A 52,246-nucleotide genomic window follows, 5' to 3' on the forward strand; every position below is an offset into this window, starting at 1 on the left:
CTTCTCCATTTAGATATGCCTGAACTACTTTTTTCTTAAATTCAAAACTATATTTTGCCATAAAAAGACTGACCCCCATAAGTTAGATTTTTTAGGTCTAACTTATGGGGGTCAGTTCATATGCTCTAGCTGTTTTTTATATAACTTTCTATTTCTTCTAATGTTGCATAAGAACCAATAGCTCCTTTACCTTGCGTACTATAGGCTGCATAAGCATTAGCAAAGTTTAGATACTCTTTAAGTATTTCCCCAGATAAGCTAGATAATGCCTCTGCTCTTATATCTGCTGCTAAGAGTTTATAAAGGAATGCCCCAATAAAGGAATCCCCAGCCCCTGTCGTATCAATTACTTCTACTTTTCTTCCCTCTACACTTACCATGCTTTCTTTAGTGTAAACTTCAGCACCATCCCCACCTTTTGTATAGATAACAAGTTGGGCATTACCTCTAAATAAAAGTGCCTTAGCTTCTTCTATTGTTTGATATCCTGTAATAAATTCTAATTCTTCATCAGAAATTTTAATCACATGAGCATAAGGAAGAAACTCTAAAATAGCATCTCTACAAGCATCTGCTGTTGGCCATAAAGGTAAGCGTACATTTGGGTCAAAACTTACCACCCCACCACTTTTTATCATGTATTCAATAGCCTTTTTATGTGCTTTTTTCATAGGAAAATCTACTAAGTCTACTGAACAAAAATGTAAACCATAGCAATCTTTGAACCAATCTTCTTCCACTTGTTCAGGCTGCATCAGTAAGTCTGCACTTGGATTTCTGTAAAAAGAGAAGTCTCTATTACCATCTGATTTTAAAGATACAAAGGCAAGCCCTGTACCTGCTTTGGTTGTACGAAGGATATACTGTGTATCTACACCAGCTTGTTGAAGCACTTCAATGATATAATCACCAAAAGCATCTTGCCCCAGCTGTGAAATAAAACCTGCCTTACCCCCTAATTTAGCAATAGCTGCTCCTACGTTTGCAGGTGCCCCCCCTGCTACACGTTCAAAACTTACTACGTCTTTAAGTGAACATCCTTTTTCACTTGGTATAAAATCAATTAACGCCTCTCCAATTGCTAATATCTTTTTCATCTTCTTACTCCTTCTTAAATACGAATCACTCTAGTCCCTGCAATTAAATCATGTAAGGTCTTTCCATCTTCTCTTCTAGTCATTAAAAACTGTGAAATTAAAATCAAGATAATCCCTATAATAGGCAACGTATACATGATTTTACTTAATTCCCTCACTATAAAACGCCATACACTTGGCTGATCATAAGTATCTGTTACAATTTTCATGCCTAAAAGGTATTTCCCTAGTTGGTATCCCTTACAAAAGGTTGGGGTTAAAACACTATATAAGACAAAACCTATACTCGCTAAGATCAGTGCTCTTTCAGCTGGGTAGCCTAACTGAATAAGCGCACCTAGCCCTAATGCATATAGGGCTATATTATCAAAAAGTACTGCTCCTATCCTACTTATCACCTTTGTTTTCAATAGTCATCGCCTTCATTTCCCATAGAGTTAACTTACCTTCTAACGAATGTCCTCTTAATTCAATGCTTCTTTCATCTGCCTCAGGATAGAATCGGCTTGAGAATACTTCTTCTCCATCATTAAGAAAAACTTCTACTGAAGAAGTATCTACAAATAGACGTAGATTTCTTAATACATCTATTTTAACACTTCTCTTATCTCTTCCATAGCCACACCCATCAAATGCTAAAGTGAATAATCCCTCTGCTTTTTTATAAGTTAAGTACATACCTTTTTTAATGATAAGTTCAAAATCATCCTTTAAGAGATCTACTTTTAAATCAATTTCAAAAGTTTTTGGCGCTTCTACTTTTAATGTATCTTTTACAGCCCACTCCTGCTCATTTTGACGAAGTGCTTCGATTTCAATTACCGGCTTTTGAATAAGTTTCCCATCCTTAATCTGTAACTCCCTTGGGAGTGTTAAAGCATGCTGCCAGCCGTATGCTACTGTTGGATTGCTGTAAAGGTCATCAATATCCGGAAGTCCCATCCATCCAATTAAAATCCTTCTGCCTTTTTCATCTATAAAAGTCTGTGGTGCATAGAAGTCAAAACCTCTATCTAACTCTTCAAATTGTCCTAGTGTATAATTTGAAGTTTTAAAATCACCTTTTAAGAAGTAATAGCCACTTTGATAGATGTTTTGATATTTAATCCCCTCTGCCTCTATGCCTTGCGGTGAAAGCATAAGAACTGTATCTCCATCTAATTCAAATAAATCTGGGCATTCCCACATATAACCGAACTTTTCACTAGATCTTAAAGTATTAATCACTTTCCAGTTCACTTTATCAGAAGAAGCAAAAACTAAAATTTGTCCTACGTCTTCTTTATCTCTGGCACCTTGTACCATATAATAAGTATCATTTTCCTTCCATACTTTAGGGTCACGGATATGTGCTGTCATATTTTCTGGATAATCTGCATTAGTCATAAGAAGCTGTTTATGTTTAAATGTTCTACCGTCTTCACTTACAGCTAAAACAGTATTATGTTGTCTTCCTTTAATGATATAGTCATAGTCACCCATTTCCTTTACATTACCTGTGTAGTAAAGATACATTTTGCCATCTTCAATGAGTGCTGAGCCGGAATAAACACCATGACAGTCAAAAGGTTGATCTGCATAAAGTGCTGTTCCCTCATCTTGCCAATTAATCATATCTATACTTGTATAATGTCCCCAGAATTTAGCCCCTCCCTTTGCATCAAATGGTGCGTACTGGAAGAATACATGATACTCTCCATTATAATGACAAAGTCCATTAGGATCATTAAGCCAGCCTACTTTAGGCATAAGATGAAAAGTCAAACAGTAAGGGTCTTCTTTCACGCATTGCCCTTTTAATTCTTCTAACCATGTCGTTAGTTTTTTTAAATCTCTATTTAAAGCATTCATATTTTTTCTCCACTTCTATACCAAAAGGGACTGATAAGCAGTCCCTTATTTATTAGTTATTCTCTTCTTTCCAGCCAAGTACTAAAGTCATTACAAATGCTACACCTAATGAGATAGCAAATAAAATAATATATTGAAGCGGTGCATGTAAGTGTAATAAGATACCAAAAACACCTGTTACGCCTGTACCTGTTGCCCCTAGACCTACTACAGAAGCATAGAGTGCTCCACATGCAGCCCCTATAGATGCTGCAATAAATGGTCTAAAGTATCTTAAGTTAACCCCAAAGATGGCTGGTTCTGTAATCCCAAGCATTGAACTAACTGCTGCTGGGAAAGCAAGTGATTTAAGTTTTTTGTTTTTAGTTTTAACTGCTACAGCAAGTGCCGCGCCGCCTTGTGCTACGTTTGCTGCTGAGGCAATTGGAAGCCAATAGGTGTAGCCATACTGTGAAATTTGACCAATATCAATGATAGAGTACATATGGTGTACGCCCGTTACTACTGTAGACGCATAAATACCACCCATTAAGAAACCACCGATACCAAATGGAAGCTGAATAAGTTGTTGTACACCTGTTAATACAGCATTCTCAATAAATACGAATACTGGTCCTACTAATGTTAAAGTTAAATAACCTGTTACAAAGATTGTTACAAGTGGTGTTACAAATAAGTCAAACATTTCTGGTACAATTTTATGAAGTTTAATTTCAAGCTTACTCATAATCCAAACAGAAATAACAATAGGGATAACATGACCTTGATAGCCTATTAATGGGATTTCGTATAAGCCTCCCCATACACTCTGCATAGCGTGGTAGCCTTCTGCTGATACAGTCCAAGCATTTTGAAGGTCTGGATGAATCATAATCATAGCCATAACCGCACCAAGATAGCGGTTTCCACCAAATACTTTAGCTGCACTAAAACCAATAAGGATTGGTAAAAATACATAAGCTGCATTACTAAATAGTTTTAAGAACACAAAAATTGAACCTTGTGTGTTAATATCTATAAAACCATTGTTAACACAGAAAGTAATAGCTTCTGTAAGTCCCATCATAAGCCCCCCTGCTACAATAGCAGGAATAATTGGTACAAAAATATCACCTAATGTTTTAATAAGCTTTTTAAATTTGTTTGTGTTAGCATCTGCTACTTTTTTAAGTTCATCCTTAGAAACCTCTTCGCCACCTGTTAAAGCTAATAACTCAGAATATACTTTATTCACTGTGCCTGTTCCAATAATAAGTTGAAGTTGTCCTGATGCAAAGAATACTCCTTTTACACCCTCAATATTTTCAAGTGCAGTTTTATTGACTTTTTCATTAGATGCAATAACAAGTCTCAGTCTTGTTGCACAGTGCGCTGCTGATACAAGATTTTCTTGCCCACCTAGTTCTTGTAAAATAAGCTGAGCTACTTTTTTATGATCCATAATACCCTCCCTTTTTATGTTATCGATTTCACCTTTATCAAAAATTAAAATTATCTACTTTTGTTTATTACTGATTTTATCTTAAAGATGTATATGTAATCGTTTTCATACCGTATCCATATTATAGAGGGATTCACCTTCCTTTGTAAATATTTATTTTTGCTTAAATTACTTTTTATTTATTGTGCATTTATTACAGTTTTACACATTCATTTTCATTTTAAGCATAAAAAAGGCAGTTACCCTGACACATTAGTTTTTTAATGCTTAATGTGGAGCAACTACCCGCATTTTATACTTTTTATTAGTTTAAACTTTTTATTAGTTTAAAGTTTCTCTTTGCTGAAGCTCAAATCCTAACTTCACTTTTCTTATAATAGGTTTTTCTTCCTGAAGATTTTCAAGAAGCATACGCCCCGCTGTAACACCACTTGTCTTGTAGTAATAATGCATAGAAGTAAGCTGCGGTGTGATTACCTTAGAAACTTTAGAATCTCCTATTCCTGCTATTGCAATCCCATGTAAATCCTTATATTTTTCTTTGATGGCTGTAATAGCCCCTACTGCAATATTATCTGTAGCACAAAATACACCATCTACATCAGGATGTGCATTGACTAACTCACTCATCGACTCATAACCTGATTCACTGGAGAATTCCCCTTCTCTTATAAGGCTCTCATCTATGCTCCTACCAGCTTCTTTAAGTGCATCCTCATACCCCTTTTTACGTTTAGCCCCAGCTGCTTCATCTTGTGTGGTGACACCTATGAAAGCAATTTTACAGCAACCTTTTTCAATAAATAACTTTGTCAAACTCTTTGCTGCACCATAATCATCATGGTAAACACTAGAATAATTCTCTGACTCCTGTCCTAATAAAATAATGGGTACTTTAATCCGTCCCATTACTTCTAAGTGTTTAGGCGTTAAAATAGTAGCAATAAAAATAATACCATCTACTTGATTATTTTTAAAAATATTAAGATACTCTATTTCTTTTTCTATATTTAAGTTTGTATTTCCTAATAAAATATTATAGCCTTCTTTACTTAGTGTAGTGCTGATACCTTCTACCATACGACTTACTGCTTCTGAGCTAATTTTAGGTACAATAATACCTATTAAATTGGTTTTCTTAGTGCGTAGTGTCTTGGCGTGTGCAGACGGAATATACCCGGTTTCATCTATAATCTTTTGGATTTTGTCTCTATTATCTTGACTTACATAGCCATTATTTAAAAACCTTGAAACAGTTGCATTAGATACGCCTGCCAGTTTTGCAATTTTACTGATATTCATACGTTCACCTTGCTTTACTTTTGCTTTTCCTTTAGCCTATCATAAGGTTTAGGTATTGACAAGTTGAAGTACCTACTCCATATTCTCAATTAAATCCCCTACCTTTTCCAATCCTACCGAAAACCTTACCCTTTAAATATAAAACATTATAGGTTCACATACTTCTTCCTGCTGCGTTTGCACCGCAAGTTCTTCAAGTGTAATTTGACTTAAAAAATCATATAGTCGCTCATCAATCGTCTGCCATACAAGTTCTTGTACACATTCTGCGATAAACGTACTTTCTTTACCTTGTTCCACAATGGATATTGGTCCTTCCAAAACTTCTAAAACCTCGAGTACCGTTGTTTTTTCTGCTGGTTTAGTAAGTTTATAGCCTCCCTTTGGTCCCTTAATACTTTCCACAAGCTTTGCTTTTTTTAGAAGTGCAAAAGCCTGCTCTAAATAATTTACCGATACACCTTGCCTCTTTGAAATACTACTTAAAGCCGTAGATGCTTCATGCTCATGCAGGACTAAATCTACCATGGCCCTAAGACCATATCTCCCCTTTGTTGTCATTTTATAAATAATAATCAACCTCCCCATAGTGCTTTATAAGTTTTAACCTATACTCTTGTATTAAATCTTCTAAATTCATGTTATCCACAGTGTTATCGAGTACCTTGCCTAATCTTTCCCATAACTTTCTCGTACTACAGCTCTCCCTAATCCCATAAGTACATGCTTTTTCCCCATTAATACATGGCACGGGAATAAAATCCTTCTCTACACTCCTTATAATGTCCCCTATAGAAATATCTCTAGAAGACTTAGCAATTAAGTAGCCTCCCTTAGCTCCTCTTACTGTCTCTACTAGCTGTTTTTTCCTAAGCAAGAACAAAATTTGTTCTAAATACTTTTCACTTACTTTAAGCGCCTGAGCCACTACTTTTACACGTAGCGGTCCTTGCCCTGAAAAATAGGCGATATATAACATGGCTTCTACTGCATACTTACCCTTTGTAGAAATATTCATTTTCTACCCCCTAGCTTTTTAGTAATATTTCCATAAACCCTCTTACTTTTCCTATGTAATTAAAGATTATTATTTTTTTATTTCCTACTTTTATAGTAAAGATTATATTTTTCGTTTTTCAAATTGTCAATAAATATCTTTATTGTTCAGAATTTCACTTTAAACAATAAAAATACCGTATCTCCTTATAGATATTCCGGAAATACGGCATAGCTTATTATTCACGTGTAAAAATAAAATGGTTTTGGGTAGATAAAATCTCATTAAACCTATACCCGTCTTCATCAAATGCTTTAAGTTTATCTATCTGATCAATTTGCTTAGTTGTTATATAACGAATCATCTGTCCCCTAGCTTTTTTCGCATACATACCTACGACTTTGTACTGTCCATTTTTATAATCTTTAAAGCTTATCTCAATAACAGGATAATGTTTTTGAATAACTTTTAAGTCAAGTACTTTACTATACTCTTCAGAAGCAAGTTGAATAAGTGCTTTATCTCCACTGGTTTCTGAAAGTAATTGTAAAAAATACTTTGTTAGATGCTCTTTCCAGTACTTATAAAGATCTTTTCCCTTTGGATTGGATAGTTTAGTCCCCATCTCTAAGCGGTAAGGCTTAATACACTCTAAAGGCCTAATCACCCCGTAAAGCCCTGATAAAATACGTACATGATCATTCAAATATAAAAGCTCCTCTTGTTCTAGGCTCTGTGCATCTAATCCCTTATAAGCCTCTCCATAAAAATATAATATAGCTTCATAGGCCTGCATTACACTTGTATCTTCAAATGTATGATTTCTCTGTTCATTTACTTTAGCCAAATCGAGTGACATTTTCATAAGCTTAGCAAGCTCTTCCTGTGAATAACTTTGAAGAATCCTCATAAGTTCTAACGTTTGCTCATGAAATTGTAGTGGCTTATAGCTCTTAAGCCTACCTTCTTCTACCATACTAAAAGTTTTGGCTGGAGATAAAATAGCTAACATAGTAACACCCTCCTTTTTTTCTATTATACAAAATAAACTTACCACTTTACAAACATTAAATTCTATATGATAATAATTATTAGATATACTTCAGATAAAACCAAGGAGGCTTGTAAGATGGAAAATGTAATTTTAGAAGTTGGTATGAAAGCTCCTGACTTTGTTCTTATGGGGTCAGATAATAAAGAACACCGTTTAAGTGACTACTTAGGTAAAAAAGTTATTTTATACTTCTACCCTAAAGATAATACACCAGGCTGTTCTAAAGAGGCTGAAGCTTTTAGAGATAACTTTGAGCACTTCTCAAAGGAAAATGCTGTTATTTTAGGTGTAAGTCGCGATACATTAACTGCACATGCTAAATTTATTGCCAAATATGACTTACCTTTCGTACTTCTTTCAGATAAAGAAGAGGTAGTATGTAAACTTTATGATGTGTTAAAGGAAAAAACTATGTGTGGACGTACAGGTATTGGTATTGAAAGAAGTACTTTTGTTATTGATGAACAAGGTATGCTTACAAAAATCTACCGCAAAGTTAAAGTTGCAGGTCATGTTGACACTGTAAAATGCGAACTAGCCTAGTCCATAAAACCGATTTATAAAAACATGCAAACACCTACCTTATAAATGCCAAAAAGAGTCTATTCTCATCATTTGAGAGTAGACTCTTTTTGTATGTCCTCTATAATTCTACTTACCTTCTAGTAAACGACTTGCCATACATGCCGCTTCTTGCCAGGTTAATTTATCATTAGGTCTATAGATGGTATTAGGCGCTCCTAATATACCTCTTCTTACTGTAAACTTAATATTTTCTTGATCTTTAGCTGACAAACTTTCTATATCTGGAATAAATGGCATCCCCTCCTTAATTTCGAAGAAGCATGCATACTTATCTGTTAAATAGGGCATAAGTCTGGCTATCTGTAATCGAGTTAAAGTCTCCTCTTTTTTTAATGATTCCCCTAGTACACCCCCTATTTCCTCTAAGGTAATACGTTCTTTCCCCCCTATGGCTACATTAAGCATATAAATAAGATGCTGTACTGGTATAGCCTCCTTATAATTTGCTCCTTTTTCAGTAATCCATTTATTCTTAAGAGCACTATCTATATAACTTTGTGCCCAAGGAGATGCTGTCTGATTGATAAGTTCATATCCCCTTTCTCCGTCTTGGCTCACCTTGAAGTATTCCTGTCCATACTCAAATAACTTATTAATATCTTCATACTGACCAGGACTTTTAACTTTCATCACAACTGCTATGAGTTCCATATCTCCATAGATAGCTTTAGCAACAAGTGTCTGCTGTGCATCATCATGAAAGCCTGTTTTAGCCGCAACCACATGCTCATTGTAATAAGGTGTATTGCTATCAAGTAATCGATTCTTATTAGTTACTGTAATAGTTCTATTAGTATTTAGTACTTTTACAGTATATTTTGTAGTAGCTGCCATCTTAATAAGCTCTGGAACACTAAAGGTTTCTCTTGCAATCTGCGCTAAGTCATAAGCCGTTGTATAATGATTTGGATCGTGATAACCATGAGGATTAGTAAAATGGGTATTTAAGGCTCCATAGTGTTTAGCCTTTTCATTCATTCTGGATGCAAAATTGTCTATACTCCCTTTAGAAGCAATGGCTAAATCATGTGCAATAAAATTATCTGAGCCTACTAAGAGTCCATAGAGAGCGTCTTTCACACTAATGCTGTCCCCTACTGCAAGGCCAATATGACTACTGTCTGCCGGCACTGTGTTAACACTTCCCTGTGACTTCGTTAAAGTACTGTTTTGATTCAGTTCCTCCAGTACAATCATAGCTGTTAAAATTTTTGTTGTACTGGCTGGATATAATTTTTTATGCTCATTCTTTCCATAAAGCACAGTATTTGTTTTAGGTTCAATTAAAATAGCCCCTTCAGATTGAATCTGGGGCATAGCTGTATTTGCAAAGACAGAAATACAAATTGAAAAATAGCAAATGATAAACCAGACTACCTTTTTATACATTTTCTCTCCTCCCGTAAAAATTCCTTAACTTTATTATAGGACATTATGGAAATTATTGTAAATAGTTCAGTTTTATTTTTACAGTTTTTCAATAAAAAAGCTATTACAAAACACTTCCTCACTCTATTAAAGTTTAGGAGTGTTTTGCAATAGCTTTCTCTTTACTTATTCATATAGTTGCCAATATTAGCCTCTTCGTCAATAATGCCTTCAATCATAGGGGTTTTACTTACCATAATCGTTGTAATACCAGGTCCATGCCCTGCCTTTATACAATCACTATGTACAACAACCCCAATGCTTACTGCACCTTTAAGGTAACCACGTCCATAGCTGTTGTCACAGTCTTGAAGAAGTACTAGGTCACCAAATTTTAACCTATCAAGACCTAATCTCTTAATTTCTTCTGTATCCGCTGTCATAATGTCATAGTCTCCACTATAACCATTACCTGATCCAATTCCTGAGCCCATAAGGTATGGTGGTACCTTTGCTACAACTGGCACTTGCAATTTACCATCTACTTCTGTAACACCTAATTTTTCAAATAAATCAGGGTCAATACTCATCATATGTACATCTGGATAATCTGTTAGCTGAAGTCCTTGCCCATAAGCCTTAATTTGAATTTTATCATCAATAGAAAGATTTTCTAAAGTCTCCTCATCAAAGTACACAAGTACATGGTCAATACCACCATGCATACCTGTTACATAACCCTTAGCACCTTTTGCATCCCCTGAAATAATTTTTGCTTCATTCCCAATGCATGCAAAAGTCATAAGTGCTGCATTTTCATTAGTATTTTCATTACGCATAGATACACCTGGCTCTACATGGTCGCCAGCCCAGCCAAAGGCACTATCTCCAATTTTAACATTATAAGATATACCACCTGTAGCTGGTAAAATCATAGGCTTGCCTTCGTGTGTAATACGGTATGTCCCACCGGTAGGATGATGTACTTTCCCTTGAACAGACCATTTTACAACTTTGTCTTTATTTGTTTTTAACATTTCTGGTCACTCCTTTAATCGTTCAATCTACTTATTCATTATAAGAGTTCTTTTCTTCTTATTCAAATAAGATTTTTCTTTTTTGTAGAAAAATCCAAAATAAATAATAGTTATAATGAGAAGCAGTGTGCAAATAAGTCCACCTTCTATTCCAAAAGCACCACCATTTAATAAATTATCTTCTACTCGAATACTTTTTATTAATCCTCTTCCATAAGCTGAGCCACTTACTTCAATATTAAAGATATTCCCTTGGAAATAATTCCAAGTAATATGATAACCTATAGCCATCCAGAGATTACCACTCTTATAGGTCATAATACCAAATACAATACCTACTAACGCTATATTCAGTGCAGCTATATAGGATATATTAGGGTTTAAAAAATGCATAACAGAAAAAATAAGCGCAGGTATTATAATAGCCCATGCAATACCATGTCTGTAGTAAATAATATGCTGGAAGCATCCTCTTACTAAAATTTCTTCTACAAATCCTACACTAATAAAAAGAATAAGACCTAATAGTAAATCCCAAGTTATATGTACCTCATTAAAGCGTGTATCTCCCATTATATAATTAATACCTATAATAAGGGTGATAGATGCTGCCCCTAATAATAAGCCTATTAGAAGGTCTTTATAATCTCTTTTAACAGGCGTAAGCCCCATATCTTCTGTCGTTTTCCTATTCATCACTTTAAATAAAATAATGATTGCTACAATACTGATTAGATTACAAAGAGCAATAGTTATAGACTGATAGGCATAACTTGTCAAAAATGCCTCTATACCTGATACATCTCCTCTAGTAGATTGTATGCCTATGATAATACCTAAAATTATATTAATAGGCATTATTAAGGCTAGTTGTGCAATATTCATTCCCAAATACAGTAAAACCATCTGCCATCCTGACCTAATACATCCATCATGTCCTATAAATAGTTTTTTCATTTCTCCATCCTCCCTTTTTCATTTAGTCTTATCATAACATAATTCTGTTTAAATTTTTAAAACATTTTATCTTATATTCTTATACTTTTTTTATGTTAGGATATTAAGTATACATAATTTCACTGGAGGTTAACTATGTCTATCAAAAAACATACTACATTCTTAAAGCTTATAAGCATAGGCTTACTTACCTTATTAGTCGGCTGTACTAAAGTAGAAAGCTTGCCTAAAGTAGAATCATCAAATGAGACTCAAAGCAATTTAGCCGAAATACATTTTATTGATACAGGTAATAGCGATAGTATTCTTATTAAAGAAGGTCAAAAGGCTATGCTGATTGATGGTGCTGATAATGATGATGAAAAGAGCCTTGTTGAGTATATTAAGGCTCAAGATGTAACTGAATTAGAATATGTCATTGCAACACATCCACATGCAGACCATATTGGCGCTTTAGATTCTGTTATCCGAAGTTTTCCTATTCAGCATCTCTTTGTCGCTAATGGCGATGCTGATACAAAAACCTATAGAGATTTTATTCAGGCTGCTATGGATAAAAACCTTACACCAAGTGTACCTTTAGAAGATAAAAAGTTTATGCTAGAGGAAAGCTACTTTGAAGTATTCAATACGAACGGTGGAGAAGATACAAATGAACAGTCTCTTGTAATCCTGTATACAAATGGTGAAGATAAAGTTCTTCTAACTGGAGATGCTGAAAAAGGAACAGAAGCTGAAATCCTTCCAAAAATGCCTAAAGTAGATATTCTTAAAGTCGGTCATCATGGTTCTCATAGCAGTACAACAGATGCCTTTCTTGAACGTGTAGACCCTGAGTACGCTATTATTACAGTGGGTACTGATAATAAATATGGCCACCCTCATATAGAAACTGTAGATAAACTCAAAAAAGCTGATATTGAAGTACATAGAACAGATGAATGTGGGGATATTATCTTCCAATCAACAGGTAACGGACTTACTACAACTTGCGCTCCTGGTAGTTATAATCGAGGAAATCAAAGTAACAGTAGTACTACTTCTGCATCTACGCCACAAGCTGATTCAAGGCCTGTATCTTCTTCTCAAGTAAGTAATAATACCGTTTCTCAAGCAGCACCTACTCAGTCTAGTAATGTTAAAACAGTCTACTGGACACCAAACGGCAAAAGCTATCATACGACAGATAGCTGCTCTGCCCTTGCAAAAAGTAAAACGATTTTAAGCGGCACTATTGCCGAAAGCGGTAAAAACGATCCATGTGATCGTTGTCACTAATAAAAAATTAAAGGACTGTTATATACGCTATAACAGTCCTTTTACTTTTAAATTTTATCTATATAACTTCCATAACCTTCCTCTTCCATTCTATCTTTAGGGATAAAACGAAGTGCCGCTGAGTTAATGCAATATCTAAGCCCTCCAAGCTCCCTTGGTCCATCTTCAAAGACATGGCCTAAATGAGAATCTGCATGACTACTTCTTACTTCTATTCTATGCATACCATGACTTGTATCTTCTTTATCATAAACGGCGTTCTGTATAATAGGTTTACTAAAAGCTGGCCAGCCACATCCTGAGTTAAATTTATCTTTAGAAGAAAATAGAGGCTTACCACTTACCATATCTACATAGATGCCTTCTTCAAAATGCCCATCATATTCATTAATAAAAGGAGCTTCTGTAGCATTTTCCTGCGTCACTCTATATTGCAAGTCATTTAATCTTTTCTTTAATTCCTCTTTATCATAAGGATTTCTATACCATTTATCCTTAATGAACTTTTCTCTTCCTGAGCCTTTGTAATAAAGTCTATAGCGCAGCGGATTTTTCTTATAATAATCTTGATGATACTCTTCTGCCTCATAAAAAGGCATAGCTGGCTTAATAGGCACTACAATAGGCTTGTCAAAATAACCTGTCTTCTCTAATTCTTTTTTATATTTCTCGGCAACTTCTTTCTGCACCTCATCTTGATAGAAAATAGCTGTATGATAAGTTTCTCCTCTATCATGAAATTGTCCCTCTGGGTCAGTAGGGTCTATACTTCTAAAGAAAATTTCTACTAACTCTCTATATGGCATTTTATCTTCATCATATGTGATTTCTACAGCTTCAACATGGCCTGTACTATGTGCACATACTTCTTCATAAGTAGGATTTTCTATATGTCCGCCCGTATAACCTGCTACAATACTTATAATGCCTGGTAATTCATCAAAAGGTTTCACCATGCACCAGAAACATCCTCCTGCAAAAATGGCTTTTTTAATAGCACTCATCTTATAACCTCCTTTTTAGCTAGTTTAACTTATTTCATGTTTAGTATACTACACAAAAAAGTTAGAGGGATATTCTGCCTTGAAAGAATATCCCTCTAACGCTTTCATTGCTTCATTATGGCTGATCTGGCCAAAATAAAGTCGCTTTTACCATTTCTTCTGATTCACCAATAAGTCGAGCAATCTGCTCTACTGTTAAACCCATTTTGTGTAAGTAAAAGATGTTCTCTTCACTGTTCATACTGCACCTCCTACATCTATCTCCTACTCCTATTATATTGCCATAAGCTTATTACTTCTTATTATTTTTGAATTCTTTCCAATCTCCATGCGGAATATACTTTCCTGCTTTTTTAGCTACCTTTTCATCTACATAAATATAAACCCAGCACATCTGCTGGCTACCATCTTCTAGATGCACCTTCTGCTTAACACGGACATAAAGATTCTCTTCTCCTTCTCCCATATAGCCTTCTAATAGATCAAGACTTTTTAGGATTTTATCCTGACTTAACGTTATCACTTCACCATACACAGTCCCTTCCCCGAGGATAACTGCTGGATAGCCTGCTGGCAAATGATATAAATCCCCTTTAATCTGCCCTTTTTCAACTTGTCTTACTCTATTTTTAAGTACCTTATCATAATTCCAAAAATCAGTCCTTAGCGAGCCATATACAAACACTTTTTCCATGTTGTCACTTCCTTAGCTGTCATCATTTTTGAATATAAAAAGAGGTTATTGCCTACTGCAATGACCTCTTTTCTTTAGTAAAAACAATTAACAGATTGTACCTGCTGCTACTTTAATATCATCCTTAGTTTCGCTGATTACCTTAATACAGATTTCTAAGCCTCTTGTAATATCTTCGATTGACATAGAAGGTGTATTAGCTTTAGTCGCTACTTGCTGTGTAATATATGGGACATGAATAAATCCACCACGCATATGAGGATATTTCTTATTAATCATATAGAGTACACCATACATAACATGGTTACATACAAAGGTTCCTGCTGTATTAGAAAGAGATGCTGGAAGACCTGCCTTCACCATTTCAGCGACCATTGCTTTCACGGGTAAGTTAGTAAAGTAAGCATTTTCTCCATCTGCAAACACACTTGTATCTACAGGCTGATTGCCTTCATTATCCTGAATACGTGCATCATCAATATTAATCGCTACACGTTCAGGTGTAATGCCAAATCTTCCTCCTGCTTGTCCAATAGATACCACTACATCTGGATTATGCTCTTTAATAGCTTCTTCTATCTTTTCTAAACTTTTATTAAATACAGTTGGAATTTCTAAAGTAATAACTTCAGCATTTCCAATCTTTTTATTTAACTTTTTAACTGCTTCTAATGCTGGATTAATTGACTCTCCGCCAAATGGATCAAATCCTGTAACAAGTATTTTCATGTCGTTCCTCCTTATATTATAAATTTAAAAGGCCCAGAAATACATCAGTAATATATGGATGATGAGTAAAGGAATAGCAACAAATGCTTGATGCTTAATCACTGCATTCTTATCCTTTGTCTGTAAGAGTACAACTGGAAGTACGTTAAAGTTAGCTGCCATTGGTGTAAGGAGCGTACCACAGTAACCCGCTGTTAAAGCAAGCGTAGATGCAATAAGCACATTCCCACCTTGCGCAAATACAAACGGTACACCAATTCCTACTGTAATAACAGAGAAAGCTGCAAAAGCATTTCCCATAATCATAGTAAACGCCGCCATACCTACGCAGTATGCTACAACACCAAGGAAAATGTTCCCTTCTGGAATAACAACTGCAATACCTTTGGAAATGACATCACCTACACCAGCTGCTGTAAAGAGGGTACCTAACGAAGCGAGAAGCTGTGGTAATATACTCATAGCCCCAATAGCTTGAAGCATACGGTTACCATCTTTAGCTACCATACTTATAGGTGCTTTTGTCAGCATAAGTGTAAAGACTAAAGTAACACAAGCTGCAATACCAATTGCTACTACACCGCTAAAGCTTGTAAACTTAGCTACACATACAACAATAAGTGCAATAGCTAAAGATGGTAGGAAAATTTTATTCCCTAGTTTCTTAGCCTGCTCTACTGTAAAATTATGCTCTGGCATATCTACTTTACCTGTATTCACTTGTTTCGTTGCCGTGAGTACACCAATTACGAGCAACATAACCCCAACAACAGTTCCTGGAAGGTAGCTTCCGAATACAAATATGCTCCCTAGAATAACCCAAAATGCTGTTGTACCAAAGCGTGTTTTATGCGTAGTATCTCTAAATACAAAGAAACCTACCATATACATTAAAAGTCCTACTAATATATAAAAAAGTTCTAATAAGAAGTCACCCATTATTTGTCACCTCTCTTTTTTGCCATTGTTTTTCTAATCGTTCTGTCTAAATGTAGATTTTGGATTACACCAAGTACAAGTGCAATAATCGCTACTGGAATGGCAATCTGTACAATTTGAAGTGTATCTACTTGATATCCTAACTCTTCAAGTGTACCTGCTATAAGGAGTACCCCAGAGTTAGCCATGAAAATATTCTGCGCAAAGAAATTCCCATAGTTATCAGCCGCTGCTGAAGCTGCTTTAATTTTCTCTTCTACCTTTTCGTCTAATTCACCATATTCACTTACAGCTGCCCCATTAGCCATAGGCTCAATAAGTGGTCTAACAAACTCTGTTTGTCCACCTAATCTTAAGCCCAAAGCAATCGCAACTTCACGAATAAGTAAGTATAAAGATAACACTTTTCCTGTAGAAAGGTTTTTTATATTTTTAATCAGTTCAATAGCACGTTGTTTAAGCCCATATCTTTCTGATAGCCCAATAATTGGCAAGATCAATAAGAATAATGCCATATGTCTTTGTTTAATGAACGTATCGCCTATTGTGCCTAATATCTCCGCTATACCCATGCCTGCTGCAAGCCCTGTAGCAAGCCCTGCTGTTAGTACAACTGCAATAGTATCAAACTTTAATATAAAGCCAACAATAACAATCACTATACCTATAAGTTGCATGATGTCCCTCCTTGTAAGTTAACTTATTTTATTATACACATTTTATAATCCAGTAACTACCTTTTTTTACAATTTGTTTTAATTTTCCTCCATTATAGAAGTTTGTAATACGTACAAGCCAAGACGGATATGATTAATTAGGGGGAGGTGTTTGTATGAGTCTTATTATTGCATTAAGTTCTACTTTTATCATAACTTGTCTACTTTTTACGAATAAAAAATATAAGATTTCCTTTAACAAAATTGCCGTAGGTATTATTATATTGGAGCTTTTTGCAACAGTAGGTGCTGCTTTTATAAGCCTCTTCTTAGAAAGCCCTTTAAACTTTTTCTTTACACCTGGTACCCACCTTTATGTCCTAGTAGAAAATATCTTCACAGTAGGTCTTATTGAAGAACTTGCTAAATTTATTGTTATTTATATCTGTACATATAAACTTACCAAATTAAAACGCGTTGAAGACTTAATGTTTTACTTTATCCTATCTGCCTGCACCTTTGCAGCACTTGAAAATAGTCTCTATATGCTTGTCTATGATATGGATCTTCAACTTGCCTTTATGCGCAGTTTTATCTCTGCCCCATGTCATATTTTTTACTCTATTATTTTTGCTTTTTTTTATATGTGTTATCTAGAAGAGGTATCAAAAAAGAAATTTACCTTTTTACAAGGTGTATTTTTTTCTTCTCTTTTTCATGGTTTTATGAATTTTTGTTTAGGTTATTCTAATCCTAGGTTCTATATACTTGGCATCTTAGTTTCTTTCTTTATGCTCTCTGCCTATATGATTATAGGCTTAGTTTTTATTAAAAATCATTTTTCCAGACTTCATTGTAGCTACTGTGAAAATTCCATTATTCCTGAAGCACACTTTTGTATTTATTGTGGTACTCCCCTTATTTATCCTTCATACTTAAAAGATGAAAAACGTGTTATTTATACGCTCGCTACCTTTATAGGTATCCTAATGTATATACTTTCTATTTTTTAGCAAAAAATAAAGGTGATGCTTAAGATTCCACGCGTGGCCTCTTTGTCATCACCCCTTCTCTCTTCTTTTAATTAAAAGAACGCTTCTTGAAGTTGTCTTTCAACACTTTCTTCATCTTTATTATCAATTACAACAACATCTTTGTTTGTTGGTTTGCTATTATCTTTTGTTTTTACATATTCATCCCAGTTTTCAAGTTTCCAAGTATCTCTATCAGATGCTCTTTCAATCATACGTGCATGAATTGTTTCAAGATCACAGTATACCCAAACCATAACAAGCTCTGTATCCATATCAGCAAGTTTTGCTCTAAGTCCTGCAATATATTCTTGGTTGTTGAATTCTTTTGTAAATGGTGCATTAACAATAACATTATCGTTGAATTCTAATGCTTCGAAAGCTACGTCAAGAATAGCAATGTACTCTGGATCTCTTAAATATGTATTAAAGAATTCTGAATCCCTATTGTATGGCTCGTTTGCTGCTAAATAAGCTGCTTTAGAGAGTGGGATAATTGTATCTTTATCAAGATACACTGGATTATTTAATTTTGATGCTAATTTTTTTGATACATAAGTTTTGCCACTTGCAGGTGGAGAACCTACTAGAAATAATCTTTTTTTCATTCTAATTCTCACTTTCTTATTTAAACTTGTGTCAAATTCATGAATGACACACTTATAAGGAATAGGATATTGTAATACTTCTACCTTTTATAGGTATTCTTCATATTACTACATATTGTCATTTTTTTCAACATTTCTTGTCTATTTACGCAAAAAAACGTTTCTGCATCCTATGTTCTTAGCAGAAACGTTTTTTATCTCTTCTTACTTAGCTCATTTTATTCACAAGATTCAACGCGTACCAGGAAATGTCCTGTAGCATTTCTTGGATTGGCTATATACAGATTTCTAAGCGCTTCATACTCTGTAATCACGCCATCCTTTATGCCTTCATATCTAGTGATATTCGTATTATTAGGTCCTTTCTGCTTAACATCGAAACAAATATCTGTATCCCCCATTTTGGAAATAACACGCCATTTAAGATGTCCTTCATTAGGTAATTGATTGACTCCAAAATTCCTACTTGAACGCCTATCCTCACCCTCTTCACCATAAGGCAAACAAGCTATAGTTGTTGCTACTCCCATACAAACACTCCTTTCAATATACCCCCAGAATTTTGCAAAACAAAATTTATATTTATATTATAATACTTTTTATTAAAATATATATTATTTTTAAAATAATATATCGTATACATTGTCAGTTTAGATATTTCTAATTATTTTATAGTTTATTTTTTGTGCATAGTGTTTATTCACTCTATTAGTTAACTTACTTTTATTAACACACTAAGTAACATCTGTCTATTTTTAATTGACTTTGGCATAAAAAGTCGATATACTTACTTATGTCAGATAGTTAACACTAATAAAACAATTTCCACTATCATTTGCAACATTACTATTAAAACGAGTTTTGCCCCAAAAACTCAAATATTAGCATTACCCCCCAAAAGGCTAACACATAAATTCTTCACTATGTGTTAGCCTTTTCCCTGTCATTTTTATCATTTTAAAATAAACCTTTATACTTTCGCATAGATTAATAGTGATAGTACTATAGAAAGGAGCACAGTTATAATATGACTCCTATAGACTGTTCTAAGCTCCAACAAGCTCTGTGCACAGCCAATCAACTGCTTTTTAAGCCTCATCTAAATAGGCTTTCAAACTGCTCTTCATTAGCTTCAAATGATAAACTAGACCCAAAATGTTTTAAACTTATTGAAATTACAAGCTTTATCTGTTCTTCTTCAGATCTTTCAAGCTTTGCCTATACTTTAAGTGCTTTACATAGATTGCAAACAACTCTTTATTATATACTGGATGTTTCACCTACTACCATTACCCCCTATATTGGTCTTAGATCACTTCATAATCTTTGTATTGCTCTAGACCTTATTATAGCCGGATTAATGAAATTGGACCCCACACTTCAGTATGAATATATAGAATACACTGATTTTATAGACCTTTCTACTCTTTGTTCTGTCTCTTCTGCCACATTTACACCTAGCTTACCTGATTCTATTACTTGCAGTACGCCCCTTTTATCCGCTTTTGTACAATCTATGAAGGGAGCTTCTTATACGCTTATTCTTATAGCAAATCCTATAACACTTGAATGTTATAGACAAGAACAAATAACTTTACTAGGCCTCCATACCGACCTTTTTCCTTTTACTGATATTAACCATAATATACAGCATCATAAACATAATAACTGCACACATACTACTAATTGCAACCATACTTGCCTTGATACTCATACACTAACTAAGTCTAACGGCAACTCCTGTTCTACAACTGTATCCCAAAATACTACAGATTCTTTCTCTACTTTTTTTAAACCTTCAGATTCAGCTAACTTCACTAAAAGTAACAATGAGGCCTGTAATAATTCACGTAGTGAAACATGTAATGATAACTGTTCTGATACGCAAACCAACCAATGCACCAATAGCAAGGGGACGACCCATACTGAAACCTGCATAACCATTGATATTAACCAAGAAAATTTTAGAACACGTGATGAAGAAGTAGTAAGACTGCTTGAAACCATTACAACTGCTCTTGCACGTTATACAGCAACCCTGTATTTGCCTATCTTCAACTTTAATACTTACTTTACCTCTTGCAATAGTGCAACCAGTCTCCTTGCTGCCACAACTTATATGGGACTTCTTACAGCCTCATCCCCCGCAAATGCACCACGTTTCATTAATTACTGGGATGACTGTAATAATTGTTTTATACCTCTTATAGAACAATTAAAGCAATTAAAAACGCCTTCTTTTTGTGTAGAAGGCTGTTGTAATGAAATTATTCCAGGAATGCCTATTACGGCTAATGAACTGAATCCGTTCATTGTTCCTATTCTTTTATCATCAAGTTTGGGGAACTAGAAAAGGTATTTCTTCCATACCAAACATATCGTTACTTTCCAGTATAAACGTTGGGTCGACAGGTACATCATCTACTCTTAGTTCATAATGTAATAAGGCTTTTGTGGCATCACCACTATCTCCTGAAAAACCTATAACATCGCCTGCTTTAACCTCATCCCCTGTGCGTACTGTATAGGTACTTAAATGCATATAACGTGATTGAACCCCATTGCCATGATCAATAAAGACCATATGTCCACCACCTGCATCTACTCCCTTTGAATCCGGTGCTGCTTTAATAATCTTACCATCTTCAATTGCATAAAGTGGTGTACCAAATTCAACTTCTAAATCAATCCCCTCGTGTCTATAACTTCCCCTTAATTCATCAAAAGGTGCTAAAAGTTCTGTCTTACATTGTACGGGACTTACAAAAAATCCATCTTTTCTTTCAAACGGGAAAACTAGGCTGTCATCTAGAATAATATAATTACTAGCCTGAAGAGATAAAGTTAAAGTTAGAGCAATACCTCCTGCTATTTTCATCCATTTCCTATTGATCATTTGTCTGATCCTTTCTTTATCTTATGTATTTGTATAACTTAACTATAATACATTTTTATTTAAAGGTAAACTTTAATTCCCAAAAAGAGACAGTCGCTTTCCATAAAAAAGGACTGTCTCTTTTTATTTTAATAAAAACTTTGACGATTATGACAAATCTCTACCACTTCATCAATACGTCTTTTGGCTTCATCTCCCGTGCTCGCCTCTTTAATATATTGAATCAAATGTTCTTGCTGTACTTTAGGTAATGTAGCAAAATAACTCATAGCATCTACATCTTCAGCCAGCTGCATTGTAAGACCTAATGGCAAACCATCATCTTCTTCTTCAAACCTATTCATCTTTATACCTCCTTTTTTAAAAATGCTTATTCCTATTTGTTATGTGCTTATTCATAAGTTTTTATTACTTATATGCATGCCGCCTCTAATCCCTATCCTAAGGTCAAACTTGAAAATCATTTTAGGCATTGTAGCTTCACTGCTGCAACTGTCTATTGAGCAAAAAAATATTTTCTATTTCTTCACCTTTCTCATTATAATACTTCATTTCATCCCCTGTTATATAGCCTTTAGTATTACGGTCTAAGACACTTCCCTGTATTTTAAGTAATGCCTCTTCAGACATAGGAAGCTCTACCTCGCTTGTTTCATAGTCTCTTTGACATACCATCTTGACTTTCATCTATCCAGCTCCTTTTGGCTTATTAGCCTCATAGTAGCTTTCATAATTGTGAAAATCAAGGTACCTCCTCCTGTGGGATTATAGAAATTCTATTACTTTATTAATCTCACATAACTTCCCATAGTTTACGTTTTCCGCAACAAATAGTCCTTTCTCTGAATGGTTTGTTTTTATCTAATTGTATATACCAGCTGCTTCCTTGTCTTCTAGAACTACATCTCCTACTCCATCTATTTCACCTGCTGCTTTAAAGGCCTGTTTAGCTAGAAAGACTGCAATGATTTCATTAATAACAGCTGCTGCTGCAATGGTTCCTTGAATAATGGTTGCACTTTCTGGGTCAGGCCCTATAAGCACATTTACTGCTGAGCCTGTAAAAATAAGTGATACACCTGAATGAGGAAGTAGTGTAAGACCTAAATATCTCTTAACTGTTTTAGGTGCCTTGGATAAAACCGCTCCTGTATAAGCTCCTCCTATCTTTCCTAGGGCACGTGCCACAATATAAATAACTGTAAATACACCTGCTCCTAGTATAAGATGATAATCTAATGGTGCACCTAAATTTAAAACAACTATAATCATAAAGAGGCCAATAACAGGCATATTCGTTTTCATAATGTCCTCTACACGTTCTTTCGGCATCATATTAGCAAATGTTGCTGCGAATGCAACACCTACTATCATAAGATTGAGAACTGGTTTAGGCATGATATAATTATTTACAAAAATTCCTACTGCTGCTGTTACACACATACATACCATCGTACTTAATAATGTCATCCTCTTAGACATTTCTCTCTTTAAAATATGACCCGCGATAAAACCTGTCACCCCACCAATAAGGACTGGAATCACAATCATAAGAGGTACAAAATAAAGAGGAATTCGCACATCAGAAATCATACTAGATACTACCCCTATGACTAAGAAGAATACAACTAAGGCAATAATATCATCTAATGCCGCTAAAGGAATAAGTGCCTTTGTTACAGGCCCCTTTGTTTTATATTCATTAACAATAGAGATAGATGGTGCCGGTGCTGTCGCTAGTGCAATAGCTCCAAATACAACTGCTAAGTATAATGGAATCCCCATGAAACTAAAGATGAGCCCAAATGCACATGTTACTACTAAAAAAGTCCCTAATGCTTCTGTTACACATATGGTTATAATCTGCTTTCCTGACTGCTTTAAATCTTTCCATATAAGTTCTGTTCCTATTAATAGACCTACAGAAACTTCCCCAATATTAATCAGTATATGGAACCAATTATTATTCATTATTTCATCATTAAACCACCCTAATGCATGAGGGCCTATGATCATACCTGCTACTAACCAGCCTAATATAGCTGGTAGCTTTACTCTTGCTACTAATTTCCCTGCTATAAAAGCTATTCCTATAAAACAAATTAAAAGTAATATACCTTTTAACATGACTACTCCTTCTTTCTTATTTTATTTTACAATCCCATAAAAGAGTATTAGAATCATATCTTTTATATCCTTGCTATGCTGCATCACGATTTGATGCTTTTCTTCTGGGTTTTCTAAACAACTTCCTTTATATTTCATATGAATATAATGGCTCATATCACTAAGAAGCTCTATAATACTAGACTTTTCATAGTCTTCCTTTAAAACCACATAATCTAAAAGCTTAGTTAGATAATGCCTATTGAAAGCATTAATGGCTTCCCTACGTTCTGCAACTGCATCTTTTAGATGGCTCGGTGTATTGATGACTGCTGTGTAAAAGATTTGCTCATAAAAGGGGTTAGCTTTAAAAAATTCAAATCTAGCCTCAAAGTACTTGTTTAGCCCCTCTTTGGCATCCTCTACATTCTCTGGCAAATTTTCCTTCAAATATTGTGCTAACGCCTCAAAGCATTTGCTGACACATACTAGGAATAACTCATCTTTATTTTTGTAGTGATGGAATAAGAGCCCCTTTGAAATATCATGATTTTTACACATATTATTTGTAGAAGCTGCTACATAGCCATTTTGTCCAAATTCTTCTAAAGCTGCTTTAATAATCCTTTCTTTACTATTTTCACTTTTCTCTTCTCTCTTCATTTAACCATCCTTTCAAAAAACAAACCACTTAGTTTGTTTCTATTCTACTCTTAAACAAACCAAGTGGTCAATTATTATTTTCTATTTATAAATTTTACTTTCTATGTCTTAGCACTCTAATCTATAGCCATATCCATATATGGTCTCCATCTTTAGACGAGGCATTTTTTTACGTAATCTGCGTACCAAATCATCTACTACACGGTCATTACCAAAGTAACCTTGCTCCCATACATGATTAAGAATTTCATCCCTTGTAAAAGGTCGTCCTAAATTTTTATAAAGTAGACAAAGAAGTTTATATTCCCTATTAGAAAGTTCCAAAGGCTCTCCCTCATCATAAACTTTATGAGTATTAAATTCTATTTGATAGTCAGCAATGGTGGCCACTTCATCCTCTCCATAACAACGTTCTAATATGCGCTTTACTCTTAGCATCAATTCTTTAGTCGAAAAAGGTTTAGTCACATAATCTTCACCGCCTTTTTCAAGGCCTAGTATGCGGTCAAAAGTTTGATCTCTAGCCGAAATGAAAATGACAGGAACCTGTGGACTTTTCGCCTTAACATCTTCCATAAAGTCAAAGCCATTTTGCCCTGGTAGCATAATATCTAGTATCCATAAATGAATTTCATAATCTAAGTAGTCCCTTGCCTCTTCTGCCGATGGAAAGGCATAAACTTTATAGCCTTCTTTTTCTAAGTAGCCTTTTACAATATCTCTTAGGTTGGTCTCATCTTCAACAATGCCTATTGTAATCATGGTCAGCCTCCTATCTTTTATGTTCTTTTAGTGGCAGGTAAAGCCACCTCCAAATCCAAGATTTGAGAAAGTATTACCCTCTGATGAGCGTGGCACTTCATAATCTTCTACCGGCCCATCTACAACGGTAATGGTATTACGAATCATCCCCATCCAACATGAATACATAAAAGTGCCTGCTTCATCTGGATTAAATTCTATTAAATTCTTCCCTTCTTGAAGGGCACCAAAAATCTCATATTCTGGTATATTAATAGCATAGTTACAACTTGTAAGCGCACCTGGAGCTACATTCATAATCATTCTTACAGGTATTCCTTTTTGAACAACAATATCTTGGTAGCGTCTACCTACCACATCCACCTCAATTACTTGGTAACCATTCTCCATACGGATACCACTATTACCCTTAGATACATTTTGACTGCTCCCTCCTAGACCTGTGCTTATGCCTAGTGTACTAAACCCATTCATCATCATACTGATACCTAATAATAAAATCAAGTAACCACCCATTTTGTAAACAAATACTTTTGATTTAATGGATAATTTATTAATAAAAAGTCCTAATCCTAACATAAGTGGTACAGTCCCTAAACTAAAAGCAAACATAGATAAGGCTCCTGCCATAAAGCTTCCTGTACTTAAAGCATAAATCTGCATGAGTTGAAGTGGTCCACATGGCATAAGTCCATTTAAAAGTCCCAGTACAAACGGACCTTTATCTGTACCTAATTTCCCTCTTAAAGCAGCCAGCTTAAAGTTGATTTTCTGCATAAACGGCATGCTTTCTAAAGAAAGAAGTCCGGCATTATTAAGCCCCATCATAATCATAAAGACACCTAAAATAATTGGGACAATGGCAAATACCCTATTGCCCAATGTAATTCCTGAACCAATAAACCCAACAAGCCCACCTAATACAGTATAAGATATCACTCTCCCTGCATTATACATGAGGTTTCGTTTAAAATTACTTTTATCTGCTACCACTTGTGAAAGTGCAATTCCTCCACACATGGATATGCAGTGGAAAGAAGTTGTAATACCTATAATAAAGAGCATAATGATACTTACCTTGCTACCTTGTGTTAAAAGTAATGAGAAGTCCGGCATGATTTCATTTAATAATAAGAAGAAAACAGCTGCTACCCCAAGATATAACAATACTTTTTGCTTTTCACGGTTTTCTTCCGCTTCTTCTAATTCATAGCCCATATCTGCAAGCAACTCTTTAATAACAGTAAGTGAAATAACTTCCTCATCATAGCTTAAATAAAGCATTTTAGTTTTAAGATTCACTTCTGCACGCCAAATCCCCTTACGTCTTGATAGCTTCTTTTCAATTTTCTGTTTACAATTTTGACAGGTCATGCCCTGCACCCTATAAATCTTGTCCATAAATCCTCCTTAAATTACCTAGTAGATTTATAGTAACAAGATAATATGGGATAATTACACATGAAATACGGCATAATTATGGGATTTACAAAATAATAAAAGTAACACCTTTTTCCTCATTGCGGACTGTAATTTCATAGTTATAGAGCTCAACTGTTTTCTTTACAATAGCTAGTCCTAAACCTGTTACTCCATCCGCACCCTTTTCAAAAGGCTGGAAGATCTTTGTCTGTAGTTCTATAGAAATAGGTTCTCCGTCATTATAAATAGATAAGCTATCCTGCTCAACTCTGATGCATATCTTATGCTTAGCATAGCGTTTAGCATTATCTATAAGATTTTCAAGGACAATACGCCATTTTTCAGGGTCTCCCTTAAATTCAGACTGGTCTGTATCAACTTCTATTGTCTGCCTTCCCTCATAATCTTTCATGTAACTTACAACTTCTTGTACCAAAAGCCCCATCTCAAACCACTGAGGTGCTTCATGTATCCCCCTAAAATACTCTAAACGATTTAGATAAAGAAGGCCCTGTACCTTTTTCTCTAAACGTTCTGCATGATTGTAAATAATGTGAGCTGTCTCCTCTACTGTGCCATAAGGATAAACACCATCTATAATGCCCTCCGCATAGTTTTTAATAACAGCAAGAGGCGTCTTTAAGTCATGGGAAATATTATGTAACATTTGCTGTTTAGCCTCTTCTTCCTCACATAACCTTTTTCTCATTCTATCTAAAGAACACATGACTTCCTGAAACTCTTCCGTATAGTTATTAGTGGGTATAGCATTTCTTAAATTATCTCCCTCTATCGTATCTAATACCCCTTGTATATCTTTTAAGTTATTAATAAGTCTACTTGTCCACTTTAAAAATACAATTAAAATTAAAATAAAAATAAATACAGCAATGCTTAATGTGTTCAGAAGTAGCTCATGAGCAAGTACTTCACTCGTATTATCCACCTTATAGGAAACGAGCATCTCTCCTGGCCTAATCTTATTAATAAGATAATAAATATGTTCATTTGGAGTCTTATACATGTGGAAACTTACCACTTGTTCCGCTTTTGTCCCTTCTCCTTTTATTCCTTTAAAAAACTCAGGATACATCATAAGATGATGTAAAATTTCCGGGTCAAGCTGTTCTTCCTCATAAAGGGATTCGTTATCTAAAACGGTATAATGATACACATCTGTAATAGGCCCTTCCCTATAAGCTTCTTCTTCCTGAATAAAAGCCTGCTGTTCCTCTAATAAAATATGATACATTTTATGATTAACCAGGTATTTAATACTCATAGGTAGTACAATCCCAAACATGCCAAGGGTCAGGATGATAACCACAATTATTGTAATAATAAGCTGATTATTAATTTTAACCATAAACTTTGAAAGATAGTTCATATAAACTCCTTATTACTTGATAAACTAAAAAAATATACTTATAGATTTCTCCATAAGTACATTTTTACTTATTATCACATTATTTTAATATATGCACAAGCCTTTTCATCTCGTCTGCCTAAAGCTTATTAGTAACTTCTTTTAGCTGATGAAAATGCTAATTATATGCTTAAGTTATACTTGTTCCCATCCCTTAAAACATAGTATACTGAAAGTATTATGAAAGGAGTGATTGTATGCGTTCTAATCCAATGATTAGAAAAGGTTTTTCACAGGCTAATGCCTATGATGGACCTGTTATGAGTATCAAAGGAACTCGTAATAAGACCTTTTTATTAGTTGGTATTACGACACTTATTAGTATTTTCTCATTTGTATTATGTATCATGAACCTTTATAGTACAGGTTCTTTTAGCACAGCCTATGGTTTATCTACCTTTGGCTCTATTGGTGCTTTAGTACTTGCCTTAGTAACGAGTTTTAAACCTCAGCTCTCTAAAACTACAAGCATTATCTATGCAGTATTTGAAGGACTCTTAATCGGTAGTATCTCACTAGTATTTGAGCTTTACTTCCCAGGCATTATTATCCGTACTATGCTCCTTACACTACTTGCTGTTGTACTAACACTTGCTCTTTATAAACAAGATCCTAGTGTAGGTGGTCGCATCCGTAAGGGTGTTATGATTGCAACCCTATCTGTTGTAGGTGTATCTCTTATTGGCTTAGTGTTTAGCCTTTTCGGTATCCCCTTTATTTTCTGGGGTAATAATTTAGTAGGTATTGGCTTTAGCCTTCTCGTGGTAGGTATTGCGATTGCTAACCTTATTGTAGATTATGATAATATTGCACTTGGCAGTGAGTATGGTCTCCCTAAGTATATGGAATGGTACTTTGCTTTTGGCCTTCTTGTAACAATTATTTGGTTATATATTGAAATTTTACAGCTAATCTCTAAGATTGCATCAAGAGATTAATGAAAAAGGTGTATCCTCTCTTAAAACATAGGATACACCTTTTCTATTGATCTACTTTTCTAAAAATGATACATCCCATCAGCTGGATAACCCGCTTTATATCCCTGCATATACTTCTCTCCTTTTTAATATATTTATACAGATAGAATTTAGGAGGCTTTCTATGGTTATTACGCCAGGTATTAAAGATTTACCTTATACCTATGATGAGGGTATTAAATATTTTACTTTAATTGCAGAAGAAATTGTATGGGAATTAGTTGATGGGATTTTTGTAAAAGCATGGGGCTATAATGGTTCTACGCCAGGACCTACTATACGTGTTTTCCCAGGAGACAGAGTATGTATCAGGGTTATTAATCATTTACCTGAAAGAACAAGTGTGCACTGGCATGGCTTAGAGGTCCCTAATATTATGGATGGTGTTCCTCCTATTGAGCCCTCTCCTTATATTGAGCCTGGAGAATATTTCGATTATACCTTTACCATTAATAATCCACCTGGTACTTATATGTATCATTCCCATGTCAATGTATCTATACAAGATAATGCTGGTCTTCTTGGCGGCCTTATTGTAGAAGATCCACGTATGCAAAATCGTAAGAAATATAAAGATTATCTCTGTCTTCTTCAAGAATGGGCTATCGGTGCATTGCCTTGGGGAGACTTAACGAAAGGTACTTATGATTTAACCTTTGTAAAACCTGAATTTAACTTTTTCACCATTAATGGCAAATGCTACCCTGATACGAAGCCTCTCCCTGTAGAATATGGTGATACAGTTAGAGTACGCTTTGGCAATATTCAAATGCATCATCATCCTATGCACCTTCATGGTCATCAATTTCAAGTGGTAGGTGCTGATGGTTTCCCCATTGCAAGAGACACTCAGATTTATAAAAATACTATACTTGTAGCTTCTGGTGAGACATGGGATATTCGTTTTCTAGCCAATAATGAAGGCATTTGGCCTTTCCACTGCCATATGCCACATCATGTTACTAATAACGGGACACCTCCTGTGGGCGGCATGTTTACCACAGTCAATTATCAATCCTAAACGGTGTAAAAATAAAATAGCAATTAAAGTATTCAATGTAATAACTGTATTTGCAAAGAGACACTCCTATATGAAGTGTCCCTTTTATCTCCTAGAATTTAAGTTTATTTTATCTTTTCTATAATTTGTATATAAAATTATCCACAATTCTTATATTTTTTTCTTAAGTTAGTCACCGTTACATTCATTCTTCCCCACTTTTAGTGTATAACTTATCCTTTAAGGAAGATAGCATGGTTTAATAAAGGTAAGTTCATTATAAGGAATGGTAAATTCCAATATGCCTACTGCATGTGGTGTAATAATATACTCATTACTAATAATAACAAGTCCTTGGTCAGAAAAATACCAAGTGTCTTCTGTCAGAATATCTTTTATATGTGCTTCATAATCCTCAGATAAATAATCTTTATACGCTGCTTTTTGAACGGCTTTTAATATATAGGCGTGAATGACTTCCCTTGCTTTACACTCATCTTTAGTAATATCCTTTAATGTTAGACGCATGCCTGTACAAGGATTGAAATTCTGCGCAAATCTTGTTGCATTAGGGTGTGCGCCACCCGTATATTCATTATTATTTTGAATAAAACTGATGACCTTATTATCTACTCTTCCTGTAGTATAAATCCTGCTTAAACTATATCCTGCCCAGTATTTCTTACTCTCTTTAGTCCGTGCACTATAATCCTTTTTGGCCATTTTGACATATTGTTTCTCCATCTTTTCGAAGGCCTTCTCTTTTCCTTCATAGAAATCATTTATATCACATGTAGCTTTCTTATTATTTTCTATAGTGACTACTGGGCTATTCCCCTCTACCACAAGCATAACCACACCATCTTTATTCTTAATGGTGTTATCTAAGTCTTTATACTGTATATCAATCTTAAACTGAGACTGCTTTGCACATTCCGATGGACAGCTTATCTTTTGGCTATGACTTAAAGGCCTAGCATAAGTCGTTATTGAATGAAAACTTATCACAAGCATTAAACTCAGTACTAAATATCTTTTCATATTAACACTCCTTATGAATAACTAACTTTTAAGCTTATTATGACAAAATAAAAGAGCTATTACTCCTTAATCTAAGAAGTCATAGCTCTTTTCTCTATTTAACTCATATGGCGAATTCGTGCTTTAAAAGACTTAGGACATACTCTAAGTACTGCAGCTACTAAAAATACACCAGTTAACTTATCTATGTAATCTGTTAACACCTGCGTACTAAATACACTTATCACATCGGGCACACCTAATACCTTTAAAATCTGAACGATATAAGATGATCCTGAGGATGTAATACCTCCAAATACATAAGCGGCAATACATGCGCTAATAAATGAGGTTGGTATAGTGATGATTAAAGCACCCAATGGTGTCTTTTTGCCTTGTAGCATGCCTTTCTCATACATAAGCCCCGCAATAAATCCTGTTGCTATTTGTGATGGTATAAAATAAAGTGCATAAGGATCTGTTGTAAATCCTCCTACCAAATTACTTCCTATACCTGCTAATAGGGCATACTTAGGGCCTAGTAAGCTAGCAACCATCAGTGTACCTATGGCATCTAAATAAATAGGCAGTTTAAACTGCAAGGCTATAAATCCTCCTACCATATTCATGGTAATACCTAGTGCTACCAACGTAAGTGCTCTCGTACTTACCTCTTGTTTTGTTTTGTCTTGCTTCATATCTTTTCCTCCTTAAAGATGTAATATAAGGAGAACCATACGATTTTTTTCCAATAAAAAATCGTATCTAAGGATACGACTATAGTGTCACGCTATAAATACCTTAGTTTTTTATACTGGGAGGTTCTCGAACCAGTTTTTATTTTCTTTGTTAATGGTATCATTTTATGATGTATTTAGCAATAAAATTCTATAATAGTAACACTAAAATAATTATGCTACCTTTCCATATATATACCCTATATATATGGAAAGGTAGCATATTCTCTGCACTATTTATTTGTTTCTTTATTTTCTTCTGCTTTTTGAGCTTCTTCTTTTCTTGATTTTAAGATAAATGCACCTAACTTTTGAAAAGCTTCATCATAAGAGATAGGCTGTACTTCTTTTGTTTCATCTATGATTTGTTTGTTATTTTCCATAGTGCTTAAACTCCTTCTATAAAAGTTCTACCTTTATACTATACCTTTTATAGAAAAACTTGTACAGTCACTTCTTGATTAAACGATAAGGGTTACTCCTTTACCTTCTGAATCTTCTCCCCCTACACCTAATAAAAGTCTCAATAAAATACAGCTGTTCTGCCGATAAATATTCAAACCTAGACAACTTGAAGTCATTCTCAATGACTGTCTGACAACGATTGCATCTTAAATACTGTACAGACTTCTCTCTTTTTATTCTTTATTTCTTTATCTTTTATTAGCTCTTATATTTCTATTGGGAGCCGCTCTTATATTTGAAAATAGCATGATTATTTTTTCCTTAAAACCAATAGAACCCTTTGGCTTTCTATCGCTTTTTATGAATTATGATTCATTTAATTTAATTTTATTTTTATTTTCCCTACCCTAAGCTAGGTAAAATTATTGACCAAGGTACAATTCCATTATGCATAAATTTAAATATTTTATTTTTTTAAACTTTTTATATACCCTTTATATTCTTATCTCTTTATCCTATTTAACTTTTTTGTTCTTATGTATTTTCAAATCTTTTTTGATTTCTAAACGTTATTTATCTATTTCTTTTAGATTTTTTATGATTTCATTGCAATTATTTTTTATTTTAATTTCTATTGACTTTAACTTTTTACAGGAGTAGTATTGTGGACTGACAGTAAATGTACACAACAAGGAGTATCATCATGGCACATACACTAACTCATAAATCACACTTTATATCTATAAAAAAATTAAGTCACTCAGAGGTGTTTCCCAGGCTTACTTCTTATGGGGGCAACACTTATCTCTTTATTTATTGCAAATAGCCCTTTAGGTAAAGCTTATCATTATCTTTTAAGTGAAGTTGACCTATTAGGTAATTTCAATTTACATATGCTCGTTAACGATTTTCTAATGGCAATCTTCTTCTTATCTGTAGGGCTCGAAATTAAACATGAAATGCTTTATGGAAATTTATGTAGCATAAAAAAAGCTTCATTCCCTGTCATTGCAGCTTTAGGCGGTGTTATGATTCCTGCACTTATTTTCACCCTTTTTAACCTTGGTACACCTTTTATCCAAGGTGTAGGCGTACCTATTTCTACAGATATTGCCTTTGCTGTTGGGGTATTTATGCTCTTTAGAAAAAAATTCAATCCGTCCCTTAAAATCTTCTTATTATCTCTAGCTGTAGTAGACGACCTTATTTCTATTTTAGTCATCGGCCTTCTCTATTCTTCTGATATTAACTTTATAAGCTTAAGTATTGCACTCTTATTAGTAGGCGTACTTATGGCTATGAATAAAATTTTTAAGGTCAATAAAGTGGCACCTTATATGCTCGTAGGACTCATTATGTGGTTTTTCATCTACTTAAGTGGGGTACATGCTACCATTAGTGGTGTATTACTTGCCCTTACTATTCCAACTATCACCTTTAAGGATGAGAAGGAATCTATGGCACATCATTTAGAACACAGCCTAAGCCCACTTTGCAACTTTTTAATTCTACCGTTGTTTGCCTTAGTAAATACAGCTATTATCTTTTCTAGCAATATAGACCTTAGCTCCTCTAGCACTTTAGTCCTAGGTACTGTAGTAGGTCTTACTGTAGGTAAACCTTTAGGCATTATGCTCTTTACAACACTAGCTACTCGCCTTGGCTTAACCGAGAAACCTAAAAACGCTTCATGGCTTTCTGTTTTCTCAGTTTCTTTACTTGCTGGTATTGGTTTTACTATGTCTATTTTTGTATCAGAGATTGCCTTTAATAATGCACCAAATCTTGTTAATATTACTAAGATCTCTATTCTCGGAGCATCTATTATTTCTATCCTTTTAGCTTATACAGTTGCTACATTAACCTATAAATCTAATGAACAAAAGCGCTCACAATAGGAGCGCTTTTATTTATCTTTCTTGATATTCTATTTTCAAAGCTGTTATATGCTCTAATGCAATAGAGTTTAAAATGCTTTCTTCTATATCAGTTGCTTCCACTTTTTCTTTAGGACAATCTTTAATAGCCCTTATAACCTCTTCATTTAACCTTACAACTACAGCTCCCCTATGAATATAGCAAGGATCTGGATCGCTAAAAAAGTCAATGCTCTTTTGAATAATGACCTCCTCCTTAATAGGAATATCTCCTAAATCATAACTCCTATTACACGCTCCATCATTATACCAAATGACTGTAGTCTCTTTTATGTGCCTTTGCTTTTTCAAAAACATTTTGTTCTCCTTTATCTACTCTACCAACTTCCCCTATACTAAAATACTCACAATTTAAAATTAAATTGCGAGTATTTCTTATTATTTATTTTAATTCTACCTCAATAACTGTATCTATGTCATCTAGCATTTGAGGATTTGGCCCAAAAGAAACAAAAACTACGTCTGGATAATTACTTGTAACCCAGCTATCTGCTATCTTAAGCTCTGTTCCCGTTGCAAGTAAACGTATCTTTTTAATGTCTTCTTTCTTAAGTCCATGTAATGCTACGAAACCAATAGGATTTTCCATAACATGATAGTAAATTTTATTACCATTACGCGTAATACGCCCATATTCTGGTTTATCCATACCTGAATTGTCACAGCCATAGATGCTTAAATGGTTCCCTTTCATCCATTTCCCTACACGTCTTAATACATCTACAGATTCTTGTGGTACATTTCCTTTAGCATCAGGACCTATATTAAGAATCATATTCCCCCCTTTACTTACACACTCTACTAATTTCTTCACAATCATATCTGGAGATTTAAAGAATTTATCACGTTCATTATATCCCCAGTTATTATTCATTGTAATACAAGCTTCCCACATAACCGGTCTACCCGCCTCATCTCGAATACCTTCTAATGGAATAATTTGCTCTGGGCTTACAAAGTCTCCTGAATAAACTTGTGGGTTATTCGTCGCTAAAGAGCCATATCCTTCCCCACTTACTTCAAGACGATTGTCCATGATGACATTTGGCTGCAATTCACGAATCATATTCACAAGTTCTGTGGCACGCCATGCCTCTCCTCTTAAATGGTCATAAGAGAAGTCAAACCAAAGTAAATCGATTTGACCGTAGTTAGTGCATAATTCTCTTACTTGCTTATGCATATAGTCAAGATAGTTATCAAAGTTATGTACGACATCTTTATAGGCTTCATTATTACGCATTGGATGCTGTCTATCCCCATAATGAGGGAAATCTGGGTGATGCCAGTCAATGATAGAATAATATAGTCCTACCTTAAGTCCTTCAGCTCTTACCGCATCTACATACTCACGGATTAAATCTCTCCCTGCTTTGGTATTGGTAGCCTTATACTCTGTATATTGGCTATCAAATAAACAGAAACCGTCATGATGTTTGGCAGTCAGGACGACATATTTCATCCCTGCTTCTTTAGCCATTCTTGCCCACTCTTTTGGATTGTAGTCTACAGGATTAAATTCATCAAAGTACTCTTGATAATCTTCTATACTCATCTGCTCTGTTGAGCGTACCCATTCTCCCCTTGCAGGAATAGAATAGAGCCCCCAGTGAATAAACATCCCAAACCTTGCTTCTTTAAACCATTCAATTCTCTTATTATATGCTTCTCTATCAAACATACTCTTTCTCCTTTATTCTTCTTTTATTTTTAGCCTTTTAAAGCCCCAATCATAACACCTTTAACAAAGTATTTTTGTACAAATGGATAGATACAAAGTACTGGTACACTAGCAACTACAATAACAGAATACTTAAGCAAATCTACAAGCCCTTGCTTTTGAAGCATAGCCTCCACATCTTGCATCATAGTTGGGTCTATATTATTCATAATTAATATATTTCTTAAAATAAGTTGTAATGGGAATAAATCTTGATTATTTAGGTAAATCATAGCACTAAAATAAGTATTCCAATGCGCTACACCATAATAGAGGACAAGTACCGCAAGAATTGGCTTAGATAATGGCATAACAACCTTACAGAAGAAGCCTATAGGTGAGCAGCCATCAATTTCAGCTGCCTCATAGAGTGTATCTGGAATAGTATTTTGAAGATACGTTCTAGCAATAATCATATTCCACACAGACATAGCTGCTGGAATAATCATAGCCCATCTCGTATTTAACAAACCAAGTTTTTGAATGAGCATATAGGTAGGAACAAGTCCACCACTAAAATACATAGTAAAAACAAAGATACCTGTTATCACATTTCTGCCTACTAACTCTTTACGTGAAAGTGGATAAGCACAAAGCATGGTCATAATAAGATTAATAAAGGTCCCACATATCATGTAAATAAAAGAGTTCTTAAACCCTACTAAAATTTGATTATTCTTAAATACAGCTTCATATCCCATTAATGTAGGTTCTACTGGAAATAGCCATACTTCTCCCCCAATAACAGCCTGAGGACTACTAAAAGATGCACTCACTACATAGATGATAGGATAGAGTACAATGACTAATACAAATGCTAAAATAATATAATTCCCTATGATAAAAGCCTTATCTGCTTTTGATTCTTTAATTAATTTATTTGATGTCTTCATGGTTTATCCCCCCTTCTACCAAATGCTAGTATCTGAAAACTTCTTAGCTAACCAGTTTACACTTATTAACAGTATGAACCCTACAACGGAATTAAATAATCCTACTGCTGTTGAGAAACTATAGTCTGCATTAACTAGCCCTATTTTATAAACAAAAGTTGCGATAACCTCTGACTTAGACATATTCATGCTATTTTGCATTAAATAAACTTTTTCGAAGCCTATACTCATAATAGAACCTACATTGAAAATTAATAAGATAATAATCTGTGGTCTAATGGCAGGTAAATCAATATGCCAAATACGTTTTAATCTAGATGCCCCATCTACAATTGCTGCTTCTTGTAACTCTTTACTTACACCTGCTAAGGCAGCAAGATAAATGATTGCTGAGTAACCAGCTGTTTGCCAGATTCCTGACCATACATATAAAGATGGGAATAAATCTGGGTCCCCTAAAAAGTTAATAGGGTCTTGTCCAAATAATTGTAAGATATTATTGATGATACCTGTACGCATATCTGTTACTTGCATAATGAGACCAACCATAACAACTGTTGATATGAAATAAGGTGCATAAGTAACCATCTGCACAACCTTTTTAAATTTTTGATTTCCTACCTCATTGAGCGCAATAGCTAATAAGATAGGAATAGGAAAGCCTGCAATAAGACTATAAACCCCTAGTGCTAATGTGTTCCATATAACATCTAAACTAGAAGGTGAGCTTAAGAACTGTATAAAATGTTTAAATCCTACCCAGTCACTTCCCCAAATTCCTTTAGATACACTATAATCCTTAAAAGCCATTACAATTCCACCCATCGGAATATAGCTAAAGACAATAACGTAAATAAGTGGTAGCAGTAACATCAGGTAAAATTGCCACTGTGTCAATGCCTTTCTGCATGTCTTTCTTAGTCTTGCCTTTCTATCTAATGGTTCACCTAGGAAAACTTCTTCCTGTTCTATTATCCCTGCATTGGTTTTAGCCATCTATGATCCCCTTCCTCTATATCTATTCTTCGTACTTTTTATAAATCCTCTCACACTTCCCCCATCTTATCCTCTTTTTCATAAAGTCTTACTTATAATAAATGAAGAGTAGAGACTCTAGCTTTTATAGCTCTACTCTCTACTCTCATCCTTTACTTATACTGTCTTGTATAGGCGTTATTGTATACTTCTATATATTTTGAGAGTTGAAGTTTTTCTAAGCCTTTAATATAATCATCCCACTCTGCATCAATGTCTTTAGTACCACTAATGAAAGCAACGCGCATTTCTTCTGCATATTTTTCTAACTCAACAGATATAGTTTGGATTTCTGTTGATTCTTCAGCAGTTAACTTAATAGCAGGTAAAATATCATAATTTCCTTCTGGCTGAGGATAGGGTTCATAGTTATTCTTTGTTTCTTGAAGAAGTAATTCTTCAATACCTTCTGGTGAGCCTACATCTCTACCTTCTTCTGTTGCAGCACCCATTCTCATATCTGCAGTTCTGTAAGATACACCGACATCTTGCCAGTCTTTGTTTTGTGGTTCTGAAGAATATGCTGTTAAGATTTCATAAGTAGCAGGTCTACCATCAAGTCCAACTTGACCTTCTTCTGCATACTTCCAGTCTTCCCCTTCAAATCCAAACTGTGAAGTCAGTGTCCCTTCTAATGTAAACATATAGTCAATCCATCTTAATGCTGCTTCTGGATACTTACAATCTTTTGTAATGGCAAAAGATGTTGCACCAATTCCTGCATGTTTGTAATATGTCGCCTGTCTTAAACCACTTGCTCCTTCAATAGGTGCAATGGTTTTATAATGGCGATAAGTTTCATTATTAGATACAGAGTCTATTACATCCGAGATAGTACCTGCTGGTACAAATAATACAGGTTCACCTTCTTGTGCCATAAGGTTCCTTAACTGACCTGAGTTTTGGGTAAAGGTCCCTTCGTAAATAGCTCCCATTTCATATAATTCATTAAGGAATTTTAACCCTTCCTTATACTCATCTTTATTCACAATAACATCTACATTACCTTCTGGATTTAAAACCAGTTTAGGGTCTGTGTCATAGCCTGGGTCTAAAATAAAGGCATTCATTAAAAATGGGGTTGGGTCTTGGAACCATCCATCATTAGAGCCTGCAATCGCTACACCCTTAGGATTAATTTCTAAGAATTTTCTACATACTTCTTTAAATTCTTCTGTGGTTGTAGGAACATCCATTCCCATTTTTTCAAGCCACATTGTATTTACCCACATCTTTTGAGCATATGTACAGTGGTAGCATTGGTTAACAGTAGCAATATTATAGATATGCCCATCTGTTGCTGTTGTTCTACCTTTGATAGCTGGAACCTCTTCCATAGCTTTCTTATAGTTTGGCATATTCTCTTCAATTAAATCTTCAATTGGTAAGAGTAGCCCTTCTTTTACCCCAAATTTGGCTTCATCTGGTGTATCGAAAATAAATACATCTGGAGGTGTACCACCAGCCATGAGCAAGTTAATCTTCTCCGTTACAGCATCAGATGTAGCAGACTCAAATTTCCAAGTAATATTCGTTTTCTCCTCCATATACTTCGTAAATTCATTGGTACTATAATCAATAATATTAGGTACGATTCTTTGGAACATGGTCATTGTAATCGGCTCATTTGTGATAGGATAAGTTCCTACTTCTGTATAAAGTGCATTCTTTTCCTCTTCAGTTAATTGTGCATTTGCTTCTTTTGAGCCGCCTCCATTAGAACAGGCTGTTAATGTAAGTGAACCCATTAAGCCTAATGCCAACCATTTCATCCATCTTTTTTTCATATTCAATCCTCCCTATAATTTTGATATAGTATATCCTATCATAATATTTTAATTTTTTCATTATTTTTTATATAAAATTATTAAATTTATAATATTTAATTTTATTTTATGTGCAATTTTACCATTAAATCATTAAAAAATAGTCTCTTTACACCTCATATATACTCTAATTACCTCTACACAAAGATAAAACCTGATTAAATAGGTTGGTTTTAACCCCTCTACTTAATCAGGTTTTATTTACTCTTTCTCTATATAGGATTATTAATTGAACTGCTTATTAGAAATTGATAGCATCTGGATTAATACCTGCTCCACCACAGAATGGGATAGCATCAATAATTGCCATATCCTCATCTTTAATTTCAAAATCAAATACCTCTGTATTTTCTATAATTCTGCTTTCTGTTATAGACTTTGGAAGCGGTAAGAGCCCATGTTGAAGGACCCATCTAATACAGATTTGAGCGACTGTTTTGCTATATTTTTGAGCCATCATTATAAGGGTTTCATTGTTTAACACATTTCCTGTCCCTAACGGGCTCCATGCTTCTACTAAGATGTTATGTGCTTTGCAGAAAGCTACAGATTCTGCTTGCATAAACCCTGGATGGTATTCAATTTGGTTCACCATTGGTACAACTTTAACTCCTTCAAGAAGAGCTTCTAAATGGTGCGGTAAGAAGTTACTTACACCAATCGCTTTAACCTTACCTTCTATATAAAGCTCTTCTAATGCTCTCCACGTCTGAGCATTAATCTCTTTCCAGTTTTCAAACTGATTAGCAGCCGCTGGCCAGTGAATAAGATATAAATCTACATAGTCTAAGTCTAACTTTTCCATAGTCGTCTCAAAAGCTGCTAGTGTTTTTTCATAGCCTCTTTCTGTATTCCATACTTTACTTGTTACAAAAATTTCTTCTCTTGGCACACCTGATTCTTTAATGGCCTGTCCCACACTTGCTTCATTACCATAGCAAGCCGCTGTATCAATATGCCTATAGCCTGCTTTTAAAGCTGCCTTTACTGAGTTTATAGCTGTTTCACCATTCGGTGTCTGCCATGTTCCAAATCCTATGCAAGGGATTTGCACATCATTAGCTAGTGTATACGTATCTTGTAAATTCTTAAATGTCATACGATCACTCCTTTCCTATACCTTATTATACCCTAAAATTTAGATAACAAAAATCTTAGAGTGTTTGTAAACTACCTTGGGTTTGTTTTGTTTCTTACATGTACTCTATAGTCCTATGTAAGCATTTTTCTTTATTTCTTTAGGAAATTTTTAACTTATTTTAAAACTTATATATTCCCTATATTATGTTAATCACGCTTTGTCCCCCAACGTTTACAGCGTAATAACTTTGTAACATTTTATATCTATTTTATTTTTATAGGCTCTAAAATCGCACTAGCATCACTTGCAAAATATTATAAACTATGTATAATAAATGTTACAAAGTTGTTACACGCATCATTTACACACGAAATAAATACGTAATAACTTTGAATCCGAATTGAATTAAGAGGAGACAAAATTATGAAAGCAAAACAACTATTTACAAAAGCAATCTCAAAATCTACAGCATTCCTTATGATTGGAGCAACTGTTATAGGATCAGGAGCTGGCGCAACTGTTTATGCCAAAGATATTAATGAAACATGTAATGTAAAAGTAAATACATATAAATTCTCTTGTAACAACATTGTTAATCTAGATTGTGATTTTGATAATTTATGGAATCCAGGGAACTGCATACCAGGTAATGGAACATCTAAACCTGAGAATAAACCATCTACTCCAGATAACGAAACTTCAAAGCCTGAGAATAAACCATCTACTCCAGACAATGAAACTTCAAAGCCTGAGAATAAACCATCTACTCCAGATAACGAAACTTCAAAACCTGAGAACAAACCATCTACTCCAGATAACGAAACTTCAAAACCTGAGAATAAACCATCTACTCCAGATAACGAAACTTCAAAACCTGATACAAATGTATCTACACAAACTCAATTTGAGAACAGAGTTTTAGAACTTGTCAATGTTGAGCGTCAAAAAGCAGGTCTTAATGCACTTCAAATGGATGAAAGTGTAAGAAATGTAGCAAGACTTAAATCTGAAGATATGCGTGTTAATAAATACTTTGACCACACAAGCCCATCTTACGGTTCACCATTTGATATGCTCAAAAAATTTGGCATAAGCTATAAAAGTGCTGGTGAAAACATCGCTCAAGGTTACAGCACACCAGAAGCTGTTGTAAACGGCTGGATGAATAGTAGCGGCCATAGAGCAAATATCTTAAATGCAAGCTTCACACATATGGGCGTTGGCTATGATGCTAACGGACACTACTGGACACAAATGTTCATCGGAAAATAATCTTACATACACGAAAAAGCCAGCGGTAAGTTCATACTTATCGCTGGCTTTTTCGTAATCTCTTTCTTATTCTCCTACTACTGCTTCTCAAAATCACACCTTATATAATTTATACTCTACTACTATTCTACACTGACTATCTAATAGTCTCTTATTTATTTTATATTCATATAAGGTATCTATATTGTAAAATAACTAGGTAAGTTACATACTAATCAAGAGGGATATACACGATATATACAAATAGAAAGGATTGATCCATGATTGCACTTATTGTAGCCCACTCTCGGAATAGAGTTATCGGCAATAAAGGCCATATGCCTTGGAACTTAAAAAATGAGCTTAAGCGTTTTAAAGCATTAACTACAGATCATGTAGTCGTTATGGGAAGACGCACCTATGAATCCATAGGCCATCCTTTGCCTAACCGTATGAATATTGTTATATCATGCACACAGAACCTTGATGACGAAAACTGTATGACGGCTCACTCATTAGAAGAAGCTATACATTTAGCCCAAGTTAAAGCTCCAGGTAAAACTATCTATATTACTGGTGGTGAAAGATTATATAAGGAATCTCTTCATCTCGTAAATACTATGTATATTACCCTTATTGATGCTTATATTGAAGGGGATACCTTCTTCCCTACTTTTAATGAAGAGGATTTTACTAAACAAATAGATGCTGTTTTCCATGAAGAGCTTACGTATACTTATATGACTTACAGACGCAAATAAGGGTAAACCCAGTGGGCTTACCCTTTATCTTTTATAATTTAGCAATTGTTTCTTCGCTTAAAGTTTTAATATATTCTACGGCTAACTCTATAGATGCTTTATAATCTTTCATAGCTGCGTAGCCATAATGTGTATGGGCATAACGTACTGGTACGCCTAATACAAGGCACGGAACTGCTGCTAATTCTAAGTGAATTGGCCCTGCATCTGTACCACCACCGCTACGTACAGCACATTGGTAAGGAATCTCTTTTTCACGTGCTACTTTTTTCACCTCTTCAATGAGTCTTGGGTTAGCAATAAAACTTCTATCAAAGTGTCTAATTTGTGCACCTTTTTTAAGGCACCCTTGAGCCTCATACCTATCCATAAAAGTATCATCTGCTGGGGAGCCTTCAAATATAATAGCTATATCTGGCTTAATATTCTTCACATTAACTTTAGCCCCCCTGCATCCTACTTCTTCTTGTACAGAGATAGCCCCTACTACATCTACATCAAGCTCTAATCCTTCAAGGGCAAGTAAAGTCTCAATAACGCATCCGCAGCCTAATCTATTATCAAAAGCTTTCCCTAACATGATTTCAGTGGTTTTATTGTAACTAAAAGTGGTATCTGGTACAACTGGTGCACCTACTTCTATCTTGAAAAGGTCTACCACTTCCTCATAACTTGTAGCCCCTACGTCAATAATCATATCTTCTAACTTCTGACCATCTCCCCCGCCAAAGTGTGGTGGTCTCGAACCAATAATGCCTTCTATGTAATGTCCTTCACTATTTTTAATAAGTACTTTATGTGCTGGCACAGTCTGCGTTACCCAGCCACCTAAAGGTAAAAATTTAAGGGTTCCATTTGGTCTAATGCTTTGCACAATAAAAGCAACTTCATCTGAGTGCCCATCTAACATAATAATAGGCTTGTTGCCTGCATGATTTTTCCTATAAATCATAAGATTGCGCATGCTGTCTTCTTGAATAGTGAACTGCTCACCGTATTTCTTTTTAATAATATTTACGACTTCATCTTCAAAACCAGGTGCACCCTTTGCATTAGATAATGCTTCAATTAAAGCAATAGATTCTTCTTTTGTATAGTTTATCATATGTATTTTCTCCTTTTTACTCTATTTTTCCTTTATAACCTACGCCCCAAATCTTTAACCTTTAACTTGTTTGCCTTGATTGACTGACGCCAACCCAGCTGCCCTGCCCATTTGTATAAAAACCTTGGAAAGTTTATGGATAGATAGATATTGTCAGCTGATGTACCAGCTAGTATGTGAGCCGCTAATTGATTGAATGCAGTGCCTAAATTTTTCTTAGGTCCCTTGCCTAGTGGCACCTTCCCTAAACTTGAAAGTGCACCACCACCACCTACACCTATCCCTTGTCCCCATATAAGTCCTACTTTCTCACACCAGTTTTGCATAATATGTAAAGCATTTCTATTTTGCTTTCCTTCATAGAAACCACAGTTCGCTATAGCATAGACGTGTATCGCTTTGTTTTCTATACCATAAGTCTCTATTTCACATAGGCAAGATAATAAATGTGAAGGTATGCCATCTACATATAAGGGAAATGCAAAAACAAGGGCATCAAACTGATTGAATTCCTCTATTATATCTGGAGACATGGTACTCACTCTTAAATCATAGTCTATAAAGCTTATTTCTTTTGGAAAGCATGTTTTTAAATCCTTCAGCAGTGTAGTACTGGCGCTATCAGACTTCTTAGGACTTCCATTAATTACTGCAATTTTCATAGACTCATCCCTCTCAGTTCATCCCTACTCTTTAGAAATACAACTTTTTGAACTAGCCCATCATAATTCACTGCATTGGCTTTCGCAAGATTTCGAGCTGTCTCTTTTTCCTGCTCACTAATAGCCTCCCCATAAAAGTAAACCTTCATTATAATACTATTATCATAGCGTCTCTTATGATGCATTTCACCTTTACGTATTACAAAATCAGGATGGATATAGGAAATCGCCCTGTCTAAAACATTTTTTACAAATGGGCTATAGCTCCCATAAGTACATTTACTTACTATAATGAGTTCATTGCATTTTCCAAGTTTCTCTCCTGTATCACTGTAATCATCCTTAATGATACATCTTCCTGGTGTCTTCACCCAACATCCAAAACATCCTATACAAGGATGGATATGTCCATTATTTTCAATGATAATATCCTCATCCTTTAGGTTTAACAACTTACTTTCTACATCGGAAATAATAAGTGCCACCGCTTACCTGTTCCCCCTTTATGGAATTAATAAAATTTTTATTATTTCTATTATACTATAATTTATTTTATACTTATAGCTTTCCATTCCCAATAACGAGTGCAAGGTAACCCCATTCCCATATCACTTCTTCAAAACTATTTTCTAGGTACTCTCTAATATCACTTTGTTCATAACCTGTGACTCTAGAAATAACAGATATATAATCTCTTACCATTATATAGTCGATCTCACCCTCACCATTCATCAGCCATTTTAGGAAGAGAGCTTGCTTAAGTACGGCATACTCTAAGGTAATCCATTGGAATCCCACTACTACATCTTCTAACTCCATTTCAGGCATAAGACAGTTACCAAAGATTTCGCTGATTAAGTAATTTTTTAAGAGATCTTCATAAGGCTGTAAGGCTCTTTCAAAGTTTTTAGCTTTCTCTAAGATAACCTGTTCTGTATAGACTGCCTCTAACCCTTCAGCTGTAACTGAAATAGGTTCTAGATAATCTACATAAAGCTTTTGCTTACGATAGTTATGCACAACATCTAGGAAGAGTTCATTACCTTCCCAGAAGGAATCCAAACGGTTAAACCTCATTTTTCTGATAGCTTGCACCAATGGTTGAATGTGCCCACCATCTGTATATTGATGAACTTGTTTAGCTGTGATTTCATCTTGCTCAAAGAGTTCTAACAGAGCATAGAAAATAATCATCATACGCTCTGTTAGTGTATAATTTTCATCTTGAATCAGCGTAAGGATCATCTCACGTACATTATATAAAAGGTCTGGATTTTTAGCTCCTTCTTTAACAAAATGGATAGTATTCAGATTTTGATTAAGTAAATCTACGACTGCTGGGCAACCTGTATCAAGAGAATATTCTACTCGGTTCTCAAAAGTATTGATTTGGCGTGGGAAGGTGGTACACGTTTCAGATAAGTAATCTTCACCTAACTCTGTTACTAGCCTACATAATTTATCTTGATTAAGAAATGGGCATTTCTTCTCTTTATTTAAAGTAATCACATGTCCTGATTCGTCTGATTTAACATGGCTACATAAGTGTATCCCTAATTTATTTTCACCATCTTGGTTATTAGCTTTTAAATTTACACCTTGCCATTTTTGAAGCGTGTGATCATCTACCCCTATTCGCCACTCCTGGCAGCAAGTTAGGGGACAATCCCCCGCAATGCATTTGAATGTATCATAATAATTCACTTTAATGTTATCGCTCATAGTTCCTCCACAAGTAAGTTCTAGCTTCTTTCATTTATCTTTTGCTATTATAATATAAAAATAAGTAAAAACGCCACTTCCAATATTCAACTATAAACGGCGGATGTAAATTCTAAAAACGCTTAAACAGCAAAATTAGTATCTTACTCAATAAAAGCCCTATACTATAGCTAAGTAGCTCACAGTATAGGGCTTCTATTTATAAATTATTTACTTACCATAATCCATGTTCCTTCTGCACAAGGTGTCCGCTCTGGTAAGGTTAAAATATTCTTTTTGATACATTCTTCAATAATATCACTTACAAGTCCGCAGCTTGTAACCATTGTAAACATATGATATTCACTCATTAAATGTTTAGGTACGAATTTCTTAATGAATTTATAGAGTTTATCTGCTGCGTCCTCTACTAAATCTTTAAATTCCTCTTCAATATCGAGTGCTAGGCTTTGGAAAGCATTGGCCTCTTCTATATCCATTACAACAACTTTAGGATATAAATACCCTTCTTCAACTTTTAAGTAGCCTGCCTCAATAGCTTTTGCAGCGGTTTCTTGCTCATCTTGTGTTAATTCACTCCGTTTGATACCCTTAATTGCTTGAAGTGTTAAACGTAGTAGCGGGTCATTGGAGATATCGTGCCCACAAGCAAAATGTTGCTGGATACGCTCACCATAAAGGTTAAAGGCAGACACAGCCTTATAGCCACAGATATTATAAGCACTTATGCCATCACATCCGTAAAATTGAATATCCAGTGCATCATTGGTCCCAATAACTATTCCAAAAACAAGATACTTCTCTTCTCGTTTTTGAATAGCTTTAAAATATTTCTCTTCTAGACATTGATCAATTCCCTTGCTATAAGACCATACTAAGAGGTTTATTAATGACCAAGCAATAAATCTTCTATCTGTTTGTTTATTTAAGAACGGAAAACCTAGAATGTCCTTTTCACGTCTTTGTAAATAAGCGCCTATCCTCTCAGCAAGGATTTCTATTTTTTCCTCATACATTTTATTTATTTCTCTAAAATGCTCTAACTCCAACATAATAAAATTAGAGATATACTTACCATTTTCTAATCTTTTCAATAAACCATAATCCCCATTTATTCCTGCACATTGAATTTCGAGCTCTTCTTCTATAAAAGGCATAGGCACATTGAGTAGTTCTGAAAGTTCTTTTGCGCTTCTAGCTGTATCTTTACATAGATAAACAAGATTTTGAGACAACATGCGCTCTGCCTTTGATGAAGGGTCATTCCCTACAGGGTCTCCCTTGCCAACAAATTGCATATGAATTGGTTTTAAACTTAAATCTTTACTCTCCATTTTTCCTACCTCTTTCTTAAGGGTATTACGTGCTGAGAACAGGCGTTGTTTTACTGTAGTTTCACTAAGTCCAAGGCATATTGCGATTTCAGACACTTTCATTTCATCTAAATAATACATGACCATGACCTCTCGGTACATTTTTGAAAGAAAGGCAATCTCTTTTTTAATCCGTTTAAGGTACAAGGCATCGCTCTCTTCTTCCATATACACTTCGATAGGGTGTGTCTCTAGATTTCGGACTTCCTCGTTATAGGCTTCCATAATAAATCTTTCTTTTTGCTTGGTGCGTTTCTCACAGTAATCTGCATACGTACGATGTGCAATGGTCCATGCAAAACTATAGAAATTTTCAATAGTAGGATTTTTACGCGCACCTTTAAGAATGTTTAAAATCATCTCTGAGCATAAGTCCTCGGCCTCAGGTGAATTATTACAGCGTTTATAGGCAAATCCATAGAGCTTATCTAAAAAATTTTTATCTATCATTTGTTCTATTGTAAGTTCTGTTCTCATAGTTCCCCTCAACATTAAAATTTGTTTCTTACACCTATATAGTCGGTAGAAAAATGGTTTGGTTAGATAAATTAATCTATTTATTTTTGCTTTTACCTTCTAGTATGCTTATCTCTCCATTTTGGAGCCTGGCCTCTATTCATCTCTTTATTCTTTCGGTTGATCCATTCTGTAGAAGCATCCATTGCAGCACGGCAAGCTTTAGTCTGGTCTAAAGTATTAAGCATAACAAAGTCATGAATGATAGCCTGGAAACGTATAGCTGTTACATCTACTCCAGCTTTTCGTAATTTTCTAGCATACTCTTCCCCCTCATCCCTTAGAACATCTGCTTCTCCATTTAAAATCATAGCATCTGGAAGGCCTTCTAACTCTTCTAGTGTGGCCCTTAAAGGAGAAGCTGTTATCTCATTACGTTCTTTATTACTCATAGTATACTGGTTCCAGAACCACATCATACCAGCTCTATATAGATAGTAGTCTACTGCAAACTTATAGTAGGATTTAGTAGAAAAGCAAGCATTGGTTACTGGATAATATAAAAGCTGTTTATGAATCTTAGGTCCTTTTCTATTCTTAGCCATAATAGTCATTACAGTTGCCATATTCCCGCCTACACTATCTCCTGCAACTGTTAAGGTATTTAAATTGGCACTGCAACCTATTCGTAATAATAAGCTAGGAAGCATACACATAACTTCATAACACTGTTCAATAGCTGTAGGGTATTTTGCTTCTGGTGAGCGCGTATATTCTGGAAAGACTACTATGGAATTCGTACGAGCTGCCAGTTCACGTACTAGTTTATCATGCGTATGCAAACTTCCAAATACCCACCCTGCTCCATGAATGTAATAAATGACATTAGGTATATCGACTCTATTAGTAGGTATTATTGCATACACATTAATTGTTCCCCAGTTACTTGTGGGGAATGGTATGGTCTTAATTTCTGCTGGATATTTATAAACAGGGGCATCTTGTGCCTTTTCCAAAACTTCACGCCCCTCTTTTGGAGGAAGCTGAAAAATTAAAGGCGGCTTAGAGGCATTATCACAAACCTGCTCCGCTTGCCACTCCAAAGGTATTGATCTTCTCATATATTGATTCTCCTTCATATCTTTTTTAAAGGTTCTATAATGCTATTTACCTATGCTATAAGGGTTTAAATACTATATTTCTAATATATGATCTGATCTCCAAAAATTTACTGTCTATTTCTCTATTGTATAATGCTCTTCCTATCCTTTTTATAAGATTTTAAAAGCTTATTGGGAAATATAAAAAGTCCCAATAAAGAGCTTACTCTCACTGGAACCTTTTATTTTCACCCTATCCTTACTCTAAATTTAGGTGTTTCTTTAGAATATAAGTTGTACCTTCAAACATAACGACTATAAAAATTATCGCCATTATATTTGCTATAAATAAACTCTTAGTAGGATCCATATTCGCCCCTGTATATAGACTTCCTAACATTGTCATTCCTGTTATCCAATTGATTGCCGTATTAATAACGAAGAAAGCTATAAATGATGCCGCCGTACGATGTTTTTGGAAACTTGGGAACTGTCCTATTGCTAAAGATAAGTAGATTAAGACTACAAATTGTATATACATCAAGAATGTTGCAAGTGCAAATTGGGTAATGACAAATAGGCCCATTCGACCTACTTCATCTTGTAGCATAATCATCATTCGTGGTATGAATATGGAAAACATCTGCCCCACTTCGGCAAAGAATTCTCCGGTAGCAAATAAAACGATAAATGTTATCACCCCAACTATTCCACTTAAAATAACCCATGTTACTGCTACAAGCATTTTAGTAATAATTAAACTTCTTATTTTAACAGGTAAGGTAAACATTAAATACCCTTCATCTGATAGTAGATTTTTTTGGAAACGTTGAATCGTTACAATTAAAGTGATGACAACTAATGCTATAAATAATCCAACTAATGCAAGGGTTGTAAAGTTACCTAGTGTATTAAGCTCTTCAAATACCCCCTTATTGCTTCTTCCTAAAAATCTTTGAATGAGTGCAACGAGCAAAATAGCGCCATACAGAGGTAAGAAAGTTCTTCCTGTCGCTTTAAATTCATATTTAATTAATTTTCCTAACATCTAAATACCTCCCTAAATAATGCATCTATAGATTGACCTTTTTCCTGTCTAATGTCATCTACGTTACCTTGTAACCTAACTTCTCCATAGCCTAGGAAAATAATATCATCACAAATATTTTCTACTTCTTGAATGAGATGGGTTGCTATAATGACAGAGCTCTCTTCAGAATAATTTTTAATAATCGTATTTAAAATATAATCCCTAGCTGCTGGGTCTACCCCTCCTATTGGCTCATCTAAAACATAGAGCTTGGCTTTTCTAGACATAACTAAGATGAGCTGAACCTTCTCTTTTGTTCCTTTAGAGAGGGTTTTAAGTTTGCTGTCTTCATCTATTTTAAGTGTAGCAAGCATCTGTCGTGCTTTCTCTATATCAAAGTCTTCATAAAAGTCACTAAAAAATCCTAGTAAGTCTTTTACCTTCATCCACTCATTGAGATAAGTTCTTTCTGGTAAGTAGGAAATCATCTTTTTAGTTTCTATGCCTAATGCTTGACCAGCTACTAATATCTGTCCATCTGTTGGCTGAAGCAGTCCATTAATGAGTTTAATCAGTGTACTTTTTCCGCTTCCATTAGGCCCTAATAAGCCAACTACTTTACCTGGTTCTATCTTTAAGCTTACATCTTTAAGTGCTTCTTTCTTACCATATGTTTTACTTACATGAGTAATTTCTAATATAGGTTCCATTATTTTATTCCCCCTAAATAATGTTGTATCAGTGTTATGACTTCATCTTGCGCATAACCTAGCTGCATTAATGATTCTATAAATGTCTTTACCTTTTCCTCTGCAAATTCATCTCTCATTTTGGTTAATAACTCCTTATCCTCTGTTACAAATCTTCCACTTGTTCTTTGACTATATACTAATGCTTCACGTTCTAGCTCTGCTAATGCTCTTTGCATTGTATTAGGATTCACACCCGCTTCTTCTGCCATATCTCTTACAGATTTTAACTTACTTCCACTTGCTAACTCACCTGTTACAATCATTAGTTTGATACGTTCTACGAGCTGCATATAAATTGGCCTTGTTGTATCAAATTTCCATGACATTGTACCACCTCTTTATTGTATTAATCACTTAATACAATAATACTTATACATTATAAATTTGTCAACATGTTTTTCAGAAAATTAATTACCATTTTTCACTTATCCTGTAGGTTTATCATAGTGTATTATAAGACTAAATTTGAGGTGAAATATGAGAAGAAATTTAAGAAGAAATAATAGACAAACATCAGAGTCTTATAAATATACTTTGGCCAATACCAATCTCTATCAAACAAAATCCACTTCATCTACAATACTTACCGCAATTCCTTCAGGTGCAAAAGTCCAGATTATTGATGGCGAAGAAGATTGGTATACCGTTATGTATAACAATCTAACAGGCTATGTCCCTGCCTCTTCCTTATCAACAACTAAATATACTTGGCTAGATTTACTCTTAAGATCTTATCCTTCCGCTGAATCCAATCCAGTTGCCATGGTTCCTGAAAAATCTGAAGTACAAGTTTTATCCGTAACGGGTGAATGGAGTCATGTTGTTTATAATGATCAACAAGGCTACATCTTTAGCTATTTCTTAACGGATGATGGGAATTCCCCAGCTCACTACGATTTCACATATTTTTATACTGATATGACTAGGTTCGTGAATGATAATCAAATCCCAAGTCCTACTGTAAACTTAATTACAACGGACTTAGAAAATAAACTCACTTATGTCTTTGAAAAAGGGGCTAATGGTCTACGGGTTTTACTCTATAAATGGGACTGCACTGTTGGAAAGCCTAGTACACCCACTATAAAGGGGACTTTTTATGTAAGTGGTAGAAAACCTTACTTTGGTACTGATAATTATAGAGTTAAATATGCAACCAGAATCAAAGGAGCCTATTATTATCATTCCGTTCTCTTTAATGCTGCTGGAACTGAAATCATAGATGCTAGACTAGGTATGGCTTTAAGCCATGGATGTATCCGATTAGCTGTAGAAAATGCCCAATGGATTTACGATAACGTATTAGATGCTAGTGCTATTGTGATTAATTAACCCTAAAACTTAGCTATACTCTATAAAAATAAAGGTGTCCTATAACTTATGATATGCTCCCCTTAAGGTAGACAGTTTAAATAATAAAACTGTTATCTTAAGGAGGAGCATTTTTCATGGGAAGAAAATCAAAAATTTCATATGAAATAAAAATAGATGTTGTTAAAA

At 34.7% G+C, this 52,246-nt stretch carries 54 protein-coding genes, 2 pseudogenes and 1 riboswitch; of the genes and pseudogenes, 10 read left to right on the plus strand and 46 right to left on the minus strand.

Translation table 11 applies throughout. The annotated features are described in order from the left end of the window. Positions 1-125: 125 nt before the first annotated feature. The 8 genes from H8718_RS13840 to yaaA all read right to left on the minus strand — a co-directional run bounded on the left by H8718_RS13840 (position 126) and on the right by yaaA (position 7,700). Positions 126-1,097 (minus strand): carbohydrate kinase family protein, encoded by a 972-nt coding sequence (locus H8718_RS13840; protein WP_249333334.1) that lies wholly within the window; start codon positions 1,095-1,097, stop codon positions 126-128. A gap of 14 nt (positions 1,098-1,111) precedes the next feature. Further along, a complete protein-coding gene (locus H8718_RS13845; protein ID WP_177671013.1) occupies positions 1,112-1,507 on the minus strand; it encodes an RDD family protein in 396 nt (131 codons plus the stop codon). After that, entirely contained in the window at positions 1,485-2,948 is a 1,464-nt protein-coding gene (locus tag H8718_RS13850) for a glycoside hydrolase family 32 protein (RefSeq protein ID WP_249333335.1), read from the minus strand. The genes H8718_RS13845 and H8718_RS13850 overlap by 23 nt, the downstream gene beginning before the upstream one ends. A 52-nt stretch (positions 2,949-3,000) precedes the next feature. Beyond that, positions 3,001-4,389, minus strand: coding sequence for a PTS transporter subunit EIIC (locus tag H8718_RS13855; protein WP_177671015.1), 1,389 nt, complete (start codon positions 4,387-4,389; stop codon positions 3,001-3,003). A gap of 321 nt (positions 4,390-4,710) precedes the next feature. Beyond that, positions 4,711-5,691: a LacI family DNA-binding transcriptional regulator gene (locus H8718_RS13860; protein ID WP_249333336.1), complete on the minus strand. Its 981-nt coding sequence runs from the start codon at positions 5,689-5,691 to the stop codon at positions 4,711-4,713. A gap of 132 nt (positions 5,692-5,823) precedes the next feature. Further along, positions 5,824-6,270 (minus strand): RrF2 family transcriptional regulator, encoded by a 447-nt coding sequence (locus H8718_RS13865; protein WP_249333337.1) that lies wholly within the window; start codon positions 6,268-6,270, stop codon positions 5,824-5,826. Continuing rightward, positions 6,254-6,709: an RrF2 family transcriptional regulator gene (locus H8718_RS13870; RefSeq protein ID WP_249333338.1), complete on the minus strand. Its 456-nt coding sequence runs from the start codon at positions 6,707-6,709 to the stop codon at positions 6,254-6,256. Before H8718_RS13870 ends, H8718_RS13865 begins: the two co-directional genes overlap by 17 nt. Before the next feature lie 217 nt (positions 6,710-6,926). Next, on the minus strand, positions 6,927-7,700 hold the full coding sequence (yaaA, locus tag H8718_RS13875) for a peroxide stress protein YaaA (protein WP_249333339.1): 774 nt from the start codon (positions 7,698-7,700) through the stop codon (positions 6,927-6,929). A gap of 129 nt (positions 7,701-7,829) precedes the next feature. Between yaaA and H8718_RS13880 the strand changes: the two genes are divergently transcribed. Further along, positions 7,830-8,285, plus strand: coding sequence for a peroxiredoxin (locus H8718_RS13880; RefSeq protein ID WP_334299086.1), 456 nt, complete (start codon positions 7,830-7,832; stop codon positions 8,283-8,285). Positions 8,286-8,393: 108 nt separating this feature from the next. On the opposite strand, the gene H8718_RS13885 is transcribed toward H8718_RS13880, so the two are convergent. From H8718_RS13885 to H8718_RS13895, 3 genes are all read right to left on the minus strand, one after another. Continuing rightward, the gene (locus tag H8718_RS13885) at positions 8,394-9,716 is read right to left on the minus strand and encodes a D-alanyl-D-alanine carboxypeptidase family protein (protein WP_249333340.1); all 1,323 of its coding nucleotides are present in this window, start codon (positions 9,714-9,716) and stop codon (positions 8,394-8,396) included. A gap of 161 nt (positions 9,717-9,877) precedes the next feature. Beyond that, the gene (locus H8718_RS13890; RefSeq protein ID WP_249333341.1) at positions 9,878-10,732 is read right to left on the minus strand and encodes a DUF4438 domain-containing protein; all 855 of its coding nucleotides are present in this window, start codon (positions 10,730-10,732) and stop codon (positions 9,878-9,880) included. A 27-nt stretch (positions 10,733-10,759) separates the two neighbouring features. Continuing rightward, complete coding sequence (locus tag H8718_RS13895) at positions 10,760-11,689, minus strand: CPBP family intramembrane glutamic endopeptidase (RefSeq protein ID WP_177671023.1); 930 nt, start codon at positions 11,687-11,689, stop codon at positions 10,760-10,762. 135 nt (positions 11,690-11,824) lie between these two features. On the opposite strand from H8718_RS13895, the gene H8718_RS13900 reads away from it, so the two are divergent. Then, positions 11,825-12,967, plus strand: coding sequence for a ComEC/Rec2 family competence protein (locus tag H8718_RS13900; protein WP_249333342.1), 1,143 nt, complete (start codon positions 11,825-11,827; stop codon positions 12,965-12,967). Between the two features lie 47 nt (positions 12,968-13,014). Here the strand turns inward: H8718_RS13900 and msrB are convergent, their stop codons facing one another. The 6 genes from msrB to H8718_RS13925 all read right to left on the minus strand — a co-directional run bounded on the left by msrB (position 13,015) and on the right by H8718_RS13925 (position 17,010). Next, positions 13,015-13,971: a peptide-methionine (R)-S-oxide reductase MsrB gene (gene msrB, locus H8718_RS13905; protein WP_249333343.1), complete on the minus strand. Its 957-nt coding sequence runs from the start codon at positions 13,969-13,971 to the stop codon at positions 13,015-13,017. A gap of 115 nt (positions 13,972-14,086) precedes the next feature. After that, positions 14,087-14,212 carry a hypothetical protein gene (locus H8718_RS20630; RefSeq protein WP_283246232.1) on the minus strand — a complete coding sequence of 42 codons (126 nt, stop codon included), beginning with the start codon at positions 14,210-14,212 and terminating at the stop codon, positions 14,087-14,089. Positions 14,213-14,263: 51 nt separating this feature from the next. Further along, on the minus strand, positions 14,264-14,665 hold the full coding sequence (locus H8718_RS13910; protein WP_177671026.1) for a gamma-glutamylcyclotransferase family protein: 402 nt from the start codon (positions 14,663-14,665) through the stop codon (positions 14,264-14,266). A gap of 87 nt (positions 14,666-14,752) precedes the next feature. Continuing rightward, entirely contained in the window at positions 14,753-15,394 is a 642-nt protein-coding gene (gene pcp / locus H8718_RS13915) for a pyroglutamyl-peptidase I (RefSeq protein ID WP_249333344.1), read from the minus strand. A gap of 24 nt (positions 15,395-15,418) precedes the next feature. Beyond that, complete coding sequence (locus H8718_RS13920) at positions 15,419-16,333, minus strand: DUF979 domain-containing protein (RefSeq protein WP_249333345.1); 915 nt, start codon at positions 16,331-16,333, stop codon at positions 15,419-15,421. Beyond that, positions 16,333-17,010, minus strand: a complete 678-nt coding sequence (locus tag H8718_RS13925; protein ID WP_177671029.1) for a DUF969 domain-containing protein — start codon at positions 17,008-17,010, stop codon at positions 16,333-16,335. The genes H8718_RS13920 and H8718_RS13925 overlap by 1 nt, the downstream gene beginning before the upstream one ends. Before the next feature lie 155 nt (positions 17,011-17,165). Here H8718_RS13925 and H8718_RS13930 point away from each other — a divergent pair, with 155 nt between their 5' ends. Further along, positions 17,166-18,002 (plus strand): PrsW family glutamic-type intramembrane protease, encoded by an 837-nt coding sequence (locus H8718_RS13930; protein ID WP_249333346.1) that lies wholly within the window; start codon positions 17,166-17,168, stop codon positions 18,000-18,002. 71 nt (positions 18,003-18,073) lie between these two features. Here H8718_RS13930 and H8718_RS13935 read toward each other — a convergent pair whose 3' ends face one another. After that, positions 18,074-18,628: an AAA family ATPase gene (locus H8718_RS13935; protein WP_177671031.1), complete on the minus strand. Its 555-nt coding sequence runs from the start codon at positions 18,626-18,628 to the stop codon at positions 18,074-18,076. 218 nt (positions 18,629-18,846) lie between these two features. Further along, complete coding sequence (locus H8718_RS13940; RefSeq protein WP_249333347.1) at positions 18,847-19,158, minus strand: DeoR family transcriptional regulator; 312 nt, start codon at positions 19,156-19,158, stop codon at positions 18,847-18,849. 497 nt (positions 19,159-19,655) lie between these two features. Here H8718_RS13940 and H8718_RS13945 point away from each other — a divergent pair, with 497 nt between their 5' ends. Further along, positions 19,656-20,978, plus strand: a complete 1,323-nt coding sequence (locus H8718_RS13945) for a hypothetical protein (protein WP_249333348.1) — start codon at positions 19,656-19,658, stop codon at positions 20,976-20,978. On the opposite strand, the gene H8718_RS13950 is transcribed toward H8718_RS13945, so the two are convergent. The 8 genes from H8718_RS13950 to H8718_RS13985 all read right to left on the minus strand — a co-directional run bounded on the left by H8718_RS13950 (position 20,961) and on the right by H8718_RS13985 (position 27,864). Beyond that, the gene (locus tag H8718_RS13950) at positions 20,961-21,524 is read right to left on the minus strand and encodes a M23 family metallopeptidase (RefSeq protein ID WP_177671034.1); all 564 of its coding nucleotides are present in this window, start codon (positions 21,522-21,524) and stop codon (positions 20,961-20,963) included. The genes H8718_RS13945 and H8718_RS13950 overlap by 18 nt on opposite strands. Positions 21,525-21,652: 128 nt before the next feature. Beyond that, positions 21,653-21,868 (minus strand): YdeI/OmpD-associated family protein, encoded by a 216-nt coding sequence (locus tag H8718_RS13955; RefSeq protein ID WP_249333349.1) that lies wholly within the window; start codon positions 21,866-21,868, stop codon positions 21,653-21,655. A gap of 136 nt (positions 21,869-22,004) precedes the next feature. Continuing rightward, positions 22,005-22,211 carry a hypothetical protein gene (locus H8718_RS13960; RefSeq protein ID WP_249333350.1) on the minus strand — a complete coding sequence of 69 codons (207 nt, stop codon included), beginning with the start codon at positions 22,209-22,211 and terminating at the stop codon, positions 22,005-22,007. Positions 22,212-22,385: 174 nt separating this feature from the next. After that, positions 22,386-23,651 (minus strand): cation:proton antiporter, encoded by a 1,266-nt coding sequence (locus H8718_RS13965; protein ID WP_249333351.1) that lies wholly within the window; start codon positions 23,649-23,651, stop codon positions 22,386-22,388. A gap of 21 nt (positions 23,652-23,672) precedes the next feature. Further along, on the minus strand, positions 23,673-24,293 hold the full coding sequence (locus H8718_RS13970) for a TetR/AcrR family transcriptional regulator (protein ID WP_249333352.1): 621 nt from the start codon (positions 24,291-24,293) through the stop codon (positions 23,673-23,675). A gap of 108 nt (positions 24,294-24,401) precedes the next feature. Continuing rightward, the gene (locus tag H8718_RS13975; RefSeq protein ID WP_249333353.1) at positions 24,402-25,055 is read right to left on the minus strand and encodes a response regulator transcription factor; all 654 of its coding nucleotides are present in this window, start codon (positions 25,053-25,055) and stop codon (positions 24,402-24,404) included. A gap of 27 nt (positions 25,056-25,082) precedes the next feature. Continuing rightward, a complete protein-coding gene (locus H8718_RS13980; RefSeq protein ID WP_249333354.1) occupies positions 25,083-26,456 on the minus strand; it encodes an urease accessory protein UreH domain-containing protein in 1,374 nt (457 codons plus the stop codon). Between the two features lie 85 nt (positions 26,457-26,541). Beyond that, positions 26,542-27,864 carry a sensor histidine kinase gene (locus tag H8718_RS13985; protein ID WP_249333355.1) on the minus strand — a complete coding sequence of 441 codons (1,323 nt, stop codon included), beginning with the start codon at positions 27,862-27,864 and terminating at the stop codon, positions 26,542-26,544. A 236-nt stretch (positions 27,865-28,100) separates the two neighbouring features. Between H8718_RS13985 and H8718_RS13990 the strand changes: the two genes are divergently transcribed. Together H8718_RS13990 and H8718_RS13995 are read left to right on the plus strand one after the other, a co-directional pair. Further along, positions 28,101-28,841: a Bax inhibitor-1/YccA family protein gene (locus H8718_RS13990; protein WP_177671043.1), complete on the plus strand. Its 741-nt coding sequence runs from the start codon at positions 28,101-28,103 to the stop codon at positions 28,839-28,841. Positions 28,842-29,004: 163 nt separating this feature from the next. Further along, a complete protein-coding gene (locus H8718_RS13995; RefSeq protein WP_249333356.1) occupies positions 29,005-29,901 on the plus strand; it encodes a copper oxidase in 897 nt (298 codons plus the stop codon). Positions 29,902-30,120: 219 nt separating this feature from the next. Here the strand turns inward: H8718_RS13995 and H8718_RS14000 are convergent, their stop codons facing one another. The 4 genes and pseudogenes from H8718_RS14000 to H8718_RS20980 all read right to left on the minus strand — a co-directional run. After that, complete coding sequence (locus H8718_RS14000; protein WP_249333357.1) at positions 30,121-30,921, minus strand: DUF3298 and DUF4163 domain-containing protein; 801 nt, start codon at positions 30,919-30,921, stop codon at positions 30,121-30,123. Positions 30,922-31,019: 98 nt separating this feature from the next. Then, a complete protein-coding gene (locus H8718_RS14005) occupies positions 31,020-31,598 on the minus strand; it encodes an ECF transporter S component (RefSeq protein ID WP_177671046.1) in 579 nt (192 codons plus the stop codon). Positions 31,599-31,695: 97 nt separating this feature from the next. Next, a riboswitch (PreQ1 riboswitch) is annotated at positions 31,696-31,740 on the minus strand. Positions 31,741-31,870: 130 nt separating this feature from the next. Continuing rightward, on the minus strand, positions 31,871-32,020 hold the full coding sequence (locus tag H8718_RS14010) for a hypothetical protein (RefSeq protein ID WP_177671047.1): 150 nt from the start codon (positions 32,018-32,020) through the stop codon (positions 31,871-31,873). A 118-nt stretch (positions 32,021-32,138) separates the two neighbouring features. Next, a pseudogene (locus H8718_RS20980) lies at positions 32,139-32,279 on the minus strand (DUF2089-like zinc ribbon domain-containing protein); the annotation flags it as partial. A gap of 542 nt (positions 32,280-32,821) precedes the next feature. On the opposite strand from H8718_RS20980, the pseudogene nhaA reads away from it, so the two are divergent. Beyond that, positions 32,822-33,940 (plus strand): annotated as a pseudogene (gene nhaA / locus H8718_RS14020) (Na+/H+ antiporter NhaA); the annotation flags it as partial. 12 nt (positions 33,941-33,952) lie between these two features. Here nhaA and H8718_RS14025 read toward each other — a convergent pair. The 6 genes from H8718_RS14025 to H8718_RS14050 form a co-directional block, all read right to left on the minus strand. Beyond that, positions 33,953-34,276 carry a hypothetical protein gene (locus tag H8718_RS14025; protein WP_249333359.1) on the minus strand — a complete coding sequence of 108 codons (324 nt, stop codon included), beginning with the start codon at positions 34,274-34,276 and terminating at the stop codon, positions 33,953-33,955. An 85-nt stretch (positions 34,277-34,361) separates the two neighbouring features. After that, complete coding sequence (locus H8718_RS14030) at positions 34,362-35,660, minus strand: alpha-L-fucosidase (protein ID WP_249333360.1); 1,299 nt, start codon at positions 35,658-35,660, stop codon at positions 34,362-34,364. A 29-nt stretch (positions 35,661-35,689) separates the two neighbouring features. Next, positions 35,690-36,592 carry a carbohydrate ABC transporter permease gene (locus H8718_RS14035; RefSeq protein ID WP_177671051.1) on the minus strand — a complete coding sequence of 301 codons (903 nt, stop codon included), beginning with the start codon at positions 36,590-36,592 and terminating at the stop codon, positions 35,690-35,692. A gap of 15 nt (positions 36,593-36,607) precedes the next feature. Further along, positions 36,608-37,588: an ABC transporter permease gene (locus tag H8718_RS14040; RefSeq protein WP_177671052.1), complete on the minus strand. Its 981-nt coding sequence runs from the start codon at positions 37,586-37,588 to the stop codon at positions 36,608-36,610. Between the two features lie 152 nt (positions 37,589-37,740). After that, positions 37,741-39,414, minus strand: a complete 1,674-nt coding sequence (locus tag H8718_RS14045) for an extracellular solute-binding protein (RefSeq protein ID WP_249333361.1) — start codon at positions 39,412-39,414, stop codon at positions 37,741-37,743. A gap of 280 nt (positions 39,415-39,694) precedes the next feature. Beyond that, positions 39,695-40,552 (minus strand): aldo/keto reductase, encoded by an 858-nt coding sequence (locus tag H8718_RS14050; protein ID WP_249333362.1) that lies wholly within the window; start codon positions 40,550-40,552, stop codon positions 39,695-39,697. Positions 40,553-40,957: 405 nt separating this feature from the next. Between H8718_RS14050 and H8718_RS14055 the strand changes: the two genes are divergently transcribed. Together H8718_RS14055 and H8718_RS14060 are read left to right on the plus strand one after the other, a co-directional pair. Continuing rightward, complete coding sequence (locus H8718_RS14055; RefSeq protein ID WP_249333363.1) at positions 40,958-41,806, plus strand: CAP domain-containing protein; 849 nt, start codon at positions 40,958-40,960, stop codon at positions 41,804-41,806. A gap of 260 nt (positions 41,807-42,066) precedes the next feature. After that, on the plus strand, positions 42,067-42,546 hold the full coding sequence (locus tag H8718_RS14060) for a dihydrofolate reductase (RefSeq protein WP_249333364.1): 480 nt from the start codon (positions 42,067-42,069) through the stop codon (positions 42,544-42,546). A 31-nt stretch (positions 42,547-42,577) separates the two neighbouring features. Here the strand turns inward: H8718_RS14060 and H8718_RS14065 are convergent, their stop codons facing one another. The 9 genes from H8718_RS14065 to H8718_RS14105 form a co-directional block, all read right to left on the minus strand. Then, the gene (locus H8718_RS14065) at positions 42,578-43,651 is read right to left on the minus strand and encodes a M42 family metallopeptidase (RefSeq protein ID WP_249333365.1); all 1,074 of its coding nucleotides are present in this window, start codon (positions 43,649-43,651) and stop codon (positions 42,578-42,580) included. A 32-nt stretch (positions 43,652-43,683) separates the two neighbouring features. Further along, entirely contained in the window at positions 43,684-44,313 is a 630-nt protein-coding gene (locus H8718_RS14070) for an NAD(P)H-dependent oxidoreductase (protein ID WP_249333366.1), read from the minus strand. Beyond that, a complete protein-coding gene (locus tag H8718_RS14075; RefSeq protein ID WP_177671060.1) occupies positions 44,310-44,798 on the minus strand; it encodes an NAD(P)H-dependent oxidoreductase in 489 nt (162 codons plus the stop codon). The genes H8718_RS14070 and H8718_RS14075 overlap by 4 nt, the downstream gene beginning before the upstream one ends. A gap of 73 nt (positions 44,799-44,871) precedes the next feature. Continuing rightward, positions 44,872-46,035, minus strand: coding sequence for a flagellin lysine-N-methylase (gene fliB, locus H8718_RS14080; RefSeq protein WP_249333367.1), 1,164 nt, complete (start codon positions 46,033-46,035; stop codon positions 44,872-44,874). 206 nt (positions 46,036-46,241) lie between these two features. Then, entirely contained in the window at positions 46,242-47,885 is a 1,644-nt protein-coding gene (locus H8718_RS14085; RefSeq protein WP_249333368.1) for an RNA polymerase sigma factor, read from the minus strand. 92 nt (positions 47,886-47,977) lie between these two features. After that, positions 47,978-48,985 (minus strand): alpha/beta hydrolase, encoded by a 1,008-nt coding sequence (locus H8718_RS14090; protein ID WP_249333369.1) that lies wholly within the window; start codon positions 48,983-48,985, stop codon positions 47,978-47,980. Positions 48,986-49,223: 238 nt separating this feature from the next. Further along, complete coding sequence (locus tag H8718_RS14095) at positions 49,224-50,012, minus strand: hypothetical protein (RefSeq protein ID WP_249333370.1); 789 nt, start codon at positions 50,010-50,012, stop codon at positions 49,224-49,226. After that, complete coding sequence (locus H8718_RS14100; RefSeq protein ID WP_249333371.1) at positions 50,006-50,704, minus strand: ABC transporter ATP-binding protein; 699 nt, start codon at positions 50,702-50,704, stop codon at positions 50,006-50,008. Before H8718_RS14100 ends, H8718_RS14095 begins: the two co-directional genes overlap by 7 nt. After that, entirely contained in the window at positions 50,704-51,072 is a 369-nt protein-coding gene (locus H8718_RS14105; protein WP_177671065.1) for a GntR family transcriptional regulator, read from the minus strand. Before H8718_RS14105 ends, H8718_RS14100 begins: the two co-directional genes overlap by 1 nt. A gap of 151 nt (positions 51,073-51,223) precedes the next feature. On the opposite strand from H8718_RS14105, the gene H8718_RS14110 reads away from it, so the two are divergent. Next, entirely contained in the window at positions 51,224-52,078 is an 855-nt protein-coding gene (locus H8718_RS14110; protein ID WP_249333372.1) for a L,D-transpeptidase family protein, read from the plus strand. Positions 52,079-52,246: the final 168 nt, after the last annotated feature.

The organism is Zhenhengia yiwuensis (assembly GCF_014384995.1).
GTDB lineage: Bacteria > Bacillota > Clostridia > Lachnospirales > Cellulosilyticaceae > Zhenhengia > Zhenhengia yiwuensis.

Coding starts and splice junctions, on each gene's coding strand:
- H8718_RS13840 (WP_249333334.1), bottom strand. CDS start 1,097: ATGAAAAAGATATTAGCAATTGGAGAGGCGTTAATTGATTTTATACCA.
- H8718_RS13850 (WP_249333335.1), bottom strand. CDS start 2,948: ATGAATGCTTTAAATAGAGATTTAAAAAAACTAACGACATGGTTAGAA.
- H8718_RS13855 (WP_177671015.1), bottom strand. CDS start 4,389: ATGGATCATAAAAAAGTAGCTCAGCTTATTTTACAAGAACTAGGTGGG.
- H8718_RS13860 (WP_249333336.1), bottom strand. CDS start 5,691: ATGAATATCAGTAAAATTGCAAAACTGGCAGGCGTATCTAATGCAACT.
- H8718_RS13870 (WP_249333338.1), bottom strand. CDS start 6,709: ATGAATATTTCTACAAAGGGTAAGTATGCAGTAGAAGCCATGTTATAT.
- yaaA (WP_249333339.1), bottom strand. CDS start 7,700: ATGTTAGCTATTTTATCTCCAGCCAAAACTTTTAGTATGGTAGAAGAA.
- H8718_RS13885 (WP_249333340.1), bottom strand. CDS start 9,716: ATGTATAAAAAGGTAGTCTGGTTTATCATTTGCTATTTTTCAATTTGT.
- H8718_RS13890 (WP_249333341.1), bottom strand. CDS start 10,732: ATGTTAAAAACAAATAAAGACAAAGTTGTAAAATGGTCTGTTCAAGGG.
- H8718_RS13895 (WP_177671023.1), bottom strand. CDS start 11,689: ATGAAAAAACTATTTATAGGACATGATGGATGTATTAGGTCAGGATGG.
- H8718_RS13900 (WP_249333342.1), top strand. CDS start 11,825: ATGTCTATCAAAAAACATACTACATTCTTAAAGCTTATAAGCATAGGC.
- msrB (WP_249333343.1), bottom strand. CDS start 13,971: ATGAGTGCTATTAAAAAAGCCATTTTTGCAGGAGGATGTTTCTGGTGC.
- H8718_RS20630 (WP_283246232.1), bottom strand. CDS start 14,212: ATGAACAGTGAAGAGAACATCTTTTACTTACACAAAATGGGTTTAACA.
- H8718_RS13910 (WP_177671026.1), bottom strand. CDS start 14,665: ATGGAAAAAGTGTTTGTATATGGCTCGCTAAGGACTGATTTTTGGAAT.
- pcp (WP_249333344.1), bottom strand. CDS start 15,394: ATGAAAATACTTGTTACAGGATTTGATCCATTTGGCGGAGAGTCAATT.
- H8718_RS13920 (WP_249333345.1), bottom strand. CDS start 16,333: ATGGGTGACTTCTTATTAGAACTTTTTTATATATTAGTAGGACTTTTA.
- H8718_RS13925 (WP_177671029.1), bottom strand. CDS start 17,010: ATGCAACTTATAGGTATAGTGATTGTTATTGTTGGCTTTATATTAAAG.
- H8718_RS13930 (WP_249333346.1), top strand. CDS start 17,166: ATGAGTCTTATTATTGCATTAAGTTCTACTTTTATCATAACTTGTCTA.
- H8718_RS13935 (WP_177671031.1), bottom strand. CDS start 18,628: ATGAAAAAAAGATTATTTCTAGTAGGTTCTCCACCTGCAAGTGGCAAA.
- H8718_RS13940 (WP_249333347.1), bottom strand. CDS start 19,158: ATGGGAGTAGCAACAACTATAGCTTGTTTGCCTTATGGTGAAGAGGGT.
- H8718_RS13945 (WP_249333348.1), top strand. CDS start 19,656: ATGACTCCTATAGACTGTTCTAAGCTCCAACAAGCTCTGTGCACAGCC.
- H8718_RS13950 (WP_177671034.1), bottom strand. CDS start 21,524: ATGATCAATAGGAAATGGATGAAAATAGCAGGAGGTATTGCTCTAACT.
- H8718_RS13955 (WP_249333349.1), bottom strand. CDS start 21,868: ATGAATAGGTTTGAAGAAGAAGATGATGGTTTGCCATTAGGTCTTACA.
- H8718_RS13960 (WP_249333350.1), bottom strand. CDS start 22,211: ATGAAAGTCAAGATGGTATGTCAAAGAGACTATGAAACAAGCGAGGTA.
- H8718_RS13965 (WP_249333351.1), bottom strand. CDS start 23,651: ATGTTAAAAGGTATATTACTTTTAATTTGTTTTATAGGAATAGCTTTT.
- H8718_RS13970 (WP_249333352.1), bottom strand. CDS start 24,293: ATGAAGAGAGAAGAGAAAAGTGAAAATAGTAAAGAAAGGATTATTAAA.
- H8718_RS13975 (WP_249333353.1), bottom strand. CDS start 25,055: ATGATTACAATAGGCATTGTTGAAGATGAGACCAACCTAAGAGATATT.
- H8718_RS13980 (WP_249333354.1), bottom strand. CDS start 26,456: ATGGACAAGATTTATAGGGTGCAGGGCATGACCTGTCAAAATTGTAAA.
- H8718_RS13985 (WP_249333355.1), bottom strand. CDS start 27,864: ATGAACTATCTTTCAAAGTTTATGGTTAAAATTAATAATCAGCTTATT.
- H8718_RS13990 (WP_177671043.1), top strand. CDS start 28,101: ATGCGTTCTAATCCAATGATTAGAAAAGGTTTTTCACAGGCTAATGCC.
- H8718_RS13995 (WP_249333356.1), top strand. CDS start 29,005: ATGGTTATTACGCCAGGTATTAAAGATTTACCTTATACCTATGATGAG.
- H8718_RS14000 (WP_249333357.1), bottom strand. CDS start 30,921: ATGAAAAGATATTTAGTACTGAGTTTAATGCTTGTGATAAGTTTTCAT.
- H8718_RS14005 (WP_177671046.1), bottom strand. CDS start 31,598: ATGAAGCAAGACAAAACAAAACAAGAGGTAAGTACGAGAGCACTTACG.
- H8718_RS14010 (WP_177671047.1), bottom strand. CDS start 32,020: ATGGAAAATAACAAACAAATCATAGATGAAACAAAAGAAGTACAGCCT.
- H8718_RS14025 (WP_249333359.1), bottom strand. CDS start 34,276: ATGTTTTTGAAAAAGCAAAGGCACATAAAAGAGACTACAGTCATTTGG.
- H8718_RS14030 (WP_249333360.1), bottom strand. CDS start 35,660: ATGTTTGATAGAGAAGCATATAATAAGAGAATTGAATGGTTTAAAGAA.
- H8718_RS14035 (WP_177671051.1), bottom strand. CDS start 36,592: ATGAAGACATCAAATAAATTAATTAAAGAATCAAAAGCAGATAAGGCT.
- H8718_RS14040 (WP_177671052.1), bottom strand. CDS start 37,588: ATGGCTAAAACCAATGCAGGGATAATAGAACAGGAAGAAGTTTTCCTA.
- H8718_RS14045 (WP_249333361.1), bottom strand. CDS start 39,414: ATGAAAAAAAGATGGATGAAATGGTTGGCATTAGGCTTAATGGGTTCA.
- H8718_RS14050 (WP_249333362.1), bottom strand. CDS start 40,552: ATGACATTTAAGAATTTACAAGATACGTATACACTAGCTAATGATGTG.
- H8718_RS14055 (WP_249333363.1), top strand. CDS start 40,958: ATGAAAGCAAAACAACTATTTACAAAAGCAATCTCAAAATCTACAGCA.
- H8718_RS14060 (WP_249333364.1), top strand. CDS start 42,067: ATGATTGCACTTATTGTAGCCCACTCTCGGAATAGAGTTATCGGCAAT.
- H8718_RS14065 (WP_249333365.1), bottom strand. CDS start 43,651: ATGATAAACTATACAAAAGAAGAATCTATTGCTTTAATTGAAGCATTA.
- H8718_RS14070 (WP_249333366.1), bottom strand. CDS start 44,313: ATGAAAATTGCAGTAATTAATGGAAGTCCTAAGAAGTCTGATAGCGCC.
- fliB (WP_249333367.1), bottom strand. CDS start 46,035: ATGAGCGATAACATTAAAGTGAATTATTATGATACATTCAAATGCATT.
- H8718_RS14085 (WP_249333368.1), bottom strand. CDS start 47,885: ATGAGAACAGAACTTACAATAGAACAAATGATAGATAAAAATTTTTTA.
- H8718_RS14090 (WP_249333369.1), bottom strand. CDS start 48,985: ATGAGAAGATCAATACCTTTGGAGTGGCAAGCGGAGCAGGTTTGTGAT.
- H8718_RS14095 (WP_249333370.1), bottom strand. CDS start 50,012: ATGTTAGGAAAATTAATTAAATATGAATTTAAAGCGACAGGAAGAACT.
- H8718_RS14100 (WP_249333371.1), bottom strand. CDS start 50,704: ATGGAACCTATATTAGAAATTACTCATGTAAGTAAAACATATGGTAAG.
- H8718_RS14105 (WP_177671065.1), bottom strand. CDS start 51,072: ATGTCATGGAAATTTGATACAACAAGGCCAATTTATATGCAGCTCGTA.
- H8718_RS14110 (WP_249333372.1), top strand. CDS start 51,224: ATGAGAAGAAATTTAAGAAGAAATAATAGACAAACATCAGAGTCTTAT.